The 57,671-nt window shown below is 39.0% G+C and carries 58 protein-coding genes, 1 pseudogene and 1 riboswitch (1 of these 60 running past the window's edge); of the genes and pseudogenes, 47 read left to right on the forward strand and 12 right to left on the reverse strand.

Annotation, left to right across the window (positions count from 1 at the left end):
* Positions 1–110: 110 nt before the first annotated feature.
* Positions 111–638: a peptide-methionine (S)-S-oxide reductase MsrA gene (msrA, locus tag ACFSBH_RS04900; protein WP_251511732.1), complete on the reverse strand. Its 528-nt coding sequence runs from the start codon at positions 636–638 to the stop codon at positions 111–113.
* 87 nt (positions 639–725) lie between these two features.
* Between msrA and ACFSBH_RS04905 the strand changes: the two genes are divergently transcribed.
* From ACFSBH_RS04905 to ACFSBH_RS05045, 29 genes are all read left to right on the forward strand, one after another.
* Positions 726–1,442 carry an MOSC domain-containing protein gene (locus ACFSBH_RS04905; protein WP_251511736.1) on the forward strand — a complete coding sequence of 239 codons (717 nt, stop codon included), beginning with the start codon at positions 726–728 and terminating at the stop codon, positions 1,440–1,442.
* A 30-nt stretch (positions 1,443–1,472) separates the two neighbouring features.
* A complete protein-coding gene (locus ACFSBH_RS04910; protein ID WP_251511738.1) occupies positions 1,473–1,763 on the forward strand; it encodes a DUF3219 family protein in 291 nt (96 codons plus the stop codon).
* Positions 1,764–1,834: 71 nt separating this feature from the next.
* Positions 1,835–2,437 (forward strand): DUF2179 domain-containing protein, encoded by a 603-nt coding sequence (locus tag ACFSBH_RS04915; protein ID WP_251511742.1) that lies wholly within the window; start codon positions 1,835–1,837, stop codon positions 2,435–2,437.
* 145 nt (positions 2,438–2,582) lie between these two features.
* Positions 2,583–2,686, forward strand: a riboswitch (purine riboswitch).
* A 116-nt stretch (positions 2,687–2,802) separates the two neighbouring features.
* On the forward strand, positions 2,803–3,294 hold the full coding sequence (gene purE / locus ACFSBH_RS04920; protein ID WP_251511745.1) for a 5-(carboxyamino)imidazole ribonucleotide mutase: 492 nt from the start codon (positions 2,803–2,805) through the stop codon (positions 3,292–3,294).
* Positions 3,281–4,408 carry a 5-(carboxyamino)imidazole ribonucleotide synthase gene (purK, locus tag ACFSBH_RS04925; RefSeq protein ID WP_251511748.1) on the forward strand — a complete coding sequence of 376 codons (1,128 nt, stop codon included), beginning with the start codon at positions 3,281–3,283 and terminating at the stop codon, positions 4,406–4,408. The genes purE and purK overlap by 14 nt, the downstream gene beginning before the upstream one ends.
* A gap of 30 nt (positions 4,409–4,438) precedes the next feature.
* Complete coding sequence (purL, locus tag ACFSBH_RS04930) at positions 4,439–6,661, forward strand: phosphoribosylformylglycinamidine synthase subunit PurL (RefSeq protein WP_251511751.1); 2,223 nt, start codon at positions 4,439–4,441, stop codon at positions 6,659–6,661.
* A 14-nt stretch (positions 6,662–6,675) separates the two neighbouring features.
* Positions 6,676–8,043 (forward strand): amidophosphoribosyltransferase, encoded by a 1,368-nt coding sequence (gene purF, locus ACFSBH_RS04935; RefSeq protein ID WP_251511754.1) that lies wholly within the window; start codon positions 6,676–6,678, stop codon positions 8,041–8,043.
* 24 nt (positions 8,044–8,067) lie between these two features.
* Positions 8,068–9,084, forward strand: coding sequence for a phosphoribosylformylglycinamidine cyclo-ligase (purM, locus tag ACFSBH_RS04940; RefSeq protein WP_251511757.1), 1,017 nt, complete (start codon positions 8,068–8,070; stop codon positions 9,082–9,084).
* Entirely contained in the window at positions 9,084–9,647 is a 564-nt protein-coding gene (gene purN / locus ACFSBH_RS04945) for a phosphoribosylglycinamide formyltransferase (RefSeq protein ID WP_379596364.1), read from the forward strand. The genes purM and purN overlap by 1 nt, the downstream gene beginning before the upstream one ends.
* Before the next feature lie 12 nt (positions 9,648–9,659).
* Complete coding sequence (purH, locus tag ACFSBH_RS04950; protein ID WP_251511763.1) at positions 9,660–11,189, forward strand: bifunctional phosphoribosylaminoimidazolecarboxamide formyltransferase/IMP cyclohydrolase; 1,530 nt, start codon at positions 9,660–9,662, stop codon at positions 11,187–11,189.
* Between the two features lie 20 nt (positions 11,190–11,209).
* The gene (gene purD / locus ACFSBH_RS04955; RefSeq protein ID WP_251511767.1) at positions 11,210–12,454 is read left to right on the forward strand and encodes a phosphoribosylamine--glycine ligase; all 1,245 of its coding nucleotides are present in this window, start codon (positions 11,210–11,212) and stop codon (positions 12,452–12,454) included.
* A 559-nt stretch (positions 12,455–13,013) separates the two neighbouring features.
* Positions 13,014–14,072, forward strand: coding sequence for a DUF3048 domain-containing protein (locus ACFSBH_RS04960; RefSeq protein ID WP_251511770.1), 1,059 nt, complete (start codon positions 13,014–13,016; stop codon positions 14,070–14,072).
* Between the two features lie 30 nt (positions 14,073–14,102).
* Positions 14,103–14,396 (forward strand): YerC/YecD family TrpR-related protein, encoded by a 294-nt coding sequence (locus tag ACFSBH_RS04965; RefSeq protein ID WP_251511773.1) that lies wholly within the window; start codon positions 14,103–14,105, stop codon positions 14,394–14,396.
* Between the two features lie 323 nt (positions 14,397–14,719).
* The gene (gene pcrB / locus ACFSBH_RS04970) at positions 14,720–15,418 is read left to right on the forward strand and encodes a heptaprenylglyceryl phosphate synthase (RefSeq protein ID WP_251512025.1); all 699 of its coding nucleotides are present in this window, start codon (positions 14,720–14,722) and stop codon (positions 15,416–15,418) included.
* 12 nt (positions 15,419–15,430) lie between these two features.
* Entirely contained in the window at positions 15,431–17,644 is a 2,214-nt protein-coding gene (gene pcrA / locus ACFSBH_RS04975; protein ID WP_379596365.1) for a DNA helicase PcrA, read from the forward strand.
* Between the two features lie 14 nt (positions 17,645–17,658).
* Complete coding sequence (ligA, locus tag ACFSBH_RS04980) at positions 17,659–19,665, forward strand: NAD-dependent DNA ligase LigA (RefSeq protein WP_379596366.1); 2,007 nt, start codon at positions 17,659–17,661, stop codon at positions 19,663–19,665.
* Between the two features lie 6 nt (positions 19,666–19,671).
* Positions 19,672–20,790, forward strand: coding sequence for a CamS family sex pheromone protein (locus ACFSBH_RS04985; RefSeq protein WP_379596367.1), 1,119 nt, complete (start codon positions 19,672–19,674; stop codon positions 20,788–20,790).
* Positions 20,791–20,972: 182 nt separating this feature from the next.
* Positions 20,973–22,520 (forward strand): L-glutamate gamma-semialdehyde dehydrogenase, encoded by a 1,548-nt coding sequence (gene pruA, locus ACFSBH_RS04990; protein ID WP_379596368.1) that lies wholly within the window; start codon positions 20,973–20,975, stop codon positions 22,518–22,520.
* A 219-nt stretch (positions 22,521–22,739) separates the two neighbouring features.
* Entirely contained in the window at positions 22,740–24,008 is a 1,269-nt protein-coding gene (locus tag ACFSBH_RS04995; protein ID WP_251511785.1) for a helix-turn-helix domain-containing protein, read from the forward strand.
* Positions 24,009–24,022: 14 nt separating this feature from the next.
* Positions 24,023–24,172: a hypothetical protein gene (locus ACFSBH_RS05000; protein WP_251511786.1), complete on the forward strand. Its 150-nt coding sequence runs from the start codon at positions 24,023–24,025 to the stop codon at positions 24,170–24,172.
* 540 nt (positions 24,173–24,712) lie between these two features.
* Positions 24,713–25,009 carry an Asp-tRNA(Asn)/Glu-tRNA(Gln) amidotransferase subunit GatC gene (gene gatC / locus ACFSBH_RS05005; protein WP_251511787.1) on the forward strand — a complete coding sequence of 99 codons (297 nt, stop codon included), beginning with the start codon at positions 24,713–24,715 and terminating at the stop codon, positions 25,007–25,009.
* A 34-nt stretch (positions 25,010–25,043) separates the two neighbouring features.
* Entirely contained in the window at positions 25,044–26,510 is a 1,467-nt protein-coding gene (gene gatA, locus ACFSBH_RS05010) for an Asp-tRNA(Asn)/Glu-tRNA(Gln) amidotransferase subunit GatA (RefSeq protein WP_251511788.1), read from the forward strand.
* Positions 26,507–27,937 carry an Asp-tRNA(Asn)/Glu-tRNA(Gln) amidotransferase subunit GatB gene (gene gatB, locus ACFSBH_RS05015; protein WP_251511790.1) on the forward strand — a complete coding sequence of 477 codons (1,431 nt, stop codon included), beginning with the start codon at positions 26,507–26,509 and terminating at the stop codon, positions 27,935–27,937. Before gatA ends, gatB begins: the two co-directional genes overlap by 4 nt.
* A 154-nt stretch (positions 27,938–28,091) precedes the next feature.
* Entirely contained in the window at positions 28,092–29,003 is a 912-nt protein-coding gene (locus tag ACFSBH_RS05020) for a diacylglycerol kinase (RefSeq protein WP_251511791.1), read from the forward strand.
* Between the two features lie 123 nt (positions 29,004–29,126).
* Positions 29,127–30,506 carry a 23S rRNA (uracil(1939)-C(5))-methyltransferase RlmD gene (gene rlmD, locus ACFSBH_RS05025; protein WP_251511793.1) on the forward strand — a complete coding sequence of 460 codons (1,380 nt, stop codon included), beginning with the start codon at positions 29,127–29,129 and terminating at the stop codon, positions 30,504–30,506.
* Positions 30,507–30,571: 65 nt separating this feature from the next.
* A complete protein-coding gene (locus ACFSBH_RS05030) occupies positions 30,572–30,994 on the forward strand; it encodes a VOC family protein (RefSeq protein ID WP_251512026.1) in 423 nt (140 codons plus the stop codon).
* 308 nt (positions 30,995–31,302) lie between these two features.
* Positions 31,303–31,446 carry a hypothetical protein gene (locus tag ACFSBH_RS05035; RefSeq protein ID WP_251511794.1) on the forward strand — a complete coding sequence of 48 codons (144 nt, stop codon included), beginning with the start codon at positions 31,303–31,305 and terminating at the stop codon, positions 31,444–31,446.
* Positions 31,436–33,448: an FtsX-like permease family protein gene (locus tag ACFSBH_RS05040; protein WP_379596371.1), complete on the forward strand. Its 2,013-nt coding sequence runs from the start codon at positions 31,436–31,438 to the stop codon at positions 33,446–33,448. Before ACFSBH_RS05035 ends, ACFSBH_RS05040 begins: the two co-directional genes overlap by 11 nt.
* Before the next feature lie 103 nt (positions 33,449–33,551).
* Entirely contained in the window at positions 33,552–34,442 is an 891-nt protein-coding gene (locus ACFSBH_RS05045) for an alpha/beta fold hydrolase (RefSeq protein WP_251511796.1), read from the forward strand.
* A gap of 40 nt (positions 34,443–34,482) precedes the next feature.
* Here ACFSBH_RS05045 and ACFSBH_RS05050 read toward each other — a convergent pair whose 3' ends face one another.
* The gene (locus ACFSBH_RS05050) at positions 34,483–34,698 is read right to left on the reverse strand and encodes a hypothetical protein (RefSeq protein WP_251511797.1); all 216 of its coding nucleotides are present in this window, start codon (positions 34,696–34,698) and stop codon (positions 34,483–34,485) included.
* Between the two features lie 22 nt (positions 34,699–34,720).
* Positions 34,721–35,434, reverse strand: coding sequence for a GAP family protein (locus ACFSBH_RS05055; RefSeq protein WP_251511798.1), 714 nt, complete (start codon positions 35,432–35,434; stop codon positions 34,721–34,723).
* Positions 35,435–35,532: 98 nt separating this feature from the next.
* On the opposite strand from ACFSBH_RS05055, the gene ACFSBH_RS05060 reads away from it, so the two are divergent.
* The 3 genes from ACFSBH_RS05060 (at position 35,533) to ACFSBH_RS05070 (ending at position 37,304) form a co-directional block, all read left to right on the forward strand.
* Complete coding sequence (locus ACFSBH_RS05060; protein ID WP_251511799.1) at positions 35,533–36,129, forward strand: TetR/AcrR family transcriptional regulator; 597 nt, start codon at positions 35,533–35,535, stop codon at positions 36,127–36,129.
* A gap of 102 nt (positions 36,130–36,231) precedes the next feature.
* Positions 36,232–36,801, forward strand: a complete 570-nt coding sequence (locus tag ACFSBH_RS05065; protein ID WP_251511800.1) for a dihydrofolate reductase family protein — start codon at positions 36,232–36,234, stop codon at positions 36,799–36,801.
* A gap of 71 nt (positions 36,802–36,872) precedes the next feature.
* Entirely contained in the window at positions 36,873–37,304 is a 432-nt protein-coding gene (locus tag ACFSBH_RS05070) for an N-acetyltransferase (RefSeq protein ID WP_251511802.1), read from the forward strand.
* Between the two features lie 107 nt (positions 37,305–37,411).
* On the opposite strand, the gene ACFSBH_RS05075 is transcribed toward ACFSBH_RS05070, so the two are convergent.
* Positions 37,412–37,909, reverse strand: coding sequence for a DinB family protein (locus ACFSBH_RS05075; RefSeq protein ID WP_251511804.1), 498 nt, complete (start codon positions 37,907–37,909; stop codon positions 37,412–37,414).
* A 257-nt stretch (positions 37,910–38,166) separates the two neighbouring features.
* Here ACFSBH_RS05075 and ACFSBH_RS05080 point away from each other — a divergent pair, with 257 nt between their 5' ends.
* On the forward strand, positions 38,167–38,577 hold the full coding sequence (locus ACFSBH_RS05080) for a VOC family protein (protein ID WP_251511806.1): 411 nt from the start codon (positions 38,167–38,169) through the stop codon (positions 38,575–38,577).
* 70 nt (positions 38,578–38,647) lie between these two features.
* Here ACFSBH_RS05080 and opp4C read toward each other — a convergent pair whose 3' ends face one another.
* The 5 genes from opp4C to ACFSBH_RS05105 form a co-directional block, all read right to left on the reverse strand.
* The gene (gene opp4C, locus ACFSBH_RS05085) at positions 38,648–39,565 is read right to left on the reverse strand and encodes an oligopeptide ABC transporter permease (protein WP_251511807.1); all 918 of its coding nucleotides are present in this window, start codon (positions 39,563–39,565) and stop codon (positions 38,648–38,650) included.
* A gap of 11 nt (positions 39,566–39,576) precedes the next feature.
* Positions 39,577–40,545 (reverse strand): ABC transporter permease, encoded by a 969-nt coding sequence (locus ACFSBH_RS05090; protein WP_251511810.1) that lies wholly within the window; start codon positions 40,543–40,545, stop codon positions 39,577–39,579.
* An 80-nt stretch (positions 40,546–40,625) separates the two neighbouring features.
* Positions 40,626–42,437: a peptide-binding protein gene (locus tag ACFSBH_RS05095; RefSeq protein ID WP_251511812.1), complete on the reverse strand. Its 1,812-nt coding sequence runs from the start codon at positions 42,435–42,437 to the stop codon at positions 40,626–40,628.
* A gap of 85 nt (positions 42,438–42,522) precedes the next feature.
* Positions 42,523–43,527 carry an ABC transporter ATP-binding protein gene (locus tag ACFSBH_RS05100; protein WP_251511814.1) on the reverse strand — a complete coding sequence of 335 codons (1,005 nt, stop codon included), beginning with the start codon at positions 43,525–43,527 and terminating at the stop codon, positions 42,523–42,525.
* Positions 43,524–44,513 (reverse strand): ABC transporter ATP-binding protein, encoded by a 990-nt coding sequence (locus ACFSBH_RS05105; RefSeq protein WP_251511817.1) that lies wholly within the window; start codon positions 44,511–44,513, stop codon positions 43,524–43,526. The genes ACFSBH_RS05100 and ACFSBH_RS05105 overlap by 4 nt, the downstream gene beginning before the upstream one ends.
* Before the next feature lie 309 nt (positions 44,514–44,822).
* Between ACFSBH_RS05105 and ACFSBH_RS05110 the strand changes: the two genes are divergently transcribed.
* The 3 genes from ACFSBH_RS05110 to arsC are packed head-to-tail and all read left to right on the forward strand — an operon-like array spanning position 44,823 to position 46,914.
* The gene (locus ACFSBH_RS05110) at positions 44,823–45,167 is read left to right on the forward strand and encodes an ArsR/SmtB family transcription factor (protein ID WP_251511819.1); all 345 of its coding nucleotides are present in this window, start codon (positions 44,823–44,825) and stop codon (positions 45,165–45,167) included.
* A 15-nt stretch (positions 45,168–45,182) separates the two neighbouring features.
* Complete coding sequence (locus ACFSBH_RS05115; RefSeq protein WP_379596378.1) at positions 45,183–46,481, forward strand: arsenic transporter; 1,299 nt, start codon at positions 45,183–45,185, stop codon at positions 46,479–46,481.
* A 13-nt stretch (positions 46,482–46,494) separates the two neighbouring features.
* On the forward strand, positions 46,495–46,914 hold the full coding sequence (arsC, locus tag ACFSBH_RS05120) for an arsenate reductase (thioredoxin) (RefSeq protein ID WP_251511826.1): 420 nt from the start codon (positions 46,495–46,497) through the stop codon (positions 46,912–46,914).
* Between the two features lie 77 nt (positions 46,915–46,991).
* Here the strand turns inward: arsC and ACFSBH_RS05125 are convergent, their stop codons facing one another.
* Together ACFSBH_RS05125 and ACFSBH_RS05130 are read right to left on the reverse strand one after the other, a co-directional pair.
* Positions 46,992–47,768, reverse strand: a complete 777-nt coding sequence (locus ACFSBH_RS05125; RefSeq protein WP_251511829.1) for a 3-hydroxybutyrate dehydrogenase — start codon at positions 47,766–47,768, stop codon at positions 46,992–46,994.
* Between the two features lie 35 nt (positions 47,769–47,803).
* Entirely contained in the window at positions 47,804–49,096 is a 1,293-nt protein-coding gene (locus ACFSBH_RS05130; protein WP_379596381.1) for a GntP family permease, read from the reverse strand.
* Positions 49,097–49,519: 423 nt separating this feature from the next.
* On the opposite strand from ACFSBH_RS05130, the gene ACFSBH_RS05135 reads away from it, so the two are divergent.
* Both ACFSBH_RS05135 and ACFSBH_RS05140 read left to right on the forward strand, forming a co-directional pair.
* On the forward strand, positions 49,520–50,299 hold the full coding sequence (locus tag ACFSBH_RS05135; RefSeq protein WP_251511833.1) for an alpha/beta fold hydrolase: 780 nt from the start codon (positions 49,520–49,522) through the stop codon (positions 50,297–50,299).
* A gap of 71 nt (positions 50,300–50,370) precedes the next feature.
* Positions 50,371–50,811, forward strand: coding sequence for a cell wall hydrolase (locus ACFSBH_RS05140; RefSeq protein WP_251511838.1), 441 nt, complete (start codon positions 50,371–50,373; stop codon positions 50,809–50,811).
* Positions 50,812–51,018: 207 nt separating this feature from the next.
* Here ACFSBH_RS05140 and ACFSBH_RS05145 read toward each other — a convergent pair.
* A pseudogene (locus ACFSBH_RS05145) lies at positions 51,019–51,343 on the reverse strand (winged helix-turn-helix transcriptional regulator).
* A 137-nt stretch (positions 51,344–51,480) separates the two neighbouring features.
* Here ACFSBH_RS05145 and ACFSBH_RS05150 point away from each other — a divergent pair.
* The 9 genes from ACFSBH_RS05150 to ACFSBH_RS05190 form a co-directional block, all read left to right on the forward strand.
* Positions 51,481–51,882: a DoxX family protein gene (locus ACFSBH_RS05150; RefSeq protein WP_251511844.1), complete on the forward strand. Its 402-nt coding sequence runs from the start codon at positions 51,481–51,483 to the stop codon at positions 51,880–51,882.
* A 251-nt stretch (positions 51,883–52,133) separates the two neighbouring features.
* Complete coding sequence (locus ACFSBH_RS05155; protein WP_251511846.1) at positions 52,134–52,337, forward strand: helix-turn-helix transcriptional regulator; 204 nt, start codon at positions 52,134–52,136, stop codon at positions 52,335–52,337.
* Between the two features lies 1 nt (position 52,338).
* Positions 52,339–52,713, forward strand: a complete 375-nt coding sequence (locus tag ACFSBH_RS05160; protein ID WP_379596384.1) for a permease — start codon at positions 52,339–52,341, stop codon at positions 52,711–52,713.
* 163 nt (positions 52,714–52,876) lie between these two features.
* Positions 52,877–53,392: a shikimate kinase gene (locus ACFSBH_RS05165; protein WP_251511851.1), complete on the forward strand. Its 516-nt coding sequence runs from the start codon at positions 52,877–52,879 to the stop codon at positions 53,390–53,392.
* Positions 53,393–53,533: 141 nt separating this feature from the next.
* Complete coding sequence (locus ACFSBH_RS05170; protein WP_379596386.1) at positions 53,534–54,409, forward strand: GNAT family N-acetyltransferase; 876 nt, start codon at positions 53,534–53,536, stop codon at positions 54,407–54,409.
* A gap of 62 nt (positions 54,410–54,471) precedes the next feature.
* Entirely contained in the window at positions 54,472–55,695 is a 1,224-nt protein-coding gene (locus ACFSBH_RS05175; protein ID WP_251511856.1) for an MFS transporter, read from the forward strand.
* A 14-nt stretch (positions 55,696–55,709) separates the two neighbouring features.
* A complete protein-coding gene (locus tag ACFSBH_RS05180) occupies positions 55,710–56,162 on the forward strand; it encodes a GNAT family N-acetyltransferase (RefSeq protein ID WP_251511859.1) in 453 nt (150 codons plus the stop codon).
* Positions 56,159–56,755 (forward strand): GNAT family N-acetyltransferase, encoded by a 597-nt coding sequence (locus ACFSBH_RS05185; protein WP_251511862.1) that lies wholly within the window; start codon positions 56,159–56,161, stop codon positions 56,753–56,755. The genes ACFSBH_RS05180 and ACFSBH_RS05185 overlap by 4 nt, the downstream gene beginning before the upstream one ends.
* A 100-nt stretch (positions 56,756–56,855) precedes the next feature.
* Positions 56,856–57,671: the 5' portion of a zinc-binding dehydrogenase gene (locus ACFSBH_RS05190; RefSeq protein WP_251511864.1), read on the forward strand. It continues 189 nt past the right edge of the window; only the first 816 of its 1,005 coding nucleotides appear in the window; it begins with the start codon at positions 56,856–56,858; the stop codon falls past the right edge of the window.

Below are 57,671 nucleotides of genomic sequence, written 5' to 3' on the forward strand. Positions count from 1 at the left end.
ACCGATAATGATAAATTTGACTCAAAAAAGGATCCTAGCAAAGTTTTGATTGCTTGGATCCTTTTTAATTACTGTTTTCGGCTAGTTATGTCCCAGCCTCTTTTTATCTCTTACTCAGCTTTCCAATGCTTTTCAATAAACTCATCTCTGCCAGACTTCGCTCGGTCCTCTTGATAGTACTCTGATTCTTTTTTATAAAAATCTTGATGGTACTCTTCTGCGGGATAAAAGACAGTAGCAGGAAGGATTTCAGTAACAATCGGTTTGGTGAACTTACCACTTGCGGCAAGTTCTGCTTTGGAGGCTTCCGCTTTTTCCTTTTGTTCCTGTGTTGTATAGAAAATTGCAGCCCGATATTGACTTCCACGATCTTGGAATTGACCATCAGGATCAGTCGGGTCCACTTGTTGCCAATAAACATCGAGAATGGTTTCGTAACTAATAATTTCAGGATCATAAATGATTTCAACCGCTTCATAATGCCCTGTTTCGCCAGTTTTTACTTGCTCGTACGTCGGATTTTCAACATGACCGCCGGTATAGCCTGAGATTACTTGATGCACTCCATCCCACGTATCGAAAGGTTGTACCATACACCAGAAACATCCACCTGCAAATATTGCTTTCTCTGTCGCCATAATTTCCCCTCCATATGTATCTGTTTCATTCTTTAAATAATTAAAGTAGAATAAGAACTATAATATCATGGAGAAGCAGGTGAAACAATGGAAGAGCACGAGCCTCATCTACATAAACTATTTATCGGGAAGGTAAAACAAGCTGGAAAAGAGAATGCGAAACATCCACTAGAAAGAAAGTGGGAAAGTGGGATGTTTAAAAATGAAGCCACTGGAGAAGTGTGGCTTAGTGAGACAGGTCTTGTCGGCGATGAAGTGGCTGATAAGAAAAACCATGGCGGGCCGGAAAAGGCGATTTTTTGTTATCCAATTAAACATTACACGTTTTGGCAAGAAAAGTATGAACGGGAAGATATCACGATGGGCGGTATGGGTGAGAACTTTGTTGTTCTGGAGATGGATGAGTTTAGTGTATGTATCGGGGATACATACGAGGTGGGAGACGCGGTCATCCAAGTTTCACAGCCAAGGCAACCATGCTGGAAACCAGCGAGACGTTTTGACATTCTAGATCTTGCTTTACAAATTCAAAACACCGGAAGGACAGGCTGGTATTTCCGTGTGTTAAAGGAAGGTTATGTGAAAGCGGATAGTCCAATCCATTTAATTGAACGGCCGTATCCACAGTGGTCTATCCAAGCTGCTAATGAGGTGATGCATTTTCATAAAGACGATTTACTTATGGCAGATGAATTGGCCTCTTGTGAATTGCTAGCTGAAAGTTGGGTAAGACGGTTGAAAAAACGCTTGCGTGGCCAGGAGTCAGCGATTGATGATCGTGTTTTTGGTCCGAACAAAGAATAACTGGGTCATTCCATAACAAGGAGTGGGGTAATGATGGAAATCCATATTAATGATTTGATAATAGATGATGTGAGTAATTTTCGAGAACAAGTACTAGATAGTGAAAATGGTGGGCGAAGATTGATTCAGTTTGATTTTAAAGTTCACAGTGATGATTACCATCGTATTACAACGGAGTTATATAAAAATGAATTTTTAGTTAGAGTACCTGAATACAATTTGGAATTTAATGCAGTCATCCAGAATTATTACACTTCAATTACTGATTTATATGTAGAAGATGCGATTGGTGAATTCTCTTTGGCATTAGTGGAAAAGTAACATCAGATCCATTGATTATCGTTGTTTCATTCCATATATAGAAGGGGAATCATGAAACAGGAGGGATTATTTTGCTCGAAAATGCTTTTATCATGATAGCAATTATATTTGCGATTAACGTAATTTACGTTTCTATGTTCACGGTAAGGATGATCCTTACATTAAAGGGAAGGCGTTATATCGCTGCTCTTGTCAGTACGATTGAAGTGGTCATTTATGTCGTCGGTCTCGGACTCGTACTTGATAATCTAAATGAAATACAAAATTTAATCGCCTATGCACTCGGGTATGGACTTGGGGTCATTGTAGGTTCCATTATTGAAGAAAAGCTTGCGCTCGGTTATATCGTTGTCAATGTCACTTCTTCCAACCCAGACATAAAGTTCACCCAACAAATTCGGGAGAAAGGATTTGGTGTAACAAGCTGGTTTTCTTATGGGATGGATGGAGATCGTTTATCCATGCAAATCCTTACCCCGAGAAAGTATGAACTTTCCTTGTACGAATTGATTCAAGAAATTGATCCAAAAGCATTTATTATCTCTTATGAGCCGAAACAAATTCATGGTGGATTCTGGGTTAAACAAGTACGGAAGAGTAAAATCCGGAAACATCATGAAGAACTGATTGAAGAACAGGCTATGGAAGAGAAAAGAGAGAGTGAATCCCAATAAGTATTGAACGATGAACGATGGATTTGACTACCGTTGTGTCTTAGTAAATCTAGTAAACTACCTAAAATCCGAACGATTACAAGAATTATTATTGTATCGTTCGATTTTTTATTGATTTTTTATCTCTGTTTTGATATGCTTAACCCAGAAAATTAAATTAGTTCCTCATATATTTCATGGAGAATATGGCTCCGAAGTTTCTACCCTAAGACCGTAAATTTTAGGACTATGAGGGAAGATGCATCAGATTATTTTACTTGTGAAATATCTTGATGAATGTTGTCTATCCTAAGTCTATCATCTTCTCTCAAAGCCATGAGAAAGGTATAGACTTTTTTAAACTTAACAGAAATGAGGGATTTTTAATGTCTCAAGTTGGGGTTATTATGGGAAGCATTTCCGATTGGGAAACCATGGAGCATGCATGTAAAGTACTTGAAGAGTTGAATGTTTCTTATGAAAAAGAAGTGATATCGGCCCACCGGACACCGGATGACATGTTTGATTATGCAAAGAATGCCCGTAATCGTGGTCTCAAGGTGATCATCGCCGGTGCAGGAGGAGCTGCACATTTACCTGGAATGGTTGCTTCTCAAACGAACCTCCCTGTAATTGGTGTTCCAGTGCAAAGTAAAGCATTGAATGGCTTGGATTCATTATTATCGATCGTCCAGATGCCAGGTGGAGTACCTACCGCAACTGTTGCAATTGGGAAAGCCGGGGCAACGAATGCAGGAATTTTGGCTGCACAAATAATTGGAACATTTGATGAAGAAATAGCTGATAATTTGGAGAAATACCGTAAAAATATGAAAGAAAAAGTCGCAGAAATGAGGGAAGACCTTGCAAACAAATAATGTGATTTTACCACCAAAAACAATTGGAATTATCGGCGGCGGTCAATTAGGAAGAATGATGGCTATCGCAGCAAGATATATGGGTTATAAAATCGCAGTTCTTGATCCAACTCCCGACTGTCCTACCGCTCAAGTGGCAGATGTACAAATTACTGCTGATTATGATGATATGAATGCCATTAAAGAACTGACTAAAATCAGTGACGTTGTAACGTATGAATTTGAGAATGTCGATCTTGATGCAGCAACGTATATTGAAGCTCAAGGGAAACTTCCTCAAGGAGCTTTTGCTTTGGAAGTTACCCAAAATCGAGAAAAAGAAAAATCAACGATAAGAGATTTGGGGCTTCCAGTACCGAACTTTTCCATCGTGAAAAATGGGGAAGAAGCAGAGATTGCACTGCAGGATGTGAGACTTCCAGCGGTTATTAAAACTTGTCGCGGTGGGTATGATGGGAAAGGGCAACTGAAAATAGAAACAGACGCGGATAAGGCAGATGCGGTTAAATTTGCCGAGGAGCAAGGCCATTGCATTATTGAAGAATGGATTACCTTCGACAAAGAAATTTCAGTCGTATTCTCCCGTTCGTTACAAGGAGATATCGCCTTCTTCCCGATTTCTGAGAACGAACATCGTGATCATATCTTATACAAAACGACAGTACCTGCAAATGTGAGTGAAGCTGTACAGGAAAAAGCTTATCAAGCAGCTCGTCTTCTCGGGGAGAAAATGAAGATTGTCGGAACTTTTGCCATTGAAATGTTTGTTCGTGGTGATGAGATTTATTTAAATGAAATGGCGCCACGCCCTCATAATTCAGGGCATTATAGTATTGAAGCTTGTAACGTTTCACAATTTGATCAACATGTCCTTGCAATTTGTGGTCTGCCTTTAAAACCAATTGAACTTTTACAGCCTGCAATTATGGTGAATATTTTAGGTGAAGATATAGATGATTTACTAGATTATGTGAAAACAAATCCTTATGGACATAGCCACCTGTATGGAAAGGCTGCCGCGAAAGTGAAAAGAAAAATGGGTCATATTACGTTTGTCGGCAAAGATATGGAAGACGTATTAAGCCAAGTTGAGCAATATGAAAAATCTAAATAATAAAATTTCCAAACACGGAGGGAAAAGCGAATGAGCATGAACCCAATCAATCCAGAGCAAATTGAAACTGAAAAAATTTATCAAGAAATGGGTTTAACGGATGAAGAATTTAAGCTTATTAAAGAAAAGATGAATCGTCTTCCGAACTATATTGAGACTGGAATATTCTCAGCTATGTGGTCGGAACATTGCAGTTACAAAACATCTAAGCCTCTGCTACGAAAATTCCCAACCGAAGGATCTCATGTTCTTCAAGGTCCTGGTGAAGGTGCTGGAGTTGTCGATATCGGTGACAATCAAGCGGTCGTATTTAAAATCGAAAGCCATAACAGCCCTTCCTATGTAGAACCATTTGAAGGTTCTGCTACAGGGATAGGCGGAATCTTACGTGATGTCTTTTCCATGGGTGCAAAGCCAATTGCTGCACTTAACTCTTTACGCTTTGGCAACCTAGATACAGATCGGACAAAATGGTTGTTTTCCGAAGCAGTTCGTGGAATCGCAAGCTATGGTAATACAATTGAAGTTCCAACGGTTGGTGGGGAAGTCCAGTTTGATAAGACTTATGAGGAGAACCCACTTGTAAACGCAATGGTTGTTGGACTTGTCAATCACGAAGATGTACAAAAAGGTGTGGCTGAAGGCACTGGAAATACCGTCATTTATGCTGGTGGTAAAACAGGCAGAGACGGTATTGGCGGTGCAGCTTTTTCCTCTGATGTTGTAGAAGCGGAAGAAGATAATAAATCCGCTGTTGCAATTGGTGACCCTCATATGGGTAAAAAGCTAGTCGCTGCATGTCTTGAAGTCATCCACTCGGATGCATTAGTCGGTATTCAAGATATGGGTGCAGCTGGTCTTACTTCTTCTGCCAGTGAAATGGCAAGTAAAGCCGGAACGGGAATGGAGCTAGTTCTTGACCATGTTCCGCAACGAGAAGAAAACATGAACGCCTATGAAATGATGCTTTCCGAATCACAAGAAAGAATGCTCCTCGTCGTGAAAAAAGGCAGGGAACAGGAAATTCTTGATATTTTCGAAAAACACGATGTAGAAGCTGTCGCTATCGGTGAGGTCATTGAAGAAAAAGTATTCCGCATTAAGCATCAAGGTGAAGTTCAAGCAGAAATTCCAGTGGATGCTTTGACTGACGATGCTCCGGTTTACGAATTACCTGCAGAAGAGGCTAAGTATTATCAAGAGTTTCAGGCAAAAGAAAAATCTGTGCCAGCTGTGGAGAATCATCAGGAAATGCTTCGTACGTTACTGCAGCAGCCGACAATTGCAAGTAAAGAATGGGCGTACAAGCAATACGATTCGGAAGCTCAAGGAAATACCTTAGTCGGACCGGGAAGTGACGCTGCAGTTGTGAAAATTGAAGGAACGGATAAAGCTATTGCAATCACTACAGACTGTAACTCCCGTTATCTATACTTAGATCCAAAAGTTGGCGGTAAGATTGCAGTTGCAGAAGCGAGCCGTAACTTGATTTGTACAGGAGCGAAACCACTTGCGATTACGGATGGCCTAAATTACGGTAATCCGACAAATCCTGAAACTTTCTGGCAAATGGAACAGAGTATTGATGGAATCCGTGAAGCTTGCCTGAAATTAGAAACTCCAGTAATCAGTGGTAATGTTTCGCTTTACAATGAGTCGGAGGGGCAAGCGATTATGCCAACACCAATCATCGGTATGGTTGGATTGCTTGAGTCGACAGATTATGTAACTGCCAATACGTTCCAAAACGAAGGTGACCTCGTCTATCTTGTAGGTGAAACAAAACCTGAATTTGGTGGAAGTGAATTACAAAATGTTCTCGAAGGTTCCTACTCTGGAAAAGCACCGGAAATCAACCTGGAGACAGAAACAACACGCCAACAACAAATCCTGGAAGCAATCCGAGCAGGTGTGGTTGAATCTGCCCATGACCTAGCGGAAGGCGGATTCGCTGTTGCCCTTTCTGAATCTACTTTTAACGATAAAGGCTTAGGTGTTGCGGTAGAGCTGGAAGGCGATCCGACAACGGTACTATTCAGTGAAACGCAATCCCGTTTCCTCCTATCTGTTAAAGAAGAAAACAAAGCAAAATTTGAAGAAATCGTTCAAGATGCAACTCATATCGGTACCGTTACTGCTGATAGAAAAATCAACGTACAAATCAACGGAGAATCTGTCATTGAAGATGAAATCGAACAACTCAATAAGCTATGGAAGGAAGCAATTCCACAGCTTTTGAAATCTAAAGCTTAAAAGAGGAATGTCTTATGTTTGGAATATGGGGACATACGCATGCTGCCGAGCTTTCCTATTATGGACTCCACGCTCAGCAGCATCGTGGACAAGAAGGTGCGGGCGTTGTAGTAAGTGATGGAGAAGAACTGAAACTTCATAAAGGTCTAGGTCTTGTAAATGATGTTTTCAAGCACGCTGGTTTTAAAGAATTAAAAGGAACTGCAGCGATCGCACATGTAAGATATTCGAAGCATGGCGATAAGCGACGGGCAGTAGACAGTGTCGAGCCGCTCGTCTTCCGGACAAGAAAAACCAGCCTCGCCATCAGCCATAGCGGAAATATCGTCAATGGAGAAAAGCTGCGGGATGTGTTAGAAGATAACGGCAGTATTTTACAGACCTCCACCGATTCAGAGCTACTTGCCCATTTGATAAAACGTTGTAAGGAAAATACAAACGAGGACGCGATTATTCAAGCTCTTCAGCAACTTGAAGGTGCATTTACCTTCTTGATTTTAGATAAAGAGAATATGTATGCTGCAGCAGATCCGCACGGTATTCGTCCTCTATCCATTGGAAAACTTGGTGATGCTTATGTTGTAGCATCTGAAACAAGTGCTTTTGATCTCATCGGGGCGACTTTTGAACGTGAAGTTCTGCCAGGTGAATTGATTGTAATCAATGATCAAGGATTGAAATCCGTCCGGTTTGCCATGAGGGAGCAACGTCGACTTTGCGCAATGGAATACGTCTATTTCTCCAGACCAGACAGTGATATGAATCAAGTGAATGTTCATGCTTCGAGGAAGCGTATGGGTATCGAGCTTGCAAAAGAAGCTCCCGTAGAAGCTGATGTGGTGACGGGTGTTCCAGATTCAAGTATATCAGCAGCCATCGGCTATGCAGAACAATCCGGTCTGCCTTATGAAATGGGGATTATTAAAAATCGTTACATCGGACGTACATTTATTCAGCCTTCCCAAGAGCTGCGGGAACAAGGTGTGAAGATGAAACTTTCCCCTGTACGTGGGATTGTAGAAGGAAAACGCGTTGTAATGATTGACGATTCTATCGTAAGAGGAACGACCTCCCGGCATATTGTACGGCTATTGAAGGAAGCAGGAGCGAAAGAAGTCCATGTCCGGATTGCCTCTCCTGCCATTCAAGACCCATGTTATTACGGGATTGATATGTCAACAAAGGAAGAATTGATTGCTGCGAATCATTCACCAGAAGAAATACGTGAACTGATCGAGGCAGACAGTATTGCATATTTATCAGTGGAAGGCATGAAGCAGGCAATCGTCCAAGAACGATCGATTCATCAAGGAATTTGCCATGCTTGTATGACGGGAGAATATCCAGTACCTATATTGGATAATAGAGAAGACCCCTCCTAAAAAAGTATAAGAGGATGTGTAACCATGTCAGATGTATATAAAAAAGCAGGTGTCGATGTCGAAGCCGGCTACGAAGCCGTTGAACGGATGAAAAAGCATATTAATAAAACAACCCGTCCGGAGGTTTTAGGTGGTATCGGTTCTTTTGCAGGGTTGTTTGATTTATCAAGTTTCTCCTACAAAGAACCAGTTATGGTTTCGGGAACAGATGGTGTCGGTACGAAATTAAAACTCGCTTTCCAAATGGACAAGCATGATACGGTTGGCATCGATCTTGTCGCAATGTGTGCGAATGATATTGTCGCTCAAGGAGCTCAACCGCTATTCTTCCTCGATTATATTGCTTGCGGGAAAAATGAGCCTGCAAAAATTGAACAGATTGTAGCAGGAGTTGCAAATGGTTGTGTGGATGCTGGTGCTGCTTTAATTGGTGGGGAAACTGCAGAAATGCCGGGAATGTACAGCGACGATGAATATGACCTTGCAGGATTTGTTGTCGGTATCGCGGAAAAATCGAAACTCATTACTGGACAGACGATAGAGGAAGGTAATGTGTTGATCGGTCTTCCATCCAGCGGAGTCCATTCAAATGGCTACTCTCTTGTACGTAAAGTTGTGGAAGACTTGGATTATGCAGAACAATATGAAGGACTTTCAAAGCCCTTAGGAGAAGTTCTCTTAACACCAACGAAAATCTATGCGAAGCAAGTAGCGAAAGTATTAGAAAAAGTTGATGTTAAAGGAATTTCCCACGTAACGGGTGGAGGATTTTATGAAAACCTTCCGAGAATGCTTCCTGAAGGACTCGGCGTTGAAGTGCAAAAAGGAAGCTGGAATATCCCAGAAATCTTTACCTTCTTACAAACGAAAGGCGACATTCCTGAAGATGAAATGTACGGTGTATTTAATATGGGGGTTGGAATGGTGCTTGTAGTGAAAGAAGAAGATGCTGAGGATACCATCTCTATTTTGAAGGAAGCGGGAGAGGAAGCTTCCATCATCGGTAAAGTTACAAATTCTGAAGGAGTGCAGTTTTCCTAATGGCTAAGGTGAAGGCAGCGGTTTTTGCATCTGGCACAGGTTCTAATTTTCAAGCGATTATCGACGATACGAACTTGCCTTGTGATATTTCGCTTTTAATATGTGACAAGCCGAATGCAGCAGTAATTGATAAAGCGAAAGAAGCAAAAATTGAAACCTTTGTTTTTTCTGCAAAGGATTATGAGAATAAAGCAGCATATGAACAAGAAATAGTGGATATTTTAAAAGATAAAGAGATTGAATGGATTTTTCTTGCAGGATATATGCGTTTAGTAGGTGAAACATTACTTGGCGCATTTCAAGGCAAAATCCTAAATATCCACCCTTCCCTGCTTCCGGCGTTCCCAGGTATGGATTCAATCGGACAGGCTTACGAAGCAGGAGTGAAAGTAACAGGAGTCACGGTTCATTATGTGGATGAAGGAATGGATACAGGTCCTATCATCTCGCAAGAAGCAGTGTCGGTTTTTGAAGACGATACGAAAGAAACATTACAACAACGAATTCAAGAAGTGGAGCATCGTTTATATCCACAAGTCATTAAAGAGCTTATAAAGAAGTGAGGGATTTTCAAGGTGAAAAGAGCGTTAATAAGTGTCTCCAATAAAAATAATATTACAGATTTTGCTAAAGGTTTAAGTGAGTTAGGGATTGAAGTCATTTCTACTGGAGGTACATTAAAATCCCTTCAAGAATCAGGTGTAGATGCGGTAGCTATCGATGAAGTGACGGGGTTCCCTGAAATTATGGACGGTCGTGTAAAAACACTTCATCCAAAAGTGCATGGTGGCTTGCTAGGTAAGCGTTCAAACCCAGACCATATGAAACAGATGGAAGAGAACGACATTCAACCGATTGATATCGTAGTCGTCAACTTATATCCGTTCAAGGAAACGTTACAGAAAGCCGGCGTTTCTAAAGAGGAAATCATTGAAAATATTGACATTGGTGGACCGACGATGCTTCGTTCGGCAGCGAAGAACTTTGAAGATGTTCTTGTTATTGTTGATCCGGAAGATTACCCTAGAGTACTAGAAGCACTAAAAGAAGACAATGTTTCTCTGGAATTACGTCAGCAATTGGCAGCAAAAGTATTCCGTCACACAGCAAATTATGATGCGATGATTGCAGGTTACTTTGCTGGTGAAACAGGAGAAGAGTTCCCTGAAACTTACACCGTTACATATGAAAAAGTTCAAGATTTACGTTATGGAGAGAACCCGCACCAAGCGGCAGCCTTCTATCGTGCTCCACTTTCAACTGGTTTAAGTTTAGCTAGGGCGAAACAACTTCATGGAAAAGAGCTCTCTTATAACAATATTCAAGACGCAAATGCTGCACTTGAAATTGTTGAAGAATATAGTGAGCCAGCAGCAGTTGCAGTGAAGCATATGAATCCATGCGGAATTGGTGTAGCTGACAGTTTATCGCAAGCATTCCAATCTGCTTATGATGCCGATCCAGTTTCGATTTTCGGTGGGATTATTGCATTGAATCGTGAAGTAGACGCAGCTACAGCTGAGATTTTGAGTGGTATTTTCTTGGAGATTGTCGTAGCACCTGGCTTTACAAACGAAGCACTAGAAATCCTAACACAGAAGAAAAACATTCGTCTGCTTGAAGTTGATATGACTCAGACGAAAGAGGTAACTCATAAACTTACAAGCGTTAGTGGTGGAGTGCTTATTCAACATCAAGACGCTGGACGAGTGACAGCAGATGACATAAAAGTAGTGACAAAACGTCAGCCTACCGAAAAAGAAATTGCTGATTTATTATTTGCATGGAAAGCAGTAAAACATGTGAAATCGAATGCGATTGTGCTTGCAAAAGATAATCAGACAATCGGTATCGGTGCAGGACAAATGAACCGTGTCGGCTCCGCAAAAATTGCAATTGAACAAGCTGGAGAAAAAGCCCAAGGTTCTGTTCTTGCATCGGATGCATTTTTCCCGATGCCTGATACAGTGGAAAATGCGATTAAAGCAGGAGTAACAGCAATTATCCAACCAGGTGGCTCGAATCGTGACCAAGATTCCATCGATGTCTGTGATGAGCATGGCATCGCAATGGTTTATACAAATATGCGTCATTTCAAACATTAATCGACAAAGGGAGAATAGCGATGAACGTTTTAGTAGTTGGCCGTGGTGGTCGTGAACATAGCATCGTAACAAAGCTTGGAGAAAGTAAACAAGTGTCAAAAATATTCGCAGCACCTGGAAATGCAGGAATTGCGAAATCTGCTGAGTGCGTTGCCATTGATGAAATGGATATTGATGGACTTGTCGCTTTTGCAAAAGAGCAAGAAATTGATTTGACAGTTGTCGGTCCTGAGAATCCTTTGAATGCAGGAATCGCTGATCGTTTTCAAGAAGCAGGATTGAAAATCTTCGCACCGAGTGAGAAAGCTGCCTTGTTGGAGGGAAGCAAAAGCTATGCGAAAGAATTTATGCAGAAGTATGATGTTCCCACTGCAGCTTATGCCGTTTTTTCCGATCCTGAAGAAGCTAAAGCCTATATTCGAAAACAAGGTGCTCCAATCGTTGTTAAGGCGGATGGACTCGCAGCCGGTAAAGGTGTTATTGTCGCTTTAACAGAAGAGGAGGCGCTTGATGCAGTAGATGATATGCTCGTCTCTAAAGCTTTCGCAGAAGCAGGTGCCACTGTTGTTATTGAAGAATTTTTAGATGGTAAGGAATTCTCTTTGATGGCTTTTGTTCATGAGGATAAAGTATTCCCAATGGTTACAGCTCGTGATCATAAACGTGCATTTGATAATGATGAAGGCCCAAACACTGGCGGCATGGGTGCATTTGCTCCAGCAGATGATGTTACCCAAGCTGACTTGGATTTTGCGATGGAGAATATTTTGTTGCGAACCGCAAATGGAATGATAAAAGAAGGTCGTCCATTCACAGGAATTCTTTATGCGGGACTCATTATGACTGCGCAAGGTCCGAAAGTGATTGAGTTCAATACAAGGTTTGGTGACCCAGAAACGCAGGTCGTGCTGCCTTTGTTAAAAAATGATTTATATCAAGTGTTTCATGATGTACTCGACGGTAATGACCCAGAATTAGTATGGGAGGATGCCGCTTCACTTGGTGTTGTCATCGCTTCTCAAGGATATCCTGGTTCTTATAAGAAAGGGGTACAGCTGCCAGAATTACCAGAAGGATCTAATCCACTCACCGTTCATGCAGGGACAAAACTAGAGAATGGTGAACTCGTTTCTGACGGGGGACGTGTACTTCTCGTTGGTGCTGTGGCAGCAACAAGAGAAGAAGCAGCAGGAAAAGTTTACGATGCTTTGAAAATATTTGATGATACGAACGACTTCTTCTATCGTAAAGATATTGGTAAATAATTGAGATGATGAAACCATCTAATTTGGCTGATTACAGCCAAATTAGTTGGTTTCTTTTTCGTTTAACAGGGCGAGGCATGAGGATTTTTCTTGCGTTACTTCTTTCGGTGACAATTCTCCTAGTGAGAGGGTAAATGAGTTATTCTCACGTTCCCTTTATCGATGAAAAATCAGTTGAGATTCTCACGTACCCTTTATTGGATAAAAACCGGTTGAGAGGGCATGTGAGCCATTCTCATGTACTCTTTATCGATGAAAAGCCAGTTAAGAGGGCATGTAAGACTCTCTTACGTTTCCTCTATCGATTAAAATCCAATTAAGATGGCATATAAGCTACCATTAATACAATAAACTCACAGAACACAATGCTAACTTATAAAAATATCCTAATTATATACTTTTAGCTTTACAGCATTAAAGTGATAAAGTAGTATATTATACAGAGCGATCTTGATGAATTTGCTCGATAAATTATTCAAAAATAGGATGTGCAGCATTTTACCCAAAGCGTATAATGAAAGTAAATAAGAAAATACGCTAATAGAAAGATGTGGGGATTATGAAAAAAATACTTGGTGGCTTATTATTTTTAGCTATACTGTTAGTGGCTTGTTCGAAAGATGAAGATCAAACTACAGACCATGAGGAAAAAGATATAGGAAAAGAACCAAAAGAAGAGATAGAAGTGGAAGTTGAAGGAGAAAACCGTTATCCTTTAACAGGGTTATATACAAATGATTCTGTTGATAATCGTATAATCGGAGTCATGGTTAATAACCATAGTGAAGCACGTCCGCAATCAGGATTATCCAAGGCAGATATTGTCTTTGAAATATTGGCAGAAGGAAAGATCACCCGATTTCTTGCTCTATTCCAAAGTGAAATTCCTGATGTGATTGGTCCAGTACGTAGTGCGAGGGAATATTATTTTGACTTAGCAGACCGATACAATGCGCTGTATGTCTATCACGGTGCCGCAGACTTTGTCGACCAAATGATCATTAATCAAGGGATTTCTTTCTTAAACGGATCAACCTATGACAATGATGGGAAATTATTTAAACGGGAATCATTCCGAAAAGCGCCGCATAATTCTTATGTACTGACTGATGCGGTATATGGCGTAGCCGAAGGAAAAGGGTATGAAACAACTGTGGATTATGAACCCCTTCCATTCTTGGAAGAGGAAGAAATAGAAGGTATTGCAGGCGAACCGGCACAGCATGTAGAGATAGTATACAGTGAAAACCCGATGGAAATTGTGGAATTTTCTTTTGATGAAGCAAACGGTTCGTATAAAAGATATAACGACCGTGAGCAGACCGTGGAGATGGATACAGGAACGCCAATTGAGGTAAAGAATGTTTTTATTATAGAAGCCTTTCATCAAGTAATCGATGACCAAGGAAGAAGAGCAATTGACCTTGACTCTGGAGGAAACGCTTATTTGCTTCAAGATGGAAAAGTGCAGCAACTTCAATGGGAAAATGAAGGTGGTAGACTTATTCCAGTCAAGGATGGGAAGAAAATTGGGTTTGTGCCAGGTAAAACTTGGATAAATGTGGTTCCGACAAATCCGAGTATAGAGGAAAGTGTCACGATATCCAATCCGGAATAAGTATGTGAAATAAAGCAGGAGGTTAATAAATTGCAAATTGATAAACTACGAGGAGAACAATTAGATCAATTATTTGATGCTATTTTATCGCTGAAAAACCGCGAAGAATGCTATCAGTTTTTTGATGATTTGGCAACGATGTCGGAAATACAATCTTTTGCCCAGCGTTTACAGGTTGCAAAAATGCTTCTAGAAGGAGCAACATATAGTGCCATCGAAAATGACACGAATGCATCTACAGCAACAATTTCCAGAGTTCGCAGATGCATCAATTTTGGAAGTGATGGTTATAAATTGGTCGTCGATCGTTTGAAAGAAGAATAATTGCAATATAAAAAACAGCAAGAGCACCTGCTCCTTGCTGTTTTTTACTGCTAATTTTGAGCAGCGTTGCTACTTTCAAAACAGTAGCTTCCGTTTTATCTAGGATTTTTTCCAATTAAAAATCATGCCATTATTTTTCAAAAAACATTATAATAGTTACCTATTTTCCATTCCATAAATCATCCCGAAAAACGTTAATATTAGCCTTATTTTAACACCACAACATTTCCCCAATAATTCCACATCAATTTCCTAAATTCCTCTAGCGTTTTTTGTTATAATAAACAAATGGAAGAACATAATGGAGGATGGAACGGTTGACTATACAAGCAAATCAATTAAAAGAATGGAAACATATATTCAAATTGGACCCGGCAAAGGAAATCTCGGATGAGGACTTGGACGCTGTCTGTGAGTCAGGGACAGATGCGGTCATTATTGGCGGTACGGATAACGTCACATTGGACGGTGTTTTAGATTTATTGTCAAGAATCCGCAGGAACCATCTTGTGCCTTGTATTCTTGAGGTTTCTGAGGAAGAGACATTAACTCCCGGATTTGATTATTACTTTGTACCAATGGTGCTCAATTCCAAGGAAAAGAAGTATATGATGGATGTGCAGCATCAGGCTATTAAGCAGTATATTGATATGATGGAATATAGTGAGATTTACTTTGAAGGATATTGCATCTTAAATGAAGACGCGAAAGCTTTTACATATACGAATTGCTATTTACCAGATGCGGAAGATGTGAAGGCGTATGCCTATATGGCGGAGCATGTTTTCCACTTGCCGATTTTCTACGTGGAATATAGCGGCACGTACGGTGACCCGCAACTCGTGAAGGAAGTTAGTGATGTACTTGAAGATACGTTGCTCTTTTATGGAGGCGGAATCGAAACGAAGGAACAGGCAATCGAGATGAAGGAACATGCAGATGTCATCATTGTCGGAAATAGTATTTATACGAATTTGAAAGAAGCACTTAAAACAGTAGAAGCAGTAAAAGAAGAAGGGTAAGGTGTTGGAAAAATGAGTCGGACAACCGAAGAGTTATTGGCCGGACTGAATAAAGAACAACAAGAGGCTGTAAAGCATACGGAAGGTCCACTTCTGATTATGGCCGGAGCAGGAAGTGGAAAGACAAGAGTACTTACCCATCGGATTGCTTATCTTTTAGGTGAAAAAGGAGTGGCTCCTCGAAATATTCTAGCGATAACTTTCACGAATAAAGCAGCTCGAGAAATGCGGGAGAGGGTAAGCAAGTTAGTCGGACCAGAGGCGGAATATATGTGGGTATCCACGTTCCACTCGATGTGTGTACGTATTTTAAGAAGAGATATAGATCGGATTGGTTATAACCGTAATTTTACAATCCTTGATAGTGGTGACCAACTATCAGTTGTGAAACAAGTATTAAAAAATCTTAACCTCGATCCCAAACAATTCGATCCCCGTGCAATGCTTGGTCAAATCAGCAGTGCTAAAAACGAACTGATTTCTGATGCAGATTTCGAAAAAAAAGCTAGTAACTTTTACGAGCGACAAGTTTCCCAAGTCTATACAGGGTACCAAACGATGCTACGGAAAAATCAATCCCTGGACTTTGATGATTTAATCATGCAAACGATTCTTCTCTTTAAACGTGTCCCAGAGGTCCTCGAATTTTATCAGCGTAGATTCCAATACATTCATGTAGATGAGTATCAGGATACAAACCATGCTCAATATTTCCTTGTAAAACAATTGGCTAGCCGCTTTCGAAATCTCTGTGTTGTTGGAGATTCTGATCAGTCCATCTATCGTTGGAGAGGTGCGGATATCTCAAATATCTTAACCTTTGAAGAGGATTATCCAAATGCAAAAACGGTCTTATTGGAACAAAATTATCGTTCTACAAAATTCATTCTTCAAGCAGCAAATAAGGTTATTGAGAATAATACTGGGAGAAAACCGAAGAATCTTTGGACAGACAATATCGAAGGTAATAAAATCAATTATTATCAAGCACAAACAGAACAAGATGAAGCACTATTCGTCATCGAACGGATTAAGGAATTAATGAGGGACGGATACCAGCCAAGTGACGTCGCCATTCTATATCGGACGAATGCTCAATCCCGTGCGATGGAGGATACGCTCGTAAAATCCAACATATCCTATCAAATGGTCGGCGGCACAAAGTTCTACGACAGAAAAGAAATTAAGGACATGCTGGCTTATCTGCGTTTAATTACGAATCCAGATGATGACATTAGTTTTGAACGGATTGTCAATGAACCAAAACGGGGAATTGGGAAATCTTCCATTGAAAAACTTAGAAGTTATGCGACTATGCATGATATTTCCTTCTTTGAGACATTAAAAGAAGTCGATTTCACTGGAGTGTCGCCTCGAGCTGCCAATGCATTGGCCAAATTCGGAGAGTTAATTCAAAGCCTTGTCGATCAGCAAGAATTTTTAACGGCAACCGATATGGTCGAACAAGTACTTGAACGGACAGGTTACGAAGAAATGCTGAAAAGGGAACAATCACTCGAATCACAAAGCAGGTTGGAAAACTTGGAGGAATTCAAGACGGTTACTCAGGAATTTGAGAAGCATGCGGAAGATAAAACTCTCGTTGCCTTCTTGACCGACCTGGCTCTCATTGCAGATATCGATCGGATGGACGAAGAAGAAAGCTCCGAACAAAAAGTAACCTTGATGACGTTACACGCTGCGAAGGGACTGGAGTTTCCTGTAGTCTTTTTAATCGGAATGGAAGAGAATGTGTTCCCGCATAGCCGTTCCATGTTTGATGAAGAGGAAATGGAAGAGGAAAGAAGACTTGCCTATGTAGGAATTACACGGGCGGAAAAACAGCTTTACTTAACCAATGCTCGTATGCGTACATTATATGGACGCACCAACATGAATCCAGTCAGTCGTTTCATTCAGGAAATTCCTGATGAATTGATTGAAGGATTCGAAGTGGCACAGGAAACGAGGTTTGGGCAGCCTTTTGGAAGTAGGAGTGAGACATCCTTCCCGCCAAAACGTAAAGCCCGCCGTATCGAACGGACATCCACTGCTGCAAGTGAAGAGTGGAATGCCGGTGATAAAGTCAAACATAAAAAATGGGGAGTGGGCACCATTGTCCGTGTTCAAGGTGAAGGAGATAAAATGGAATTGGATATTGCATTTCCGGCACCAACAGGGATTAAACGACTGCTTGCTCAATTTGCTCCAATTACAAAAGAATAGAGGTGCTTTCTTCTGTGGATAAACAACAAGCAAAAGAAAAGATTGATGCATTAAAGGAAGTACTTAATCAATATGGCTATGAATATTACGTACTGGATCAACCTACTGTACCCGATGCAGAATACGATGCGAAGTTAAAGGAACTAGAAGAGCTGGAAGAAAAATTTCCGGAATTCATCACTCCAGACTCGCCGACGCAGCGGGTGGGTGGTACATTGTTGGAAGGCTTCGAAAAGGCGCGTCATCGTGTGCCGATGCTTAGTCTTTCGAATGCATTTAATGAAGAAGATTTGCGTGATTTTGCAAGAAGGGCAACGAATGCTCTCGGTACAGACATCACCTATATATGTGAGTTGAAGATTGATGGATTGGCTGTTTCATTGACCTATGAAAATGGACAGTTTGTGCGTGGCGCAACCCGGGGAGACGGAACAGTCGGCGAAGATATAACGGCGAACTTAAGGACGGTGCGGAGTATTCCACTAGTTCTTAAAGATGAGGAGACCTTGGAAGTCCGCGGAGAGGTGTTTATGCCAAAACGCTCTTTCGAGAACTTAAATAAGGAAAGAGAAGAAAAAGGACAGGAATTATTCGCCAACCCTCGTAATGCAGCTGCTGGTTCATTGCGCCAACTCGATCCGAAGATTGCTGCAAGTAGAAATCTCGATGTTTTCCTGTATGCAGTCGGTGAATGGGAAAATAATACGCTACCTACACATAGTGCCCGATTGGAGCGCTTGAAGGAACTTGGTTTCAAGACGAATCCAGAATGGAGAAAATGCAAGACGATTGAAGAAGTGATGGAATTCGTCAATTACTGGACAGAGGAACGCCCAAATCTTCCGTATGAGATTGATGGTATTGTCATTAAAATTGATGACCTTGCCCAACAAGAAGAACTTGGCTATACCGCTAAAAGTCCAAGGTGGTCGATCGCCTATAAATTCCCTGCTGAAGAAGTGATGACAAAGCTCTTAGATATTGAACTCAGCGTTGGAAGGACAGGTGTTGTGACACCTACTGGAATCTTGGAACCTGTACGAATTGCTGGTTCTACTGTGGGACGTGCTTCCCTGCACAATGAAGATCTGATTCGGGAGCAGGATATCCGGATTGGAGACACAGTCGTTGTGAAGAAAGCGGGCGACATTATTCCTAAAGTTGTACGGGCTGTAAAAGAACAACGTACAGGGAAAGAAGTTGAATTCACGATGCCTTCCCATTGTCCAGCTTGTGAAGCTGAACTCGTCCGGTTGGAAGAAGAGGTAGCATTAAGATGTATTAATCCAAACTGTCCTGCACAACTGATGGAAGGGATCATTCATTTTGTTTCCCGAAATGCGATGAACATTGATGGTCTCGGAGAAAAAGTTGTCATGCAGCTTTTTAACGCAAAATTAATTCATACGATAGCGGATTTATACCGTTTAGAGAAGGAAGAACTATTAAAACTGGAACGAATGGGTGAAAAATCAGTATCTAACCTTCTTGAAGCCATTGAAGCTTCCAAAGAAAATTCATTGGAAAAATTAATCTTTGGTTTAGGTATACGTTTCATTGGTGAAAAAGCTGCCCGGATTCTTGCACAGGAATTTGAAACGATGGATAGATTGCAGCAGGCAACTTACGAGGAGCTTGTAGCAGTTGATGAGATTGGAGAAAAAATGGCTGATTCCGTCGTGCAATATTTTGAGGAAGAAAAGGTTGGCGTACTGCTCAGTGAATTAAGTGAACTCGGTGTTAATATGGAATATAAAGGACCGAGGAAAAACGTTCAGTCAGAGGGCACCCCATTTTCGGATAAAACGGTGGTCCTTACTGGAAAACTCGAGCAGTTGAACAGAAACGAAGCGAAAGAAAAAATAGAAGCACTTGGCGGTAAAGTCACAGGTAGTGTAAGTAAAAAAACTGACCTAGTGATTGCTGGGGAAGCAGCAGGATCTAAATATGAAAAAGCAATGAAACTCGGAATAACTGTATGGAATGAGGAGCAGCTGCTGGAAGCGTTAAATGAGGAGTGATGGGGAATGAAAAAATTACAGATACTATTTTTAAGTGCACTCCTATTGCTTGCTGGTTGTGCGCCATCAATAAATGATGATGAAGTTTTACAACATGAAGATGACTCAGAGGTAGAAACATCGATTGTACCGGGAAATCGCTTAGGAGAAAGTAATTATCGGATGATTCTTCCTTATCGCACAAGCGAGGCGCGTGGAGTTATCACTCGACAGGTTGCAAATCGTGTGGATATCGACGAAATGGAAGAAGGATTAAGAAGGCATTCACTTGATGTTTTCAATCCGGAAAAATATTTCTTCCAAGAAGGAAGATATTTAACAGAATCAACAATTATTAATTTAATCGAAGAACTTAACCCAGGGACGCGTGATGAAAGAAGGAGTTGGGACCGTGAAAAACATGAGGACAATCCAAGGATATTCTCTCATATCTTAGAGCAGAACTATCTTCTTCCTGGCGAAGGTAATTCGGTCCATGTTGCAGGCATTTCGATTGGAATTGCCTTGAAATCAGTGTATCGCTATCAGGTTGAGGTTGGAGGACCGTCCTTCAATTACGATATTTCCATGAATGAAATGTTGGCTAAAGGATATGAAGTTGCTGATACTATCGTACAAGAATTAAGGGAAATGGAAGATGTCCCTGACGTACCCATTATGGTCGCACTCTATCGTGAAGAATCGCAGTCTTCACCAGTACCAGGAAATTACGTGACAAGAACGATTGTCCCAAGTGGCAGCAGTTCCATTGATGGTTGGGAAGATATTGATGAGGAATATATTTTATTTCCATCGAGAGAAGCGGAAGATAAGTATTTAACTGACTTGGAAAACTTTAATCGATTTGGAAATGAAATTGCGAAATTCTTCCCTAACTATGTTGGAGCAATTGGTAAAGGATTTTATGTGAATGGTGAATTACAACGAATGACGATAGAAGTACCTATTCAATTTTATGGGAAAGCAGAGGTAATTGGGTTCACCCAGCATGTGTATGAGAAGATAGGAGATATCTTCCAAAATCACTATGACCTCGAAATAAATGTCACATCTAATGATAAAGTAGAAAGTCTTATTTATCGTAATGCCCGAGAGGAAAAACCTAACGTTCATATATATCATTAATAGCTCTTTAGTAAAAAGCCGTTTCATAACAGTTTTAACTACCTGTTATGAAACGGTTTTTCAAATTTACAAATATATCAACCTATTAATATTTGAACCGCTTTCATATTTTCGTTACAATGGAATTTGAGATTCATATACAAGGTTAATTTGATTGTATAACATTTTAAGGAGGTTTTTTCATGGTAGTACCTTACACACATGAACCATTCACAGATTTTTCTGTAGAAGAGAACCGAAAGAAAATGGAGGAAGCTTTGAAAAATATCGAAGCTGAATTCGGTAAAGAATATCCACTAGTTATAGGTGGAGAAAGAATAACGACCGAAGATAAAATCAAAGTTGTAAACCCTTCCAATAAAACGGAGATTCTAGGGTATGTATCTAAATCAAATAAAAACCTTGCTGAAAAGGCCATGCAAGTTGCTGATGAGACGTTTAATACATGGAGAAAAACGGATCCTAAATTCCGTGCCGGTGTATTATTCCGTGCAGCAGCAATTATCCGCCGGCGTAAGTTCGAGTTTAATGCCCATCTCGTTAAAGAAGGTGGTAAACCATGGAAAGAAGCGGATGCGGATACTGCAGAAGCAATCGATTTCCTAGAATACTATGGCCGACAAATGTTGAAGATTAAAGATGGTGTTGAAGTAAACAGTCGACCAATTGAACATAATCAATTCCATTACATTCCACTAGGTGTGGGATTAGTTATTTCCCCATGGAATTTCTTGTTTGCGATAATGGCAGGTACAACAGTTGCGTCCATGGTGACTGGAAATACCGTTTTACTTAAACCGGCAAGTACTACTCCAATTATTGCGTATAAGTTTATTGAGGTTTTAGAAGAAGCTGGTATGCCTAAAGGGGTGGTCAACTACATTCCAGGTCCAGGAAGTGAAGTTGGCGACTATCTCGTTGAACATCCACGTACCCGCTTTATCAGCTTTACGGGCTCCCGTGAGGTAGGTACTAGAATTTTTGAAAAAGCGGCGGTCATCCAAGAAGGACAAAAGTGGCTTAAACGTACCATCCTTGAAATGGGTGGAAAAGATACCATCGTAGTGGACAATGAAGCAGACCTTGAATTAGCTGCGCAATCCATCGTTCAATCTGCTTTTGGCTTTTCCGGACAAAAATGTTCAGCATGTTCACGAGCAGTTATTCATGAAGATGTCTACGATCAAGTGAAAGACCGTGTAGTGGAGCTGACAAATGAGTTGACCGTTGGAGATCCTGCTGACCAAAATCATTTTATGGGACCGGTAATTGACCAAGCAGCTTATGATAAAATCTTGAAGTATATTGAAATTGGGAAAGAAGAAGGAGAGCTTCTAACTGGTGGGGAAGGAGACGACAGTAAAGGCTGGTTCTTGAAACCAACTGTATTTGCTGATGTCGATCCTCAGGCACGTATTATGCAAGAAGAAATCTTTGGTCCAGTAGTTGCACTGACAAAAGCGAAGGATTTCGAAGAAGCGATTGAAATTGCTAATAACACAGAATACGGGCTGACTGGTGCAGTAATTACGAATAATCGTGAGCATCTGGAACAAGCCCGTGAAGACTTCCATGTTGGAAACCTTTACTTTAACCGTGGCTGTACTGCAGCTATCGTCGGTTACCAGCCGTTTGGCGGCTTTAATATGTCAGGTACTGACTCTAAAGCTGGCGGCCCTGATTATCTCATCCAGCATATGCAAGGAAAAACTACCTCGGAAATGCTTTAAAATAGCTTTCTAAAAATGAAAAAAACCACCTTTATTGCTTTTAAGAGCAAATAAGGGTGGTTTTTTCTTGTGAGAGGAAAATTCGAAACATTCAACCCTGATAATCGACCTTAAAAGACATTATTTTCCCAATATGAATTTTTAGAAATTATGCTATACTAGAAATATAGCAAATATAGACGAGAATAGTATTACAGTAGAGATTGCAGGGTGACTTTGATGATTGAAATCGGCTCATTCATAAAGATGCAGCGTACAAAACAGAAAATGACTTTGGGTGAGCTTGCGGAGGGAATTGTATCCGTTTCTTATTTATCAAAAATCGAGAATCTGAAAACAGAAGCAAGCCCACACATCATTCAACTCTTATGTAATCGGCTTGGGATTGAACTTGATCGCAACATGGATGATGTCATCGAGGAAAAATGTGAAAAATGGTTTGTCATGCTTCTAGATAAGCAAGACGGAAATGAAATCAAAGAATTATACAATGAATTACAGGAATTATTAGATAGTAATTTATCTGATCGTGTACTATTATTCGAGATTCATAAAATCAGATATTTCCTATATCTCGACGAAGAAAAATTAGCATTGGACCAAATCAATAAATTGAATAAAATGGCTAGTTCCTTCGATACGAGAGAACTCTATTACTGGTTTAAATTCCGTGGAAACTATAATTCTCAAGTTGGAGAAGATACTACCGCGATTGAAAGATACAAAAAAGCAGAAGAATTATCACGTAATCTGGATATACCCGAAGATGAAATTGCAGATTTGCAGTATACTATGTCGATAGCATACAGCCAAGTCAGAAATACGCTTGAAGCTATTGCTTATGCGAATTATTCTTTGGATATCTATATGAAAAAATATAATTTCCTCCACTGTGCTAAATGTCATATTGTACTTGGAATATCATATCGCCGGCTTAAAATGTATGATAAAGCGATTGAAAATTATAATCTCGCAAAACATCTTGCCGGATTGAATAGCAACCAAGAACTTATTCAGCTAACTAACCAAAACCTTGGTTACCTATATGCCACATTAGGAAAAAATAAAGAAGCAATCAAATTTTATTTGGAAATCGTAGAGGATAAAAATGTAAATAAACAGGTTAAAGTTGGTGCAATAACCGATTTAGTCAAAGTTTACTATGTTACAGAGGAATTTACGAAAGCCAAAGAAATGATTGATGAAGCGTTAAAATTATTAGATCAAATTCCACAGAATAACGCTTATGATTTTTATTACCATGTCATACATACCTATTATTATTCCATCACGAATCAGGCAAATAAATTTGTGACTCTTGTGAAAAATAAATTTATTCCTTTACTAATAAAACGTAAAGACCATGCGAATACGGTGATTTTCGCATCTATGCTTGCCAAACATTACGAAGGCATCCATAAGTATAAGGATGCAACTAAATATTATAAACTCGCTAATAGTTCATATAGAGAGTTATCAAACCTTTAAAGGAGGGATGAAAAATGAAAAAACTATTTGCTGGTATTACCTTAGCTGCAGTAATCGTTTCAGGAGTATTTTTCGCAGTCAACTCAGATCCAATTGAGACAACTTGGGGTGAAAGACACCCACCTATTGTAAAATCACCATGGAACCTTGATTCTGATTATTAAGTATTTTATTATCCCCAATAATGAATACATTTTTCCTGGAGTAGACCATCTGCTTCAGGATTTTTTTTATGAATGATTAAAAATCTTGATATTTGTATAGGCTTTTATATCTAGATGGTATATTCTGCTTTTGGCTGACGTCTAGCTTCAGCGACCAGGGGCTGCCTGAACTTCCTGCGCTTTCAGTCGATAAGTCAACATCGGCTCGTTCCTCACCGTGTTTCCTTTATCTCCCTGCACCGCAGTTTAGTTCGGAAGCCCCTAAACGGTCGCTTTTGCTTTTGGTTGACGTCTAGCTTCAGCGACCAGGGGCTGCCTGAACTTCCTGCGCTTTCAGTCGATAAGTCAACATCGGCTCGTTCCTCACCGTGTTTCCTTTATCTCCCTGCACCGCAGTTCAGTTCGGAAGCCCCTAAACGGTCGCTTCCGCTTTTGGTTGATAATTTGCTTACAGCGAGGCTTCTCTGCTATCATCAATAGTGTTATAATAAAAAAATGAAATAAATGGTTTTTAGTTGATAATGCTAGGAGGTTCAAATAATGGGAAACGTTATTTCAAAAGAAAAAGTGATGCATGTCGCTGAATTAGCTAGACTTCACATCACTGACGAAGAAGCTGAAAAGCTAACGGATGAATTGAAGTCGATTATTGAGCATGCTCAACTGCTAAATGAATTAGATACATCGGACGTAGAACCTACAACCCATGTATTGAAATTGACGAATGTCATGAGGAAAGACGAACCTAAGGAATGGATAACCCAAGAGGAAGCTGTAAAAAATGCTCCTGATCAGAAAGACGGTCAATTCCGAGTTCCATCTATTCTCTCTGAATAAAAGCTATAAGAACATTTAATAAGGAGGAAACTTCATGTCATTATTTGACCACTCGATTAAGGAGCTTGAAGAGAAATTACATAATAAAGAAATTTCCGTTCAAGACCTAGTGAAAACTTCATTAGATCGTATTAACGAAGTAGAAGATAAAATTCAAGCATTTATCACCATAGATGAAGAAAACGCGATGAAACAAGCTAAAGAGTTGGACGAAAACCCAGAAGAAAAGGCTCTTTTTGGACTTCCAATTGGTATAAAAGATAATATTGTCACAAAAGGCTTACGTACTACTTGTGCCAGCCTGATGTTAGATAACTTCAATGATCCGCTTTATGATGCAAATGTCGTAGAAAAGTTAAAGGATCAAAAGTCAGTAACGATTGGTAAATTAAACATGGACGAGTTCGCAATGGGCTCTGGTACAGAGTTTTCTTATTATAAATCGACAAAAAATCCATGGAATACAGATTATGTCCCTGGAGGATCAAGTGGTGGTTCTGCCGCTGCAGTAGCAGCTGGAGAAGTTCTGTTCGCTCTTGGTTCAGATACTGGTGGATCAATTCGTCAACCGGCTGCATTTTGTGGCGTGGTTGGTATGAAACCAACATACGGCCGAGTGTCTCGTTTTGGTTTAGTTGCTTTTGCGTCTTCTTTAGACCAAGTTGGTCCAATCACTCGAACTGTTGAAGATAATGCAAGAGTTTTAGAAGTGATTGCTGGACATGACGAACGTGATTCTACTAGTGCAAATCTTGAAGTTCCTGCTTACACGGAGACTCTTACAAACGATGTAAAAGGTCTTAAAATTGCCGTTCCGAAAGAGTATTTCGGTGAAGGCGTTACGGAAGAAGTGAAAGAAGCTGTCAAGTCAGCTCTAAAAGTATACGAATCACTTGGTGCAACATGGGAAGAAGTATCGTTACCACATTCTAAGTATGCATTATCTGCATACTATTTACTTGCGTCTGCTGAGGCATCTGCGAGTCTTGCACGTTACGATGGAGTCCGTTATGGATACCGTTCGGAAACAGGAAAAAACATGATCGATATGTACAAGTACTCCAGAAGTGAAGGCTTTGGAGAAGAGGTAAAACGTCGTATCATGCTTGGAACCTTCGTATTAAGCTCAGGCTATTACGATGCTTATTATAAAAAAGCACAAAAAGTCCGTACGTTGATCAAAAATGACTTTGAAAAGATTTTTGAGGAATTTGATGTTGTTATGGGACCTACAACACCAACAACAGCGTTTAAGATTGGTGAAGAAGTTGATGATCCAATGACGATGTATGCGAATGATATCTTGACGATTCCAGTGAACCTAGCTGGTGTACCAGGATTATCATTACCATGTGGATTCTCTAAGGAAGGTCTGCCAATCGGTTTACAAGTCATCGGTAAACATTTTGATGAGGCTACAGTTTATCGTGTGGCGCATGCTTTTGAACAAGCAACAGACTTCCATAAACAACGCCCCAATATTGGAGGTGCAGCAAAATGAACTTTGAAACGGTAATTGGTTTAGAAGTGCACGTTGAATTAAAAACAAAATCTAAAGTTTTCAGCCCGAGTGTGAATGCATTTGGTGACAAGCCGAATAGTAATGTGAATCCGATTGATTTGGCTTACCCAGGAACACTTCCTGTCATCAATGAAGAAGCGGTGAACTATGCAATGAAAGCTGCGATGGCTTTGAATTGTGAAATCGCGACACATATGACATTCGACCGAAAAAATTATTTTTACCCGGATAATCCGAAAGCTTACCAAATTACTCAGGATGAAACTCCGATCGGCAGAAACGGTTGGATCGAAATTGAAGTGGGCGGTAAGAAGAAAAAAATCGGTATTACTCGTGTCCATATGGAAGAGGACGCAGGTAAATTAATCCACGGTGACGACGGATATTCGTATGTCGACTTCAACCGTGCAGGTTCGCCACTTATTGAAATTGTATCGGAACCAGACATGCGTACACCAGAAGAAGCTTATGCTTATCTTGAAAAATTAAAGAACATTATTCAATATACTGGTGTTTCCGACGTGAAGATGGAGGAAGGTTCTCTACGTTGTGATGCGAATATTTCCCTTCGTCCGATTGGTCAAGAGAAATTCGGAACAAAAGCGGAGCTAAAAAACTTAAACTCTTTCTCATTTGTCCAAAAAGGACTAGAGTTTGAAGAGAAACGTCAGGAAAAAATCTTGCTTGCTGGTGGAGAAATTCATCAGGAAACTCGTCGTTATGATGAGAAAACAAAAGAAACGATTCTCATGCGTGTGAAAGAAGCAGCGGATGATTACCGCTACTTCCCAGAACCGGACCTTGTGGCATTATATGTTGACGATGCTTGGATGGAAAGAGTTAGAAACGAAATTCCAGAACTTCCGGATGCACGCCGTATACGTTATGTGAAAGAACTTGGACTTTCTGAGTATGATGCAAATGTCCTAACAAGCTCGAAGGAAATGGCTGATTTCTTTGAAGCGACAATTGCTGAAGGAGCAGATACGAAACAAGCATCCAACTGGTTGATGGGTGAAGTATCCGCATATATGAACAAGCATCTAAAGGAACTTCCTGAGCTTGCGATTACTCCAGAATCCCTGGCGAAAATGATTAAACTGATTGAAGATGGTACGATTTCTTCTAAAATCGCTAAGAAAGTTTTCGCAGAAATTGTAGAAAAAGGTGGAGATCCAGAAGAGATTGTAGAAGCAAAAGGACTTGTACAGCTCTCAGATCCTGTGAAACTGAAAGAAATCATCAACCAAGTACTGGATGAAAATGAACAATCCATCATTGATTATAAAGAAGGTAAAGGCCGTGCGTTAGGTTTCCTTGTTGGTCAAACGATGAAAGCAACAAAAGGACAAGCTAACCCGCCGATGGTTAATAAAATCCTTAAAGAAGAAATTGAAAAACGTTAATGAAATTACGAGAATCCCAATTAATGGGATTCTCTTTTTTACGACAAATTTATACATGCATATAGCTCGGGCTTTTAAAATTGAGTAAAAAAGCTTATGATGAATGGTAGAGATTAACCAAAGATGCCCTTACATTCATTAGGGAGGATGTTCAATGAAAAGAGCACGATTAATTTATAATCCAACTGCAGGAAAAGAAGCAGTAAAACGTGAACTTCCATTTATCCTGGAAACACTTGAGAAAGCTGGTTATGAAACGTCAGCACATGCAACAACAGGTGAAGGGGATGCTACAGAGGAAGCAAGGCGTGCAGTGGAACGAAAACATGAACTTGTAGTTGTTGCGGGCGGGGACGGTACAATTAACGAAGTGATCAACGGTATCGCTGAACAGGAGTATCGACCAAAACTGGGTATCATCCCAGCTGGAACAACTAATGACTTTGCGAGGGCGTTACATATTCCTCGTGATATAAAAAAGGCAGTAGAAATCATTGCTGCTGACCAATCAATGCATTTAGATATCGGAAAGGTAAATGAGCAATACTTCATTAATATAGCTGGTGGCGGTAGATTGACTGAACTGACGTATGACGTTCCAATCAAACTAAAGACGGTCCTTGGTCAACTTGCCTACTATATTAAAGGTATAGAAATGCTTCCTTCACTAAAACCGTCAAGAGCAAGAATCGAGTATGATGGCGAGATAATTGAAGAGGATATTATGTTGTTTTTAGTATCTAATTCCAACTCAGTTGGTGGTTTTGAAAAGCTCGCTCCTGATGCTAAATTGAATGATGGTTATTTTGACTTGCTTATTTTAAAAAAGGTTAATTTAGCTGAGTTCATTCATATTGCGAGCCTCGCTTTAAGAGGGGCGCACTTAAATAGTGATGATGTTTTTTATGCGAGGGCAAAAAATATTAAAGTAACACCTTCAGAGAAGATGCAAATAAATATTGATGGTGAATATGGGGGATTACTGCCTGGGGAATTCTCCAATTTGAAGCAGCATGTTGAAATCATCGTCCCAACTGTATTCATCGAACAACAAAATGAAAATTAGCTATTTTGAAACCTTCAACTCCATCATCAGTTGAAGGTTTTGTTATTTATTCGGACAGCCTGCATGAGATGACCAAGATATGGTAAGATAAGGTTTATATACAAGAAAAAAAGGAAGATAATAATGGCAAAATCAACAGCTCCGGTAAAGAAAAATGAATATATCGATTTAAAGTTTGAGGATTTGACCCACGAAGGAAATGGAGTGGGTAAAATAAATGGCTATCCTATATTTGTACCCTATGGGTTACCCGGGGAAGATGCAGTTGTCAAAGTAATTAAGGTTAATAAAAACTTTGGCTTTGGTAAACTGATTGAATTGAAGAAAGAAAGCAAGGAAAGAGTGGAACCCCCTTGTAATGTGTATTATAAATGTGGCGGATGTCAGCTCCAGCATATGAGTTATGACCTCCAGCTCTTTATGAAACAAAATCAAGTAAAAAATGTATTGCGGAAAATTGCTCATCTGGATCATGTCCCCGTACACCCGACGATTGGTCTTGAGGATCCTTGGCGTTACCGCAACAAAGTCCAAATCCCTGTCGGAGAAAAGGATGGGGAATTGATAACAGGCTTCTACCGCATGCGCAGTCACGATATTATTGAGGATATGGAAACTTGCGTCATTCAAGATGAAGTTAATGACCGAATGGTCCATGCTGTCCGTCGTATCGCGAATCGTATAGGAATTGAGGCATATGATGAAAAAAGCCATCGCGGTGTACTTCGGCATATTATGGTGCGTACAGGCAGAGAAACACAGGAAATCATGATTGTTCTTATTACTCGAACAGAAAAATTACCACACGCTGACAAGTTGATTCGAGAATTAACAGAGACATTCCCAAATATCAAGTCCATTGTGCATAACATCAATAACAAGCGGACAAATGTCATATTCGGTAATAAAACAAAGACGATTTGGGGAGAAGATTATATATATGACACCATTGGGGATATCCGGTTTGCGATATCGCCCCGCTCTTTCTATCAAGTGAATCCAGTACAGACAAAAGTTCTCTATGAAAAAGCATTGGAGTATGCACAGATTGATGAGAATGATGTGGTTATCGATGCTTACTGTGGAATTGGTACAATTTCCCTATTCCTTGCTCAAAAAGCAAAGAAGGTATATGGAATTGAAATAGTACCAGATGCCATACGCGATGCCAAGATGAATGCTGAACTCAATGGCATAACAAATGCGGAATTTGTAGTAGGGGAAGCGGAGAAGGTAATGCCGAAATGGAAGAACGAAGGCTTTACTCCAGATGTGATCGTTGTAGATCCCCCGCGTAAAGGCTGTGAAGTAGACTTCCTCCAGGCGATGATTGAAATGGAGCCAAAGCGGATTGTTTACGTATCTTGTAACCCCTCAACCTTAGCAAGGGATTTAGTTATCTTAGAAGAAGGCGGATATGAAACGAAAGAAGTCCAGCCAGTCGACATGTTTAGCCAGACAAATCATATTGAGGCAGTTTGTTTGTTGGAGAGGAAGTTGTAGATCTCCATTAAACTTATGCCAACTTCAACACAAATTCAGTTTAAAAGGAAGAAGAGTTGTTTTTAATGATTTTAGGTGTACATCCTTATATTAGAACGAATGGAAATGGTCAAGAAGTTGTAAAGTTTTATGAAAATGCATTGGAAGCAGAGGTTTTAGGTGTTCAAACTTATGGTGATTTTCCTGAGAACCCTGAATTTCCTCTATCTGATGAAATGAAAGCTTTAGTTGCACATGCGCAATTGAAAATTGGTGAATCGTATTTGATGATATCAGATAATTTTCCAGAAGAGCCATATCAAATTGGAGAACAATTAAACATTGCTCTTTTATTTAAAGATGTAGAAAAAGTAAAAGTTATTTTCGAAAAACTGCAAGATGGTGGAGAAGTCATATTGCCATTGCAGGAAACTCCTTTTAGTCCAGCATATGGGCAAGTAAAAGATAAATATAGCATTACTTGGCAAATTTCAACCGTTGGAGAATAAGCCTTGTATTTAAGAATCAATCAGCAGTGGGAAATGCTCCACTGCTGTTCTTTATTTTGTTTTCTTTTATTGTATGGTTTATTTAGCAAGAGTTTTTTTATCGGACTTGTTTTAAATCAAAAAGTGGAATGATCTTCTACTTAATATTTGTAATTGTTTAACAAAAGTTTATGGTTTACAATTTAATATATAAAAGATACCCAGGAGGGGATCATATTCATTGGGAAGGATATTAACCATAATTAGAGATGTCAGATGATAAATGGCGGAAGTTACTTTGGTTACTATGCTTAAAAGAGGGACGAAGAATGAATATATTACGAGCAAATCAATTAGTGAGGTTATATGGGAATGTAGGAGATGCTGGTGCTACAAAACCTTTAGACGGTATCAGCCTCTCAATTACAATGGATAGTCTGGCGGTCTTAGGGGGAGAAAGCTATGACATTTAAGCAACTTGTGTGGAAAATGGCAAAGGTAAATAAAAGGAAATATATCTTTTATTTTTTATGCAAAAGCTTTACTGTCATGGTTTTCTTTATGTTTTCAACGGTATTCTTTAATAATGAAATTATTGATAATCCGCAAATTCAGCACGGGATGAATGAAATACTAATGATTCCAGCAATCGCTTTACTTATTTTTACAGTATTCTTCATTAGTTATGCTCACTCTATTTTCATTAAAAGAAGGAAAAAAGAATTTGGTTTATTTATGACCTTAGGAATGACTAATCGTGATCTTATAAAATTAATATTAATCGAAAATGTAGGGATTGCACTGGTTTCTATTGGAACAGGGATTCTATCAGGAATTGTATTTTCACGTTTATTTTTTCATATTTTAATGAGTAATGTGGGGATAACAGATATTCCTTTTTATCTCAATGAAAAGATGTTTCTTTATACTATCGGGATATTTCTTCTTGTTTTAATAGTTGCGATAGGTAAATCGTTGATTCTGATGCAGATCACTGAACTTGTGAAAATCTTGAAGTGGGATCGTATCTCGGAGAGTAAGCCCCATAAAAATCCAATTTTAGGTGTAGTGGGAATAGGAATTATTATATTTTCTATGTCAACTCTCTATATATTTACTTATGAAAAGAAATTCAACTTAGATCAGAAATTTTTTAAATATATATACGAGTTGGGAGAAGGCACACTTTTTATTTTATGTACAATTAGTCTAATCCTTGGTTTATATTTGGCTGTTTCCCGATTTGGTAGTTTTTTACTCAAGTATACTAAAAAGTATCCAAACATCTATTATCGTAGACTCTTAGTTTTTACGAACATCGACTATAAAATTAAGCAACTTAATTCAACGTTCATGCTCATTATTATTATGGCAATGGTGACTATTTTTTATAGTACAATGACCTTAAATTTTTACTCTAATGCAGAATATATTGCAGAAGAACTTCCATACGATGTAGCTTTTGTCCAAACAGAAACAAAAAATAAAATCTCCTTAGATGAGGCATCTGAAATATTTAATAGTAACAATCAAGTGATACTTGAGCATCTTCTTATAGAAACACTTGATTATTTCGAGTACCACCCCCAATGGAATTTTATGTATAGGTATACGTTTATTCCAGTAGAAAGTTTTAATAAAATTTCAGAAACACAGCTTCATATTAGTGAAGGACAGTATATTTATTTGATAAGTTCTGATACTTCAGAGGAGAACAGGGATTATACAAAAGGATTTAAATTTGACAATGGAGAGAAAAACATCTCGTTAGCTTTACAGGATATGGTGTTTGAACCGATATTTGATTATCGTTTTCATTATTATAATCCAGATTTTATTTTAGTGAATGAGAAGGATTACGAGATGTTGAGAAATTCCCTAGATGTTTATCCTGCCGAGATACATTGGCTAAATTTGACTAACTGGAAACAATCAGCTGAAGCGGTTAATGAATTAAAGCAAAAATTACATGAAAGCAATCAATTAACTCCTAAAATTGATGAGTATCCTATTGGGCAAATCTCCCCATGTTCTGAAGAGGAGTTATTGGATCCTGTTTCAAAAATAAATGAATATAATATGAGTAGAATAGATGGCGGGATTATATTCTTTGTATCCACTTTTTTAAGTATCTTATTTTTCTTTGCGACGTTTATTCTATTATACTTGAATTTATTTACGGATATTGAACAGGAAAGAATAAAATACAGGAAGTTATATAAGATAGGGATTACAAAAAAAGAGGTCAAAAAGATGGTTACAAACGAACTTAGGATTTTGTTCTTTTTGGCACCAATTATTGGAATCATCTTAAGCGCTATATATGTGATAACTATTGTACAAGATAGTGGTGGTATCATGTCTGAACCTATTCTAATTGTAAACTTTCTAACAATTGGCGGTTTATATCTACTCTTTCAAACCATTTACTATTTCTTTGCGACGAGGAAGTTTTTAAAGGAGATAGTAAGCTAGATATTCTTATTATCTAACATGCAAAATAAACTTTAATAGAGATGATCTAACACTACTTAACAAAGGAATCCAAAGCGGAGAAGAGGTATGGAAGGAGAATAATATGAAAGAAAAGAGTCCGAGTGAAAGCCCTCGGATAGGAACGTTTGTTGACAAGGAAGCTGAGGAAGAGTTTCTTAAAGTATATGATGATGTAATGAGACAATGGCCGAATTCGCGTGAGGAAATGAATTTGGAAACTAGTTTCGGCCCGACACATGTTTATGCCTATGGAAATAAACAGGGAGACCCAATAGTATTACTGCATGGAGCAAACAGTACTTCTGCATCATGGGCAAATTTTGTTGTCCCACTTGGTGAGCACCATAGAATATTTGCGGTAGATACAATCGGAGATGCAGGGCGAAGTATTCAAACAGCACCTATTCAGCATGCTGATGATTATGTGGTTTGGTTAGAAGAAGTCTTTCAGGAGTTGAAATTAGAAGCAGTACATTTAGTAGGTGCCTCCTATGGTGGCTGGATTACTTTAAACCAGGCAATACATTCTCCTAGGTCACTTCAATCGATTACACTTCTCGATCCGGCACGTGCACTAGCCGGTATTTCGTATAAGGCTTGGCCATTTATGTTATGGGCAAGCCTAGTTGGACCAGATTCCATACGACGTGGATTTATCCGATGGACTGGAGCGGGCTCCTTACCAAGTAATACGCAGACTGATTTAGTAATAGCAGCGATGCGTGATTACAAGATGCAACGTATACCTCCACAATATGTTAGCGATGAAGAACTCCAATCAGTAAAGATATCAACGCTCCTGCTTCTAGGAGAAAAAAGCCCTATGCATAATTCCAGACGGGCTGCTGCCCGAGCAAAGAATCTATTACATGATGTTGAAGTAAAGATTATTCCAAAGGCAGGCCATCAGTTGCCTGCCGATGTAGTGAATGATTTAATTTTGAAGTTCATAGAAAGTCGAAAGAAAAAATGAGATGGATTAAAGAGGGAGATATAACTATCCCCCTCTTAGATTATTTCGCACTTCTCGGTGAATTTTTCATGGATAATAAACCAATAATCCCTCCTATTACAATCAATAAAATATCCATCCCGATTTCCCAACCTTGAAATACATCCATATAATTTACCAAAAACCAACTTTTTCCGCCATCAGTCAGATGATTGATTAAACCTCCTACTCCTTGAATCAGGAAAAGTAAACTAATTCCGCTAATAATTTCTTTCATGTTTTACACCTCATTTATATTATTAATTTAAAATACCTCTGATACCGATATTGAAAAAGACTGCACCAACTAGGCCGATTGCTACTAACAGTGAAGAAACCGGTGCTTCATTCAGTTTTGATTTTATGTTATTCAGGAAATGCTGCAGTTTATTTCTAAGCACCATATTAATTCCCAGCAATAATAGGGAAGGGAACACCATGACAAGATTGTAGCCTAATATGATAAAGACAGAAGAAGCTTGATTAATGGTTAGATGATTTAATAGAAAGATCGAGTAGAAGTACGGGAGTGCCGTTATAAATTCAATTAGGAACACGATAATTCCTAGAATAATCATTCCTTTAATTGATGTTTGTCTCGGGATCCATGATGTGAGACGATCTTTTGTGCTTTCCTTTGGCTTTATAAAACTAATTAGAACAAGAAGTGTTCCAATAACTGTATAGAGCCAATTGATTACATCAAAGCTAGATAACTGGTCAATTAAGTCCAATAATGTATCTCCACCAAAGTATAATAACAGTCCAATCATGAAATAACCCGACTGAATAACGAGCAAAAATACAAATAGTCGTGATGATAATTGATTTGGTTGTGTCAGTAGTAAATAGCCGGTAACAGCAAGCACCCCAGGGCTTAACACATCAATTACGGCACAGATGGATATAATTATCAGGGCTACAGGAAGGTCTATTGATGAAGATGGCATCATTGTTTCGATGATTTCAATCAAAAGATTAGTTCTCCCTTCGTGTAATGTGGTATTATTTTTATAACACATCGTGCTAAAATTATAATAACACACTGTGTTATAAAAAGGAAGTGATTTTTTTGCCAAAAATAGTGAATCATGATCAAAAACGTAAATTAATTGCGGAAGCTGCATGGAAGATAATTAAAAACGAGGGAATTGAAAAAGCATCGATACGAAGGGTTGCAGCAGAAGCCGGCATGTCTTCTGGTGCTTTAAGACATTACTTCTCAACTCAAGATGAAATGCTTTTGTTTATTATGGACTATTTCTTTGATGCAGGTAAAAAACGCTCTGATGATAAAGAATGGTCAGAAGATCCTTTAAAGGCAGTGGAGGAAGTGTTACTGGAGCTTGTACCAATCGATGAAGAAAAGAAAATTGAAACGAGTGTCTGGTGGATTTTTGCACTCCGTTCCCTTACGAGTCATGCATTAAAGGAGAAGAAAGACGAATTGACTGATGGTACATATGAATTAGCAAATTCAATGATCGAGATACTAACTCTAAAAGGGATTTTATCCGATTCAGTTAACGTAGAATTAGAAAGAATTCGGTTATCCGCATTGATTGAAGGGCTGTCATTCCATGCTTTGTTAAGACCAGATGTCTATACTCCAGAAAAGGTGAGAGAAGTAATCAGTTACCATTTAAAAACACTATGTAATAATGAATAAGTACTTGGAAATATTTTAATTGGTTACCGTTAAGGATATAGTTGCCATGACGAATAATTTCAATTACTAACCAATTTTTATAAGGAAAAAGGAGATAAAGGTATGGCAATGAATGACAAAACAAGAAAAGTCATTTTAGATTTAGCAGTTACTTTAGATGGATTTATTGAAGGACCGAATGGAGAAGTTGACTGGTGCATAATGGATCCTGATATGGATTTTGCTAAATTCTTAAATCAAATTGATACCATTCTATATGGTAGAAAGAGCTACGATATATGGGGGCAATACATTCCTAAAAACGAAGAATCGGATACTGAAAAAGAAATTTGGGAACAGGTTCATAGTAAAGAGAAATATGTATTTTCCAGAACACTAAAAGAGATTAATCATACTGCGAATTTAATTAACGATAACATTGTTGAAGAAGTGAATAAATTAAAGAAAAAGCCTGGTAAAGACATCTGGCTATATGGTGGGTCAAGTCTTATTACGACTTTCATAAATAAAGGTTTGGTTGATGAATTTAGGCTATCGGTTCACCCTGTTGTATTAGGGGAGGGTAAACCTTTATTTACTGATATAGAGGGAAGAGTGAATCTGAGACTAATTGATACAAAGAGTTTTTCTTCGGGTGTTGTCCAACTTATCTACCATCACAATAAAAACTAGAAAAATGAATATGATGCTGGTAGTTCATTGGAAAAAAACAGCTTAATTAATGGCGATGAAGGGATGATAATATGGTCATCAGAAAATACAATAAAACTGAAGTTAATACACTACTAAAAATATGGTATGAAGGTTCTGTAATCGCTCATGACTTTATTGATAAAGATTATTGGAAATCAAAGCAGACGGATATGAGGGAAGCTTATCTCCCTATGTCTGAAACATATGTGATAAGTAACGAAAAAGAAATCAATGGCTTTATATCCATGGTCGATGATTATTTGGCTGCACTGTTTATTGATGTTAAGCATCAAGGCGAAGGGTACGGAAAAAGATTATTAAATTTTATAAAGGATCGCAGGAAGAATATACAACTGAAAGTCTACAAGAAAAATAGGAACGCCGTTGATTTTTATCTGAGAAATGGTTTTGTAATAAAAGAGGAATTGATAGATGAACAGACTGCTGAGGAAGAGTTTCTTATGGAGTGGGAAAGAGTATAAGTGGAACAGATATGTTTAGGGGGAGAAATTAATCTCCCTTCTAAACTTCTAGTTCTAATCAATCGAAGAAAATAAACCAAATAACTAGTTTTTTGATATAAGCCCTTTTATGTCCAATCGACTCCACCCCATGAGGATTGCAACTTACGCAACAGTACAATTTGGCCGATATGATACGTATCGTGCATGATGATATTGCTGAGTAACCGCTCAATAGAGCAGCTGTTAGCTGTATATGGAGTTTTTAACTTTTCATCGTCAAGATCTGCAATGGTCGTTTTTAATTTATTCATAACTTCATTAAGGCGCTGCACAGTCTGGGTCCATCCAACTTCGTCTTCTGGATCCCCAGGATGTCCAAAGGTTTCCTCATTGTTTTCTGCCTTATCCGGGTTCTCTATGCCTTTGATTCGATGGATTATGTCTTCGTTCCAAAATATTAAGTGATTGACAATCTGCCAAATCGAATTGCTTGTCCCCGAACTAGTCCAGGCTGCCTCTGCTGCGGTGGCTCCATGAAGCGCCTGATCCATAGATGCAAACCACTCATTCTCATAGCAATGCATGTGGTGTTGTTCTAAAAACAATTTGGTTATATTTTGCATAAAACCAACCCCTCACTATTTAGTGTGACCTTACATAGTTAAAAGACAACCAAAATCTGAGTGTTACAAGGCAGGTATAGCTTCCAGTTTTTTGGAAGACAACAAAATCACACTCCCTCTAACTTATTCGGCTCATCCAGCATAAATACCTTCTCATGTTTCTATCTGTCATTGATTTTATTTGAATCTGGAATATTTATTGATATCTAATGAAAAACTGAAGGGATAAGTCAATAAATTTCATAGGAGGTAATAATATGGCATTTAAATCTAAGCACATCTTTATCAATTTATCTGTAAAAGACGTGAACAGATCCACTAATTTCTTCAAGGAGCTTGGTTTTGAGATTAATCCACAGTTCTCTGATGAATCAACATCTTGTATTATAATTAGTGAAAATATCTTTGCTATGATCATGAGCGAAGAACGATTCAAAGAGTTTACTAAGAAGGAAATCGTGGATACAACCACTTCTGCGGAGTCCATCTTCGCCCTTTCAGCAAAAAGCAGAGAACAAGTGGATAAGATAGTGAATAAGGCATTGTCATCGGGTGGTAAAAGGTTCAATGAACCGCAAGATCATGGATTCATGTACATTTGGGGATTTGAAGACTTGGACGGTCATTTATGGGAAGTTGCTTATTTGGATGATAGTAATATGGAATAAATGTTGCTATCCTAAAAGGATGATGCCTTTGAAGGTATCATCCTTTTTAGGAGTTTCCTTTATTTCCCCATCATCTTTGATTACTGCGCGGGTCAAATGCATCCCTTAAACCATCGCCGATAAAGTTAATTGCAAGCACCGTAATCAAAATACCTAAACCCGGAGGAATCCATGCTTCTGGATTGTTCCGTAAAATTCTTATGTTCTGAGCTTCGGAAATCATGTTCCCCCACGTTGGTGTAGGCTGAGGGATACCGAACCCGATAAAGCTTAGTGCAGATTCAATAATGATATAGGTAGCCATCATTAATGTAGCGTTTACAACAATTGGGCCAATTGCGTTTGGAATAAAATGCTTGGCAATAATTCGGAAATCACTGGCACCGATTGCCTGTGCACTAAGTATAAATTCTTGTTCACGTAATGATAAATAAGAACCGCGAATGATACGGGTTAAATTTGGCCATGACGTTAAGGCGATAATTGAAACGAATAATCCAATGGTTACTTTATCTACAATAGCCATGATCGTAAGTACAAGTACAAGAAATGGCAACATCAGCATAATATCGGTGGCACGCATAATGATGTTATCGATTTTTCCACCATAGTAACCGGCAAGCGATCCTAATAAGACACCAATGACAAGCGTGAAGAACATAGCACTAAAACCGACGATTAACGAAATTCGACCACCATACAAAAGACGTGAAAAGTTGTCCTGCCCTAGCCCATTTGTTCCCAGAATATGCTCCTCGCTTGGCCCTTTCTCAATAAGGAGCAGATTAGTTTCTTCAGGATTTATATCAGTAAATACCGGGGCGAGTATACATATGATGATGATGGCCAGTAAGACAAACACACTAATTACAGCCATTTTATTTCTTGTAAATCGGTGCATGGCTATTTGAAAGGGACTCTTGTTCTTTTCCATGGAGTTATTCTTATCTGGTTGGTTGTAGATTGTTTCATCTGTTTTAGTAGTCATATTATTTCACCTCAATCATATCGAATTCTCGGATCAACAATACTGTAAAAAATATCGGCAAGTAAATTACCTATAAGAATAAGAACTCCGAGTATCATGGCAATTGCCATTACGACTGGATAGTCCCGATTAGTGACGGAACTTAAAAACAATGTTCCAAGCCCGGGATACTGAAATACTTGCTCCGTTATCACTGCACCACTTAACAGTACACCGATTTCAAACCCCATTAATGTAATGATGGGAATAAGTGCATTGCGGAGTGTATGTTTATATAGTACATTCCTCTCGGACATACCCTTTGCTCTTGCTGTTCGTATATAGTCACTGCCAAGTACGTCAAGAACTTCCGATCTCATGTAGCGCATATAAGTTGCTGTACCAGCTAAGCCGAGTGTAATTCCAGGTAAAAACATATGATGAAGTCGATTGAAGAATGCTTCCCACCCAGTTAATCCAGGAGTAGACATTGTACCTTGTGCAGGGAACCAGCCAAGTTTGATTGATAGAAAATAGATTGCCATGAGGCCGAAGAAGAAGTTGGGAATGGATAATCCGAAAAAACCAAAACCAGTTGCACCATAATCTAATAATGAGTAGGGATGTCTGGCGGAATAGATACCGATTGGAATGGCAACGATGATCGTGATTGCTAATGAAAATAAACCTAAATAGAGTGTATTGGCAAATCGTGCTTCAATTAACTCCGCTACGGATCGTCCGTTAAAAACCATTGAATTACCGAAGTCTCCTTGTACAGCGGCACTGATCCACCGAAAATATTGAACAGGTATCGGATCATTTAAGCCTAATGCTTCCCTTTGTTGTTCATATACTTCAGGGTCGACGTTCGGATCAGCGAGTGATTGACCGGTTAAGGCATCTCCAGGAGCTAAGAGGGCAAGTCCGAATACAATGACCGTCAGTGCAAAAAGCATTGGAATAAAAACAAGAACTCGTCGAATGATATACTTGTACATCATTTTCCCTCCCAATTTAATTTTCTTTATGTATATGTTGGAAAAAGAACGTGTGCCGCACACGCTCTTTTTCCATCAGCCTACTCTGATACCCACCATAAATGTGGATCGTTATTAAAGCTGTATGGCATCGGATTGACTCCGTTCAGACGTTCATTGAAGCCGTAAATTTTATTTTGTGCATAGAGAAGGACAGCAGGTAGATCCTCAGAGAAGAGGCCTTGCCACTCACTATATTTTTCCTCACGGTAACTTTGTTCGAATGCTTCTGGAGCCTTCATGGCATCAAGCATTAATTGATCAGAATCAGGATTGTTCCAGCGACCGAAGTTATAAGCAGCATCCGACTTCCATAATCCAGATGGATCTGGATCTCCACTACCTAAGCTCCAGCCAATTAGATAAAGATCCCAATCTGTGTTATCATTTGTCAACTCTTCCACATAAGCGGTCATTTCTTTTGGTTGTCTTAAATCAATTTTAATTCCAACTGCTTCTAAGAATTGAGCTAGAATCGGGGCAGAGGCTTCACGCAGTTTGTTGCCTGTAGGATAGTTCAAATTGACAATCCATTCTTCACCATCAGGCGTTTCCCTGAATCCATCATCATTTGTATCGACATAGCCTGCTTCATCAAGAAGGGCATTTGCCTTTTCTGGATCGTATTCATACGCGGTGGTGGCACTTTCATCATACGCCCAGAACTGTTGGGCAACTGGAGCGTTGATGACGGAACCATGCCCGTACAATAGGTTATCTACGATCGCCTGCCGATCGATTGCATAGGCCATTGCCTGCCTGATGAGTTGGACACTCATATCTTCATTTGGAACCCAGTTGTCTGGATTGAGTGCACCACTCTCCACATCGGCATCTGTTCGATGGTTCATCTTAAAGCCCATTAGCTGATATCCGAAGTCGGTTTGTTCGATAATCTTAACATGGTCAAGTGCTTCTACTGTTTCAAAATCAGCTGCAGGAACACCGTTAGGATCTGCGATAAAGTCAATCTCCCCATTTTCTAAAAGCCCGAGCATGACAGATTGATCGACAACCCGCCAAACAATCTGATCTAAATACGGTTCACCATTCCAGTAATCGGCATGCTTCGTTAAAACATATTGTTCACGTTCCAACATTTCTGTGAATTGAAACGGTCCTGTACCGATGACTTCTCCTGCATTAAGAGTAGCTGGGTGTGAAGGAATTTCTGCTATAGGGACATCACCAAAAATATGTTCCGGTATGATTGAGAATGACACATCCTTTAAAATAGTCACGTTTGGCTCGGCAAATTTAAAGGTAACTGTCAAATCATCTTCAGCAACTACACCTTCAAATTCATCTGTCTCTCCACTATTAAACGCTTCATAACCTAACAAGCGGACAGCGTAATCTGTACGGATCCCCCCGGCTTCTACATATCCTGGGGAAGAGATTGCTTTATAGGTGAAGACTACATCCTCAGCGGTAAAAGGTTCCCCGTCATGCCAGGTGACTCCTTCTTCCAGTTTTAATGTAATTTCTGTCTGGTCCTCGTTTATCGTCCATTCTTTCGCCAGATTTGGTTCGAATCCAAGTTCTTCGTTCTGACTTACAAGTCCTTCGTGTGTGAAGTCTAAAATATTGGCTTCATATGCTTCTTGATAGAAAATCGGGTTGAACACACCGGCCGGTGCTGTATCCATTGCTCCTGTTAGTGTTCCACCCATTTGCGGACCTTCGTCTGCAGGTTCTTCCTCGCTTTCATCCGTTTCAGCTGGTTCCTCGGTTTCCTCAGGCTCTTCCGGTTCAGGATCGGTTGTTTCACTATTGCACGCAGCCATTAGAATACCTAATAAGAACAATAGGATTAAAAGTGTAATTCCTAATTTAACTCGTTTAAACAACATAATTCCCCCTTGTATTTCCTTATTGACGATCGAATTATTGCTTAATATATTTCTGTCAGTGTATCACCTCCTATAAATCTTAGATTTACTTGTCATATAAATGACAGGCAACGAAATGACCTTTTTCTTTCTCGATTAATTCTGGTCGTTCCACTTTACAGCGTTCATGAGCGAAAGGACATCTTGTGCGAAAAGAACATCCGGATGGAGGATTTGCAGGACTTGGTATATCACCAGTCAAGGTGATTTTTTCTTTCTTTGCTTTTGTAGCCTCACCTGTATCGATAATCGGTATCGATGCAAGTAATGCTTGACTATATGGATGAAGTGGCTCTTCGTACAAATCTTTTTTATTGGTTATCTCAACGATACGACCTAAGTACATCACCGCGATGCGGTCACTGATATGCTTTACGACACTTAAATCATGGGCGATGAATAAGTAAGTGAGATTAAATTCTTCCTGTAAATCTTTCATTAAATTCAATACTTGTGCTTGAATCGAAACATCCAGCGCGGAGACGGGTTCATCACAAATGACGAATTTTGGCCTTGTAATGAGAGCCCTTGCTATACTGATTCGTTGTCTTTGTCCTCCTGAGAATTCATGTGGGTATTTTAATCGGTCCTTTGCTCGTAATCCGACTTGTTCAATCATTTCGATTGCCTTTGCTCTTCTTTCCGATTTCGTTAGTTTTGTTTGTACAAGTAGTGGTTCTTCCACTAACTCTGCTACACTCATTTTCGAATTAAGCGAGGCAAACGGGTCTTGGAAGACAATTTGCATATCTCGGCGATGTGGACGTATTTCTCTTCTTTTTAGATGGGATATATCTATACCATTAAAATGGATGCTTCCTTCTGTCGGATCAAGGAGTCGCAGCATCACCCTGCCTAACGTTGATTTACCAGATCCGGATTCCCCGACTATACCAAGTGTTTCCCCTTTATTTATGGAGAAGGAGACATCATCCACCGCTTTTACATGACCGATGGTTCGCTTCAAGACACCTCCCTTGATTGGAAAGTATTTTTTTACGTTTTTTACATGTATAAGTGCGTCGTTTTTTGTATTCTGTTCTGTATTCATGATTCATCACCTGCATTTTCATATAAATGACAACGAACAAAATGATCGGTGTCTATTTCGGTTAATTCCGGGTTGCTTACCTTGCATTTATCCATGACAAAAGGACAACGGGATGAAAAACGACAGCCGGCTGGAAAGTTATATGCTGGCGGGACCATTCCTTTAATCGTTCCTAAGCGATCCACATCCTCATCCAATTTCGGTAAACTTTGCATTAATCCTTGGGTATAAGGATGTTTGGTATGTCGTAATAGTTCTTTCGTTTTTGCTTGCTCTACAATTTGTCCTCCGTACATGACAAGCACACGGTCTGCATACTCCGACACGACACCCAAATCATGGGTGATTAACAGTAATGCCATATGGAACTTCTCTTTCATTTCCAGCATAAGGTCTAGGATTTGTGCTTGGATTGTTACATCCAATGCAGTAGTAGGCTCGTCTGCAATTAGTAATTTAGGGTCACAGGAAATGGCCATTGCAATCATCACACGTTGTCGCATACCACCAGATAATTGATGAGGATATTCATGGATGATTTCTTCTGCTCGAGGAATTCCAACCGTTTTTAGTAAATGGATTGCTTTAGCTTGTGCATCTTTTTTGTTCATTTTTTTATGCTTCCTAAGGATTTCAGTAATCTGATTTCCGATGGTGAAGACTGGATTCAATGCAGTCATCGGTTCTTGGAATATCATTGCGATGTCATTTCCTCGAATTCCTGTCATCTGTTTTTCTGATAAGGCTTGCATTTCTTTTCCGTTGAGAGCTATTTCCCCATTTACTATCCGACCGGGTTTATTAATCAGTTTCATAATGGAGAGAGCTGTAATACTCTTTCCGCTACCAGATTCTCCCACGATCGCTACCGTTTCTCCTGGTGATATGGATAATGAAACACCGTCAACTGCCTTTGCAACTTGACCATTGTTTAAATAAAAATATGTCTTCAGCTGAGCTACATCCAATACAGCATGTTTCTTCATATGAACACTCCATTCAAGGTTCATTTGTTAAGTGAAAATTGTATTAGGTATTCGTCCATATATGCTTATGAAATGAATTTGTAATGTATTCGTAAAATTGTACGTGCCGATAGAAAATAAGTTTGAGTAGAGTCGGTTCATGCTTGCTCTTTGTATGATTAAACGCTTAAGTACGCTGTATAGAAGTGCGATAGTTTAGAGAGTTGATAGTTAACTGCTATAAAATGCTTTGTTGAAGAGTATTTTTTTGTTGAGTATATAAGCAAATAGTTATATGATTATCTAGTCACTCTATAAGGGGGAATCGAGATGTTGGAACGTGTAATAGAAGTGGATAAAGCAGCGCATATTTTAAAATTGCTTGGTGACCAGAAACGTTTGACGATGTTGAAATTAATGGATAATCATGCTTGTTGTGTATGTGACTTTGTGAAGATTTTTCAAATTAGCCAGCCAGCGGTGAGCCAACACTTACGGAAATTGAAAGATCTCGGTCTTGTTTATGAAGAGCGACGAGGTCAGTGGATCTTTTATTCGATAGATAAGGAGCATGAATATTATTCATTTGTTCACTTGGTTTTGGAACAGTTACCGAGTCAAGATGATAAATTTAAGAAATTGGAAGAAGAAGGTATACGAACTTCTTGTTGTTAAATTGGAGGAATTATTTTGCAGGCAACACTTATACTCGCAATATTAATATTTATAGCAACTCTAGTATTTGTCATATGGCAGCCAAAAGGGTTAAATATTGGTTGGTCGGCAATAGGCGGGGCAGTCGTTGCCTTATTAACGGGAGTTGTAGGATTTAGTGACGTCATTGAAGTGACGGAAATTGTATGGAACGCAACGCTTGCTTTTGTCGCTATCATACTTATCTCATTAATTTTAGATGAAGTAGGATTGTTTGAATGGGCTGCTTTACATATGGCTCGATTTGCAAAGGGCAACGGAATCAAAATGTTTGTCTATATTAGTATATTAGGTGCCATTGTTGCTGCCTTATTCGCCAACGACGGTGCTGCATTAATTCTTACGCCAATCGTACTGGCGATGGTACGGAATTTAAACTTTAAAGATCAAATGATATTTCCATTTGTCATGGCGAGTGGATTTATTGCTGATACAACTTCATTACCATTTATCGTTAGTAACTTAGTAAATATCGTGTCTGCAGACTTCTTTGGAATTGGATTTGCAGAGTATGCTTCACGGATGGTGATACCGAATCTATTTTCACTCATTGCAACCATTTCAGTGCTACTAATTTATTTTAGAAAAACTATTCCAAGCTCCTATGATGTTACAAAACTGGACGAACCAAAGAAAGCGATTAAGGATCAAAAAATGTTTCGCTTATCATGGTATGCCCTAGGTCTATTAGTGATTGGTTACTTTACTAGTGAATTGATTAATATCCCGGTTTCAATCATTGCAGGAACTATCGCTATCTTCTTTATCTTGATGGGTAGACAGAGTTCTGTAGTGGATACGAAAAAAGCGATAAAAGGTGCACCGTGGGATATTGTATTCTTTTCCATCGGAATGTATGTCGTCGTATATGGACTTGGAAATGCAGGTCTTACATCTGCACTCGCAAGTGTCATTCAAACTATTGCTGTGGAAGGCTTATTCTTTGCTACAATTGGTATGGGATTCATTGCTGCATTTCTATCATCAATTATGAATAATATGCCGACTGTGATGATTGATGCCTTGGCAATTGCGGAAACAAACACTTCAGGTGTGTTAAGGGAGGCACTTGTTTATGCTAACGTTGTAGGATCTGATCTGGGTCCTAAAATTACACCTATAGGTTCACTGGCAACATTAGTTTGGCTGCATGTGTTATCGAGGAAAGGGATCAAGATTTCTTGGGGTACCTATTTCAAAACAGGAATAATACTAACAATACCAATTCTCTTTATTACATTGTTTGGTTTATATTTAACATTAATTATTCTATAAGAGGTGATTCGATATGGGTAAAAAGACAATTTATTTTTTATGCACTGGTAACTCTTGCAGAAGTCAGATGGCAGAAGGATGGGCGAAAAAACTTCTTGGAGGAGACTGGGAAGTCAGAAGTGCTGGAATTGAGGCACATGGTTTGAATCCAAAAGCTGTCAAAGCAATGAATGAGGTGGGAATAGATATTTCTCAGCAACACTCTGAAACGATTGATATAGATTTTCTGAACAAAGCAACACTTGCCGTAACACTATGTGGTGATGCAGCTGATCGTTGTCCTGTAACGCCACCACATGTGAAACGAGAACATTGGGGATTTGATGATCCGGCAAAAGCAGAAGGTACAGAAGAAGAGATTTGGGCAGTGTTTCAACGTGTTCGTGATGAAATTGGTGAACGTATCAGCCAATTTGCTGAAACAGGAGAATAACAAATAAATTTACTTATTATATTTGATATAAATTAACGCATGGAATCAAGTTAGGAGATTCCATGCGTTTTCTATAATTATTGAGCAGTATAACCGCCATCAATAACAATTGCTTGTCCGGTAACACTTCTAGCTTTATCACTCGCTAAGAATAATGCATAGTCTGCAATTTCACTGACGTCTAATAGTTTCTTTTGTGGTACTTGAGAGAGAATTGCTTCATCAAGTGCTCGGTCTTCCGGAATATTACGTGTTTTCGCCAAGTCGGCAATTTGTCCACGTACAAGCGGGGTATCTACATATCCTGGAGCAAGAGCATTCACCGTGATACCATCTGAAGCACCTTCTAGAGCGGCAACTTTTGTTAGACCAATTACACCATGTTTTGCACTATTGTAAGCAGCTTTACCAGCAAATCCAATTAATCCATTGATTGACGCAACGTTGATAATTCGGCCCCACCCCTGTTCTTTCATGATTGGGAATACGAGTTTTGTAAGAATGAACGGTGCCGTCAACATGATTTTCTGCATCATTTCAAATTTTTCTGTCGGGAAATCCTCAATTGGGGAGACATGCTGTAATCCTGCATTGTTAATAAGAATGTCTACAGTACCGTATGTTTCTTTTGTTATGTTCACCAGATTTTGCAGCTCTGTTTCACTTGTCACGTCTGCTTTAACTCCAATTGATTCAAATCCACGTTTTTGCAGTTCTTCAGCAGAGGCCTTTACGCCTTCTTCATTTATATCGGAGAGAACAACCTTAGCTCCTGCTTGGGCAAAATGCTCGCCAATTTCGAATCCAATCCCACGTGCGGAACCTGTAATAATAACGACTTTATTTTTTACCATTTTATTCCTCCTCTTATTCTATAAATTTATTTATCTTAAACCAGTCCGATCGCACCCATAATAACTCCTACAACTAATGCGATGGTTGGTATGACAAACGCAACGACGAATACATCTTTATACGTGTCTCGAAGACTTACCCCAGTTACAGCAATAAGTGTTAACAAGGCTCCATTATTAGGGAATATCGATGCTCCGGATGCCACTGCGGCAATACGGTGGAACACATCTGGACTAATCCCTGTTGTTTGTGAGAGCTCTACAAATGTATCACCTAGCGTGCTCAAGGCAATCCCTAGTCCACCAGAAGCAGAACCGGTAATGATTGCCATGACCTGAACGGCAAGACCTTCAGCGACTAATGGATTGTCGGAAATATTTAACAACCAAGAAGTAATGTCCTCAAAAGCTGGAACAATGGCGATGACAGCCCCAAAACCTACGGCTGCACTTGTGTTGAGAATCGCCATTACACTTCCTTTTGAACCATCATTGATGGACGGTATGAATCTTTTATAATCTTGCACATTCAGAATCATTATTGCGATAACCCCAATGAGAAGGGACCATAATGGTTCCAACTTTACGAGATTAAGCAATATGACGACAATCGCGAGCGGAATGAGGGAGATAATCCAGTTTGGATCCTTCTCTTCAACACCCTCATCCTCATCCGGTTTTTTTTGATCGTCGGGTTCCGTAAACACATCCCCTTTAGCAGCCATTTTCTTTCCTCGATATGCCAGCCAAAAATATCCACCAACTGCCATGATTAAAGTAGTAACAATACCGATGATGGGCCCTGCCATTGGTGTGGTGCCGAAATAATCCATCGGTATTAGGTTTTGAATTTGGGGTGTGCCTGGTGTGGAAGTCATGGTGAAAGTAAACGCCCCTAGAGCAAATGTCGGGACAAGCAATTTTCTAGAAATATTTGCTTCACGAAATAATTCAAGTGCGATTGGATATAAGGCAAATACAACAACGAACAAGCTCACTCCACCATAAGTCAGTAACGCAGCAGCTATTAAAACGCCAAGAATGGCACGTTTTTCCCCGATTAATTGGGTCACTTTTTTAGCGACTGATCTAGCTGCACCCGTCTTTTCCATTAATTTCCCAAATACAGCACCTAATAAGAAAATCGGAAACCAGCTCTTGACGAAATCGACCAAACCTTCCATATAAGGTCCTGTATATGTTTCATAAACATCTAAGCCGCTTAGTAAAGCAACGACCCCAGCCGCTAAAGGTGCCACCCAAATAATGGACCATCCCAGATAGGCTAAAGCCATCAACATTACTAAGCCAATCAGAATACTTAACACATGAGTCAACCCTTTCTTAAGTTGTTAGTGAATAGCATTTGTAGAGGGTGTATTAAATTAACCTAATCACTTCCTTCACTCCTGCATGAATGGATTAAATATTATTACTTCATTAATTTGATTCAGGTAATCCTTCAAATAAAGTTTATTTCTCAATTATTCAGTAGGACATTTTCCCTGTAATCTAGCTGTTAAACATGGGAGTGTACTGATTAGGGCCCTATCCAATGGCAATTAGAAGGAGGGAGGAGTGTAAAAGTCCTCAAGTGGCTTAGGTGATTTTTGTAGCTGTTGCGTTTTATTTTCATCAATTTATTGTTGAGAGGATCTCTTGGCATCTTGGATTTACAAAGATAGGCCCTCACCTATATCTTTATAACGAATATCCTATTGATAAAGCCTTTTTAACAAGGAGGGAGTTTCATGGGGTATTTTGTAACTGTAGAATCGGATGTAGATTTATATGTGGAAGATTTAAACCCAAAAGGGAGTAAGACAATCGTATTTTTACATGGCTGGCCGCTGAGTCATGAACAATTTGAGTATCAGTTCAATGTCCTTCCTGCCATGGGATATCGTTGTATTGGCGTTGACTGGAGAGGGTTTGGAAAATCGGATAAACCATTTGAGGGATATACCTTTGACAGGCTTGCAGATGATATTCGAGTCTTAGTTGACGCACTTCAATTAAACAATTTCACACTCCTTGGTCATTCTACTGGTGGTGCAATTGCTATTCGATACATGTCCCGTCACAGTGGATTTGGTGTTTCGAAGTTAGTTCTTGTAGATGCTGCTGCTCCAATAGGCTTCACAGCTGGAACTGCAGATGATTTTTTAAAAGAAGTGCTAAATGATCGTCCGAAAATGATGCAGACCGTTACAGACGGTTTCTTCTTTCAATATATAACTAAACCATTTTCTGACTGGTTTATGCAAATGGGTTTTCGAGCGGCCAGTTGGTCGACTGCTGCGATAATTAATACATTAAGAGATGAGAAATTATACTCAGATCTTCCATTTATTCATGTGCCTACTCTTATCATTCATGGTATCCATGATAAGGTTATCCCTTTTGATCAGGCTCGGGAGCTCAACCAAAAAATAATGAGTTCACAACTAGTTCCTTTTCAATATAGTGGACATGGCGCTTTCTGGGAAGAACGAGATAAGTTTAATCAATTACTTGCTCAATTTGTTTAGTGAAGATGATTATTTTAAGAACAATGAAATTAATATAGGCTTTCTTCATACTATATTTTGGAGGTGTAAATATGGCGAGAGTTAAGTATCGAGATGCAGATGTCGATTTAATGGCAAGGATGATGCGGGCTGAGGCCGAGGGTGAAGGAAAACAAGGGATGTTATATGTTGGCAATGTAATAGTGAATCGTGCCGTGGCAGACTGTTTAGACTTTACTGATGTAAGGACTATTGAAGATGTCATTTTTCAGGTACAAGGAGGAAACTTTTCGTTTGAAGCGGTTCAAAAAGGAAATATGTTTTATCAACGAGCGAGAGACACGGAAAGAAGGTTAGCTAGACAAAATTTGGAATTTTGGAGAGATCATCCAGCATATTATGCTTTATGGTATTTTAATCCATATGCTCCATGTCCTCCGACTTGGTATGGTCAACCACATACTGGTCAATTTAAAAGCCATTGTTTTTATGAGCCACAACCGGGAACATGCGATAGTGTATACATGGGCTAGATTGACGGATAAGTAGCGATTAAATAAATAATCTATATGTCATGAAAAGACAATTACCATATGGAAGAGGCGGGTCTAGTTCAACGCCTCTTTTAGCTTTGGAAGAATTATAGAATTAGTTTTCATAAGTGAGGACAAAGATTTCAAAAAATAAAAAATGACATGAACAAAGGATTCATCCTGTTCATGTCTATTTTAATTAAAAATTTAAGATGAAGTTGATTCTTCCTGAACCCACTGCTTCGACCATCTTTCAATATCCCGTATGACAGGTTCGATTGATCGACCTTTTTCAGTCAAGGAATATTCGATGATGACTGGTGTTTCTGGAATAACCTCACGTTTAACTATATTTTTCTCCTCTAAATCCTTCAAGGGATCAGAAAGAACTTTCCCGCTTATGCCAATTGCTGATTGAATCTCTGAAAAACGTTGTGTGCCGGATAGCAACTGATAAATAACTAATGCGGTCCATTTCTGACTTAATAATGATACCGCCTTCAAATTTTGGGCATATAGCTGGTTGCTTCATTTCCTTCACCTCTCTCCATTTTATTATAACATAAAATATTACTGATTTATAAAAATGAATTTGGTTACTTGACAAAATATAATAACTAACATAAATTAACTTACGTAAAGTAACTAGATAAGGAAAGGAGGATTCAAATGAATATGAATGAAATTGGAAAAGTTATCTTGAGAGTCGTACTAGGACTGACATTCTTTATTCATGGTTTAGATAAATTCCAAGGAGGAATTGCGAATACGGCTGGATATTTTGATAGTCTTGGGATACCAGGTTTTCTAGCATATGTAGTAGCTGCGATTGAGCTTATAGGAGGAATTGCCCTTATTTTAGGAATTGGTACGAGAATTATTAGTATACTATTGGCTCTAATCATGCTAGGGGCTATTTTTACAGCGAAACTTTCATTAGGCTTCCTAGTCAACGGGCAAATGGCCGGTTATGAACTTGACTTGGCACTGTTGGCAATGTCGGTTTACTTTATTTTAGCTGATAAAACAATTCTTTCTTTGGATAGCAAACTAGCTAACCAAAATAACTAATAGACAAGCTTTTGAATAATGGATAAAAGTTTCGTCACACTTTTATTAATGATCTTACTGATATTAAGTTCTACCAGTCCCATTGATTTGATTAATGGGACTGGTTTTATTTAAAAGACAGTAGCTATTACTTTGTCATAACTGTATCACTAAGCCGATACAGTTTTTTTATTATTTTGTTGTAAAGGGGCCTTGACGTTAAGTTAACTTTACTTTATTATTTGGTGTAACTTACCAAGGAAGTGAAAAGATTGAAAAATAATCTTAAAGATTATCGTGAAAAGGGAAATTACTCTCAGGAACGTTTAGCTAAAGAACTAGGTGTTTCAAGGCAAACCATCATATCCATCGAAAAAGGAAGGTATAATCCATCATTGCCATTGGCTTTGCACATTGCAAAAATATTCAATGTCTATGTGGAAGATATTTTTATTTTGGAAGAGGGGGATGAATGACGTGAATGATCGTATAACTTATGCTGTAATGGGTGGAGGCTTTTTATTATTGGGGATCTTTTTAATTTTTGTAGCTGTTATGGCGAATAGCGCTCCCGTACCATTCACTTATATCGCATTTGCTATAGCTATCATGTGTTTATGTATTAGCTATCTAGTACCTGAATTCTTTCATAAGGATGAAAGAATGCAACTGATTAAGCAAAAAGGTATGTTTTACAGCTATTTTGCCTTTTTATTTTACTCCATAGTTTTACAAACTCTATTACAGTTTGAAATAATTAACATATCAGCACTAGCAGCGATTAATATTCTAACTGGACTGATGATTAGTAACGTATTTATTTCATTTGTTATATTAGCACGGGTTTATTAGGGCGGAAAAGAATAAAAGATTTGCTAGAATAGAGGTTTATAGATTACTAGTTTTCCTTACGCCTTAGGAATCATAACAATCCTAGTGAACTTAATTTTATTTATCAATTAATTGGAGGCGATTTCATGAAGCTTGTCTATTTGGTCCTCAGGCAGTGGGGAAAATGACAGTAGGCCAGGAATTGGAGAAAATAACCGGTTTGAAGTTATTTCATAACCATATGACGATTGATTTAGTCGCACCAATATTAGGATTTACCCCGGAAATGTGGAAATTAGTGAATAATTTTCGGATGGAAATGTTTAAAGTTGTGGCAAAGAGTGATTTGGATGGATTGATCTTTACTTTCGTATGGGCTTTTAATTTACAATCCGATTGGGATTATGTTGAACAAGTATGTGAGATTTTTGAAACCAATGGTGGTACGGTCTATTTTGTAGAACATACTGCAACGTTGGATGAAAGGATCGAGAGAAATAAAAGTCCCAATAGACTTGAACACAAACCTACGAAAAGAAATGTGGAATGGTCCGAAAAGGAACTGAAGGAATCAATGAAAAAACATCGATTGAATTCTTTTGATGGAGAGATAAAGAAAGATAAATATATTAAGATTGACAACACAAATTTAAGTGCGAAAGAAGTAGCTGAAATGATTAAGGAGAGATTTAAAGTATAAACGAAGCTGCAATATGCAGTTTCCCTCATACGTGATATTCAATAAAGATAGATTTCATAGGATGCTTTCCAAAAAGAGGAAATGCATCCTTTTTGTCGAATTAATGATGGAGATGCTTGTCCGGATATTTGGTGAGGTTCAATGGCAAGGAGTGGTTTGTTGAGTTATACCGAGCGATCTATAGCACTTATAAGGTTTGCAGAAATGGAAGCGGAAAAGACGACTGGCATCGTTTATCCTATCCATTTATTGTTAGGTTTGCTGAAAATTAGAACCGAAACAGTAGCTGAATTGTATATTAATTATCCAAATCTTCCGGATATACTCTATGATGAAGTGAAAAAGACAAAATTTGATAAGGGAGAGTCAGGGATTTCTTATCAACCTTTCTCCATTCCTATATCAGAAACGACTAAGTTAGTAATGGAGAAGGCGAAGGAACGGATGAACCATTACGGTCAAGTGTATTTGAACGAAGGTTATATTATTGAGGCGATATGTAAAGTCGACGAGTGTCTAACAAAAGCGATGTTGCGCAGAGTAGATATTGATCAGATTCTTCATAGTGTAGCTTATCCAAGAGATATGATTGTTTCTTTGAGGGATTATTCGTTACCAGCTATATCGGTGAGTAAAATAATTTTAAAAAAAGCAAAACGAAGCGACGCAGTAGAATTGAAAAGCTTTGTGAAGGGAGAATTTGGGGAAGGGTGGCTAACTGCTATTGAGAATGGACTTAGTCAGGATAATATTCCAATTTACCTTGCATGGGAAGACGAGCAAATCATGGGATTCGCTTGCTATGATGTTGTTAGGAAAAAGAAAGGTTTATTCGGTCCAATGGGCATTTCATTATTAAATAGAATTCAGGGAATAGGGTATGCTCTGCTTCACTATAGTTTATATGAAATGAAGGCAAAAGGCTATGAGTATGCGGTAATTGGAGAAGCTGGTCCTCTTGAATTTTATGAAAAGCTTGTAATGCAGTCGTTATACCGAAAAAGTTTAAAGTTTTAAATGATGTTGTTCAGTAACTATGATTGAATGAATCTCAGCAATAACAATTAAAGGGAGGACTTATGAATCCGTCTATACTAAAAAATCGCTCGTTCGTAGCTACATGGTTAGGAAATGGAATTTCCGAACTTGGTGGGGCATTTGGTACGTTTTGTAACTCTATATTAGTTTATCAACTCACGGGCTCAACATTGGCTTTAGGCAGTATGTGGCTCTTATATTTTATCCCTTCACTGATTCTGCAGCTTTTTATCGGTCCTTACATCGACCGTTGGAGCAGAAAGTGGATTATGATATTTTCTCAATGGATGAGGGGAGCTATTTTTCTTGTTCCGTTGGTTGCATTACTAACAGGAACCCTTGAAGTTTGGCAGATTTACGCAGTTCAATGCATTGTTGGTTTAATCACTCCATTGTATGTGCCTGCAAACCAAGCGATTACACCAACAATTGTAACTAAAGATCAATTACAATCCGCGAATGCGTACATAGATGGAACTGTTCGTCTCATGACCTTTTTATCTCCATTGGTAGCTGGAGTTGTAATTGAATATACTGGTGTCCACATCACTCTTATCCTTGTAAGCACTTTACTGATCCTCAGTGGATGTACATTACTTTTTATCAGGGAAAAGAGAAATAACATAAAAGAAAGAAAAACATGGATTGCGGATTTCACCGAAGGAATATCATTTTTCTTCACTCAGAAAATTATTGTTTGGTTAGGAGTCTTTTTGGCATTTGTTCAATTTGGGGTAGGGGTGACGATGGTTACAACTCTTCCCTATATTACCGAAGAGCTGGGTGGTACATATGCTGAATATGGTTATTTCATGGCAGGATTTCCAATCGGATACATAATTGGTGCAATGCTAGTGACAAGAATAAAATACAAAAGCCGTAGATATCTCATGCTTGGATCACTATTCATAGGAGGTCTGACTTTTATTGCACTTTGCTTCAACTATAGTATCATTTTAGCGTTGACAACAGAAGTCATCGGAGGAATCGCGATGGCCGTCTTCAGCATTCATAATACGACAATTTGCCAGCAAACTGTCCCTAATCATCTTATGGGCAAAGTATTTTCCGTTCGTTTGCTCATTATTAGGGGAGCCATGCCACTGGGAGTACTTGTTGGAGGTGCATTAAGTGAAGCGTTTGGCGTGCGGCCATTATATTTATTGATTGGATTATTAATCAGTGTCATGTCTTTAGTTGGTATATGTTTACCGTACTTTAAATTCATTGATGAGAAGACAAGGAAAGAAAAAATGGTTTCATAGATAAGGAGAATCAGATGGAAATAAGGTTATTAAGAATAGATGAAATGCCTCCAATGGATTTGCTGCTTTTAGCGGATCCCTCCCGTGAAATAGTAGAAGAGTATGTGAAAAGGGGAGAATGTTTCCTAGCTGAAATGGAATCTGAGATTGTTGGTGTGTATGTATTGTTACCGACAAGGCCTGAAACAGTAGAGTTGGTTAATGTTGCTGTTGCAGAAGAATTTCACGGTCAGGGCATAGGGAAGAAGCTGGTTAAGCATGCTATTCAAACAGCTAAAGATAAAGGATATCAAACTATTGAAGTAGGTACTGGAAATTCAAGTATAGGACAGCTCGCACTTTATCAAAAGTGCGGATTTAGAATAAGTGGTGTCGATAGAGACTTTTTCATAAGACATTATGAGGAAGAGATTTTTGAAAATGGAATACAGTGTGTTGATATGATTCGACTGTCACAGGATCTATGAAGGAATTGTATAGACAGGAGATGTTTTTAATAGAAAATGTTAACCTTTCTAGCGGAAAATTGTTATTAAGAGAGCTTGCTGAGAGCGATTGGAGCGATGTTCATCAATACGCTTCACAAGATATCGTAAGCGAATATCAAACCTGGGGTCCGAATACGGAAGAAGAATCCAAGAATTATGTCTTAAAAGGAATGGAAGATTCAAGCAGAAGACCGAGAACAAGATTCGTTTTGGCAATCATATATGAAGAGGTTATGGTCGGAGCAGTAGAGCTTAACATAAGAGATATCTCAAATAAAGTTGGTGAAATTTCCTATATTATAAGCCCGAACTATTGGGGGAATGGTATAGCTACAGAAGCTGGCAATCTATTAATAAATTTTGGATTTGAAGAAATAAAACTACATCGCATTTTTGCTACTTGTGATCCAAGAAATGTCGGCTCATCTAGAGTATTAGAAAAACTTGGATTGAAGAAAGAAGGTGTAATCCGAGAACATCCTTTAGCCAAGGATGGTTGGAGGGATTCTTTACTGTATAGTATTCTGGAACAGGAATGGGCAAAATGCATGGAGGATTCTAGTATAGAGTAAGGCCTTGTAAATGAATAAGTGTTGTAATAAACTGAAAATAGTAAATGTTCAATGTGGATGTTGAGTGAACGTTCGTTCAAGTATATAGGAGGGGAAGCAGATGAAAGCTATTGTCTTAAGAGAAGTCGGCGGTCCTGATAAAGTAAGTTATGAAGAGGTTGATGTTCCAAGTCCGAAAGCAAATGAAGTGTTGGTGCGACTCAAATATGCTGCACTAAATCGGAGAGATTTATTTATCACTTACGGTATGTACCCGGGTATGAATCTTCCGTCCATCTTAGGAGCAGACGGAGCAGGTGAGGTAGTTGAAGTTGGGGAAGGAGTCTCTAATATTAACATTGGAAGCTCGGTGATCATTAATCCAGCTTTGGAATGGGGAGAAAACAGGGCTTACTCTGGACCAGACCACCGGATAATAGGGATGCCTTCTGATGGTACATATGCTGAATATATAATTGTTCCGGCAGAAAATATCGCTCCAAAACCGGAATTTTTATCTTGGGAGGAAGCGGCCGCCCTTCCTTTGGCTGGGGTGACTGCTTTCCGTTCATTAATGTACAGAGGGAATCTCAACAAAGGAGAAACGGTTTTAATTCCGGGTATCGGGAGCGGTGTTGCACTGTTTGCCCTTCAAATTGCTGTTGCACATGGGGCAAATGTATATGTGACATCCAGCAGTGACGAGAAGCTTGTGAAGGCACAAGAGTTAGGTGCAAAAGGTGGGGTCAATTACCGAAACGAAAATTGGGCGAAAGAACTGAAACAAGAAATGGGTGGAGCAGATCTTGTTATTGACGGTGTTGGAGGAGATACGTTCAAAGATCTCATCTATCTATGTAACCCAGCAGGCCGAATTGTAAGTTTTGGAGCAACTAGAGGCCCGGTTAAAGAGTTGGTGCTTCCACATGTATTTTTC

This window comes from Oceanobacillus luteolus (genome assembly GCF_042678205.1).
GTDB lineage: Bacteria > Bacillota > Bacilli > Bacillales > Amphibacillaceae > Oceanobacillus > Oceanobacillus luteolus.

Bases quoted from the DNA above. Each gene is read 5' to 3' on its own strand.
- ACFSBH_RS04910 (WP_251511738.1), top strand. From the start codon at position 1,473: ATGATGGAAATCCATATTAATGATTTGATAATAGATGATGTGAGTAAT.
- ACFSBH_RS05075 (WP_251511804.1), bottom strand. From the start codon at position 37,909: ATGCAAAATATAACCAAATTGTTTTTAGAACAACACCACATGCATTGC.
- msrA (WP_251511732.1), bottom strand. From the start codon at position 638: ATGGCGACAGAGAAAGCAATATTTGCAGGTGGATGTTTCTGGTGTATG.
- ACFSBH_RS05020 (WP_251511791.1), top strand. From the start codon at position 28,092: ATGAAAAGAGCACGATTAATTTATAATCCAACTGCAGGAAAAGAAGCA.
- purD (WP_251511767.1), top strand. From the start codon at position 11,210: ATGAACGTTTTAGTAGTTGGCCGTGGTGGTCGTGAACATAGCATCGTA.
- ACFSBH_RS05110 (WP_251511819.1), top strand. From the start codon at position 44,823: ATGTTGGAACGTGTAATAGAAGTGGATAAAGCAGCGCATATTTTAAAA.
- purL (WP_251511751.1), top strand. From the start codon at position 4,439: ATGAGCATGAACCCAATCAATCCAGAGCAAATTGAAACTGAAAAAATT.
- ACFSBH_RS04985 (WP_379596367.1), top strand. From the start codon at position 19,672: ATGAAAAAATTACAGATACTATTTTTAAGTGCACTCCTATTGCTTGCT.
- ACFSBH_RS05170 (WP_379596386.1), top strand. From the start codon at position 53,534: ATGGCAAGGAGTGGTTTGTTGAGTTATACCGAGCGATCTATAGCACTT.
- ACFSBH_RS05030 (WP_251512026.1), top strand. From the start codon at position 30,572: ATGATTTTAGGTGTACATCCTTATATTAGAACGAATGGAAATGGTCAA.
- opp4C (WP_251511807.1), bottom strand. From the start codon at position 39,565: ATGACTACTAAAACAGATGAAACAATCTACAACCAACCAGATAAGAAT.
- ACFSBH_RS05140 (WP_251511838.1), top strand. From the start codon at position 50,371: ATGGCGAGAGTTAAGTATCGAGATGCAGATGTCGATTTAATGGCAAGG.
- ACFSBH_RS05185 (WP_251511862.1), top strand. From the start codon at position 56,159: ATGAAGGAATTGTATAGACAGGAGATGTTTTTAATAGAAAATGTTAAC.
- gatB (WP_251511790.1), top strand. From the start codon at position 26,507: ATGAACTTTGAAACGGTAATTGGTTTAGAAGTGCACGTTGAATTAAAA.
- ACFSBH_RS04905 (WP_251511736.1), top strand. From the start codon at position 726: ATGGAAGAGCACGAGCCTCATCTACATAAACTATTTATCGGGAAGGTA.
- ACFSBH_RS05050 (WP_251511797.1), bottom strand. From the start codon at position 34,698: ATGAAAGAAATTATTAGCGGAATTAGTTTACTTTTCCTGATTCAAGGA.
- ACFSBH_RS05035 (WP_251511794.1), top strand. From the start codon at position 31,303: ATGAATATATTACGAGCAAATCAATTAGTGAGGTTATATGGGAATGTA.
- pruA (WP_379596368.1), top strand. From the start codon at position 20,973: ATGGTAGTACCTTACACACATGAACCATTCACAGATTTTTCTGTAGAA.
- ACFSBH_RS05175 (WP_251511856.1), top strand. From the start codon at position 54,472: ATGAATCCGTCTATACTAAAAAATCGCTCGTTCGTAGCTACATGGTTA.
- gatA (WP_251511788.1), top strand. From the start codon at position 25,044: ATGTCATTATTTGACCACTCGATTAAGGAGCTTGAAGAGAAATTACAT.
- ACFSBH_RS05165 (WP_251511851.1), top strand. From the start codon at position 52,877: ATGACAGTAGGCCAGGAATTGGAGAAAATAACCGGTTTGAAGTTATTT.
- gatC (WP_251511787.1), top strand. From the start codon at position 24,713: ATGGGAAACGTTATTTCAAAAGAAAAAGTGATGCATGTCGCTGAATTA.
- ACFSBH_RS05125 (WP_251511829.1), bottom strand. From the start codon at position 47,768: ATGGTAAAAAATAAAGTCGTTATTATTACAGGTTCCGCACGTGGGATT.
- ACFSBH_RS05070 (WP_251511802.1), top strand. From the start codon at position 36,873: ATGGTCATCAGAAAATACAATAAAACTGAAGTTAATACACTACTAAAA.
- ACFSBH_RS05100 (WP_251511814.1), bottom strand. From the start codon at position 43,527: ATGAATACAGAACAGAATACAAAAAACGACGCACTTATACATGTAAAA.
- purE (WP_251511745.1), top strand. From the start codon at position 2,803: ATGTCTCAAGTTGGGGTTATTATGGGAAGCATTTCCGATTGGGAAACC.
- ACFSBH_RS05080 (WP_251511806.1), top strand. From the start codon at position 38,167: ATGGCATTTAAATCTAAGCACATCTTTATCAATTTATCTGTAAAAGAC.
- ACFSBH_RS05045 (WP_251511796.1), top strand. From the start codon at position 33,552: ATGAAAGAAAAGAGTCCGAGTGAAAGCCCTCGGATAGGAACGTTTGTT.
- ACFSBH_RS04960 (WP_251511770.1), top strand. From the start codon at position 13,014: ATGAAAAAAATACTTGGTGGCTTATTATTTTTAGCTATACTGTTAGTG.
- ACFSBH_RS05040 (WP_379596371.1), top strand. From the start codon at position 31,436: ATGACATTTAAGCAACTTGTGTGGAAAATGGCAAAGGTAAATAAAAGG.
- ACFSBH_RS05065 (WP_251511800.1), top strand. From the start codon at position 36,232: ATGGCAATGAATGACAAAACAAGAAAAGTCATTTTAGATTTAGCAGTT.
- ACFSBH_RS05135 (WP_251511833.1), top strand. From the start codon at position 49,520: ATGGGGTATTTTGTAACTGTAGAATCGGATGTAGATTTATATGTGGAA.
- ACFSBH_RS05090 (WP_251511810.1), bottom strand. From the start codon at position 40,545: ATGTACAAGTATATCATTCGACGAGTTCTTGTTTTTATTCCAATGCTT.
- ACFSBH_RS05150 (WP_251511844.1), top strand. From the start codon at position 51,481: ATGAATATGAATGAAATTGGAAAAGTTATCTTGAGAGTCGTACTAGGA.
- ACFSBH_RS05105 (WP_251511817.1), bottom strand. From the start codon at position 44,513: ATGAAGAAACATGCTGTATTGGATGTAGCTCAGCTGAAGACATATTTT.
- ACFSBH_RS04995 (WP_251511785.1), top strand. From the start codon at position 22,740: ATGATTGAAATCGGCTCATTCATAAAGATGCAGCGTACAAAACAGAAA.
- ACFSBH_RS05095 (WP_251511812.1), bottom strand. From the start codon at position 42,437: ATGTTGTTTAAACGAGTTAAATTAGGAATTACACTTTTAATCCTATTG.
- purF (WP_251511754.1), top strand. From the start codon at position 6,676: ATGTTTGGAATATGGGGACATACGCATGCTGCCGAGCTTTCCTATTAT.
- pcrA (WP_379596365.1), top strand. From the start codon at position 15,431: ATGAGTCGGACAACCGAAGAGTTATTGGCCGGACTGAATAAAGAACAA.
- rlmD (WP_251511793.1), top strand. From the start codon at position 29,127: ATGGCAAAATCAACAGCTCCGGTAAAGAAAAATGAATATATCGATTTA.
- ACFSBH_RS05000 (WP_251511786.1), top strand. From the start codon at position 24,023: ATGAAAAAACTATTTGCTGGTATTACCTTAGCTGCAGTAATCGTTTCA.
- purM (WP_251511757.1), top strand. From the start codon at position 8,068: ATGTCAGATGTATATAAAAAAGCAGGTGTCGATGTCGAAGCCGGCTAC.
- purN (WP_379596364.1), top strand. From the start codon at position 9,084: ATGGCTAAGGTGAAGGCAGCGGTTTTTGCATCTGGCACAGGTTCTAAT.
- arsC (WP_251511826.1), top strand. From the start codon at position 46,495: ATGGGTAAAAAGACAATTTATTTTTTATGCACTGGTAACTCTTGCAGA.
- ACFSBH_RS05180 (WP_251511859.1), top strand. From the start codon at position 55,710: ATGGAAATAAGGTTATTAAGAATAGATGAAATGCCTCCAATGGATTTG.